The sequence below is a fragment of the Sphingomonas gei genome (assembly GCF_004792685.1).
In the GTDB taxonomy this organism is placed as follows: Bacteria; Pseudomonadota; Alphaproteobacteria; order Sphingomonadales; family Sphingomonadaceae; genus Sphingomonas; species Sphingomonas gei.
In genome coordinates, this window is the sequence record NZ_SRXT01000002.1 from 225,518 (window position 1) to 281,527 (window position 56,010).

Here is a 56,010-nt window from a genome sequence, read left to right on the forward strand (position 1 = left end):
TGGTCCGAGACGATGGACGCGGACACCTGGGCGGCGTTCGAGGAGACCGGCAATGTCTGGGACAAGGCGACTGCCGACAAGTTCCGCACCACCTTGCTGATGACCGGCAACGAGACCGATCGCAAGGCGGCGTACAAGGCGTTCCGCGGGCGCGATCCCGACGTGAAGGCACTATTCAGGCGGCGGGGATTTCCGGTCGAGTGATCACCTGCTTCGCGTTTTACGCGTTGCCGGTGACAACAAAGAAAATGCGGAACATGTACACGCCGATGTTGGCACAGTCCGTGGAGATCGATTCCGCTTCTCGCTAAGTAAATGCGGACTAAAGCTTTTCCGCGACCGGCAACGTCGGTTCCTCATCCGAAGGGGCCTTGCGGAACAGCGCGCGATCCTCGTCGCTGAAGCCGAACTTGATCATCACGAACAGGAAGGTAACGAGGATCGCCGGCATGCCGATGCTCAGCTCGGCCCATTCGTAATGGCGGGGCAACGAGGTGAAGGCCGCGCCGACCAAGGCCGCCGCGCCGATCGCGAGGAAGAAGCTCGCGCGGATGCTGACCACCGACGCGCCCAGCAGGCGTCGCAGCATGATCGCCTTGGCCGCCGAGCTGATCGTCAGCGACAGTGCGAGCGCCGCGGCCGGACCGGCGGCCTGCACCGGCTGGGACCAGCCCTGCTTCCGCGCAAAGATGACGAAGGCGAAGCTCAATGCGATCTGGAGCAGCAGCACCGCGACCGAGATCATCAGGTTGCGGTGGCGGGCGATGTAGATCAGCCCGGTCTCGCACACCGCACCGGTCGAGGCGAGCACCTCGGCCACCAGCAGGATGCACATCGCACTGGCGCCGACGACGAATTCGGGCCCGATCAGCCCCATCACGCCCTCTGCCGGAATCCCGAACACGACGAGGCAGGCCGCCTGCGCACTGACGATCCAGAAGCCGACCTGGCGGACCTGCTTGGCGACCGACTTGCGGTCGTTCTCGGCGAGACTGTGAGTGACCACCGGCGCGAGGATCGGGTCGAAGCTCGACTTGAGTCGCTGCGGGATCGAGGCGACTTGCTGCGCCATATAATAGATGCCGACCACCGCGGGGCTGAACAACAAGGCCAGGATGAAGCGATCGACGTTGCGCGTCCCCCATTCGATGGCATCGGCACCGGCGAGCGGCGCGTTGCGGCGCGCCAGCGTGACGATGTCGGACACCCGCGGATGCCAGCCCCGTGGCACGCCATATTCGCGCACGAACGGCACTACCGAGGCGACGAGCGCGGCGAGCATCGACAGGACATAGGCGTACATCAGCCCGTCGCGCGCGGAAACGAACGAGAAGCCCCATGCCGCGATGCTGATCGTCCATGGCTCGACGATCGCGCGCGCGGTCACCGAGGCGCGGATATTGTGGCGATAGGCGAGCGCGGCAAGCGTGACGTCGGATATCGCGACGGCGAACACTACCAGCGGCACCAGCCGTTCGAGCCCCATCACCGGGCTGTTGGGGTACATCACTTGCGGGAAGGCGATCAGCACCGCGCTGGCGATCGCCGAAGCGATCAGCGCGACCAGCACTGCGTCCCATACGACGTGCGCGTGGGGGCGCTCGGTGGAGGCCAGGGCCTGGGCGAGCCCGCGCTTGAGCCCCAGAGTTGCGAGCAAGGCAGCGACTTCGACGACCAGGACTGCGATCGCATAACGCCCGACGATATCGGGACCATAAGCGCGCCCGGCGATGAACAGGAACGGGAGGCGTGCCGCGAGCCGCAGCAGGAAGCCGAGGATGTTGGTCCGACCGCCCTTGGCGAGCGCGTTGATATCGTCGGTGGGGGCGGCAGAGGTGGGGGCGGACTCAGCCATTCCGTTCGCCCTGAGCCTGTCGAAGGGCGCGGGCCAACCATCCTGTTCGTCCCCGGACTAGATCCGAAGTTCTCGAAGCACGGCCACCCGCAAATGCGCCGCCTTTGGCAAGGCGCCCTTCGACAAGCTCAGGGCGAACGGTAAGGAGGGTCAATGCGCCGCGCCCCAGCTCGGGCCCACTCCGATCTCGACGCCGAGGGGGACGGTCAGCTGGATCGCGGGCTCGGCGGCGGTGGCCATCACGCGCTCGATCACTGGCTTTGCGGCTTCGACATCACCCTCGGGCAATTCGAACACCAGTTCGTCGTGGACCTGCATCAGCATGCGGACGTTCGGCAGCCCGGCCTCGACGAGCGCCGGGCCCATCCGCGCCATTGCGCGCTTGATGATGTCGGCGCTGGTGCCCTGGATCGGGGCGTTGATCGCGGCGCGCTCGGCGCCCTGGCGCTCGTGCTGGACGCTCGACTTGATCCGCGGGAAATGCGTCTTCCGGCCGAACAAGGTGGTGGTGTAGCCCTTGGCGCGGACCTCCTCGATCGTCGAGACGATATAGTTGTTGATCCCCGGGAAGCGCTCGAAATAGCGGTTGATCATGTCCTGCGCTTCGTCGGCGGTGACGTCGAGCCGGCCGGCGAGACCCCAGCGCGAGATGCCGTAGAGGATCGCGAAGTTGATCGTCTTGGCGCGGCCGCGGGTGTCGCGATTGACTTCGCCGAACAGCTCCATCGCCGTCATCGAATGGATGTCGTCGCCATTTTCGAACGCCATGCGGAGCGCCGGCACGTCGGCGATGTGTGCGGCGAGACGCAATTCGATCTGCGAATAATCGGCGGCAAGGATGACATTGCCCGGCTCGGCGACGAACGCGTCCCGGATTTGTCTGCCCACTTCGGTGCGAATCGGGATGTTCTGGAGATTCGGGTCGGTCGACGACAGCCGCCCGGTCTGCGCGCCGGTGAGCGAGTAGCTAGTGTGGACGCGCCCGGTCTCGGGGTTGATCTGCGCCTGGAGCGCGTCGGTATAGGTGGATTTGAGTTTGGTGAGCTGGCGCCAGTCGAGCACCTTGACCACCATCTCGCGGCCGGGCGAATCCTTGTCGGCGGCGATCCGCTCTAGCTCGTTGACGTCGGTCGAATAGACCCCAGACTTGCCCTTGCGCCCGCCTTTGATGCCCATCTTGTCGAACAGCACGTCGCCCAATTGCTTGGGGCTGCCGATGGTGAACTTGAACCCGGCGATGGCGTGGATCTCCTCCTCGAGGATCGCCATCTGCTTCGAGAATTCATCGGACAGCCGCGCGAGCACCGCGGCGTCGACCTTGACGCCCTGACGCTCCATCCCGGCGATCACCGCGACGAGGGGCCGGTCGACCATCTCGTAGACGCGGGTGACGCTCTCGAATGGCAGACGCGGCTTGAAGCGGCGCCACAGCCGCAGCGTGACATCGGCGTCCTCGGCGGCGTAGCGCGTCGCGGCCTTGAGATCGACTTCTCGGAAGCTCAATTGCTTCTTGCCCGTGCCGACCACGTCCTTGAACGCGATGCAGCTGTGCGAGAGGTGCGTCGCGGCAAGCTCGTCCATGCCATGGCCATGAAGCCCGGCGTCGAGATCGAAGCTCATCACGATCGTGTCGTCATAAGGGGCGACGGTGATCCCGCGCCGGGCGAAGACGATCATGTCGTATTTGAGGTTGTGCCCGATCTTGAGCACGGCCGGGTCCTCGAGCAGAGCCTTGAGCTTGGCCAGCGCCAGTGGCTTGTCGAGCTGGACCGGCTTTTCGGCGAACATGTCGCTGCCGCCGTGGGTGAGCGGAATGTAGCACGCCTTGTTGGGGGCGAGCGCGAGGCTGACGCCGCACAGGCCGGCGCGCATCGCGTCGAGCTCGCTGGTCTCGGTATCGACCGCGACCCAACCCTGGTGGATGGCGTCGGCGATCCAGCGGTCGAGATCGGCTTCTGTGACGACGGTCTCGTAGCCGTCGTGATCGCAGGGCGGATCTTCCTCGAAGCCGGGCGCCTCGTGCGTCTCCACGGGCGCGTCGGCGACTGCCGACAGCCGGTTGAGCAGAGTGCGGAAGCCGTGATGCTCGAGGAATGCGCGCAAAGGCGCGTCGGGGATGCCTTTCAATTCGAGCTCGTCGAGCGGATCGGGCAAGGGCACGTCGCAGGCGAGCTCGACCAGCTTGCGCGAAAGCCGCGCCATATCGGCATGCTCGATGAGGTTGTCGCGGAGCTTGCCGGGCTTCATCGAGGGTGCGGCGGCGAGCACGGCCTCGACATCGCCATGCTCGAGGATCAATTTGGCGGCGGTCTTGGGGCCCACGCCGGGAACGCCGGGGACATTGTCGACGCTGTCGCCCATCAAGGCGAGCACTTCGCCGAGCTTGTCGGGCCCGACGCCGAACTTCGCCTCGGTATCCGCAGGCCCGAGCCGGCGATTGTTCATCGTATCGAGCATGTCGACCGACGGATCGGTCATCAGCTGCATCAGATCCTTGTCGGAACTGACGATCGTGACGGACCAGCCCTGCGCCAGCGCCGCCTTGGTGTAGCTCGCGATCAGGTCGTCGGCTTCCCAGCCTTGCTCCTCGATGCAGGGCAGCGAGAAGGCGCGGGTGGCGTCGCGAATCATCGGGAATTGCGGGACGAGATCCTCGGGCGCGGGCGGGCGATGCGCCTTGTACTTGTCGTACATCTCGTTGCGGAAGGTGTGCTCGCTCTTGTCGAGGATCACCGCCATGTGAGTCGGGCCGTCGGCCTTGTTCAGCTCGTCGACGAGCTTCCACAGCATGGTGGTATAGCCATAGACCGCGCCGACCGGCTCGTTGTGCTTGTTGGTGAGCGGCGGCAGCCGGTGATAGGCGCGGAAGATATAGCCGGAGCCGTCGACGAGATAGAGATGGGGCATCGCCGCGGGGATAGCCGAGGCGCGCGGCGCGGCAAAGCCTTCGCGTGAGATCGGACCGGGCCGGCTGAAATCATTCCCGTTCGCCCTGAGCCTGTCGAAGGGCGTCTGCCCCAACGGAATCGCGCGTGGATGGGCGCCCTTCGACAAGCTCAGGGCGAACGGATCGAGTCCGAGCGGCCTAAGCCGCGTCGTGAAAGATGATGCCGAGCGTGTGGCGCCGCCCGATATGTACTGCGCTGACGCCGTGGCGCATCGTCACGCGATACTCGCCCTTCATGCCGCGCACCGGGCGCTGGTTGACGGCGAATATCACTGCGTCGCCCTGGGTGAGCGGGACCACCGCGGCGCGCGATTGCATCCGCGGGCGCTGCTCGGTGAGGACGAATTCGCCGCCGGCGAAGTCGCGGCCGGGTGCGGAGAGCAAGACGGCAAGCTGGAGCGGGAAGACGTGATCGCCGTACAGGTCCTGGTGGAGGCAATTATAGTCGCCGGGGCCGTAGCGGAGCAGCAAGGGCGTCGGCCGGGTCTGGCCGGCGGCGTGGCATTTGGCGAGCCATTCGGCATGTGTCGCCGGGAAAAGGCGGTCGAGGCCCATGCGGGCGTGCCAGCGATTGGCGATGTCGGCGAGCGGGGGATAGAGCCGCGTCCGCAGCGCCTGCACCGGATCGGGCAGCGGATAAGCGAAATAGCGATATTCGCCGCGGCCGAAACCGTGCCGCGCCATGATCACCTGGCTGCGGAAATGTTCGGGGGTGTCGTAGAGGTCGGTGGTTCGCATGCAGGTGCCGGGGTCGAGGAGCTTGGGCAGCACCGCCCAGCCATTGGTGTCGAGTGCTTCGGCGGCGCAGGTCCAGTCGATGTCTTGGGTCATAAAGCGGCGCTAGACCGACACGGCGCACGACGCGCCCCGTTGCTTGCGGTCTAACGGGGAGGATCAGCGCGAGGAATAGCCGTCCGGCATCATCCCCGAACCCGAAGGCTCGTGATACGCGACGACCGCTCTCGCCACTGCCTGCATCAGCAGCTGGCGCTCCCGGATCGGGCGCGACGTATCGCCGATCATCACCGCCAGGGCATAGGACCTGCCGTCGGGCGCGGTCAGGATGCCGACATCGTTGAACCCGGCGGTGCGGCCGCCGAGATCCTGGCCGGTTCCCGTCTTGTGACCATAGAGCCAGCCCGGCGGGACGGCGCCGCGCACCCGCGCCTTGCCGGTCTTGGCGCCGCCCATCGTGGCGAGCAGCCAGTCGGTCGAGCTCGGCGACAGCAGTTCGCCGCGCTTGAGCCGCGCCAGCGCCTCTGCGATCGATGCGGGGGCGGCGCCGTCGGGCGGATCCTTGACGTAGGAATCGAAGGCGGCGCGGCGCACCTCGGGCGAAAGCTTTGCGCGGGCGACTGCGAAGGAATTGCCCATCGAATATTCGGGCCGCCATTGCAGCCCCGCGGTGCCCGCCTGGAGCAGTTTCTCGCCGGGGCCGAAACGGATCGTGCCGAGCTGCTTGCGCGCGATGAAGTCGCGCACCGCCTGCGGCCCGCCGACGAGGCGCAGCAATTTGTCGTTGCAGGTATTGTCGCTCATCTGCATCGCGCGGCGCATGATCTCGGCGACGGTGGTGGTGTACCCGGTATCGCCCTTGACCAGCGACGCGATCGGCTGGTGGAACAAGGTGAAATCGGCGCGGGTGATAGTCAGCGGATCGTCGAGCCGTACGGTGCCGCGATCGACCGCGTCGAGCACGGTCATCGTCACCCATAATTTGCTCACGCTCTGCTGCGGCAGCGGGCGGCGGGCAGTGACGTTGCTGGCCATCCAGCCATCGTCGATGCTGGTCACCGCGATCCCGGCCAATCCGCTGAAATTGCGCGTGATGGTGTCGATCGACGCGACCAGGCCGAGCGGGGCGGGCGGGCGCGGCTTGGTCGGCGCGGCGACCGCGGCAGGGAAGGGCATCAGCACGCTGTAGCTCGGTGCCGGCAGATAGGCGGCGAGCTGAATATCCTCGTGCACGGCGCAACCGAGCAGCATCGCCGGACCGAGCCCCGCGACGGTCAATGCCCGCTCTACCTTGGAAAAACTCTTGAATTTACGCACCAATGCAGCCCCTTGCGCCTTTTCCAGCATGCGGCGACCGCGACTCGGCTCAAAGCCCGACAACAGCTGGATGCGACGAATCCGGTAACGATAGCGACGAATGGTGAAAGGAGAGCAAACCGGCACCGCCATAGCGCAACATAGGAAGCGGGCCGCGGTTTCGCTATCCGGACAAACCCTTTAGCGGCGATCGTCGTTCCGCTGGAGGCTCGCGCGTCAGCCGGTCGACCCGAGTCATCGCTAGCGCGGCGAGCAGCAGAGTCACGGCGGCGAACGCCATCGTCCAGATTGGCTCGCCGGGGAAGAAGCGCTTCATGATCGATCCCATCGCCGTGGCGACGAGCAATTGCGGCACCACCACGAAGACGTTGAACAGCCCCATATAGATTCCGAGCTTCTGCTGCGGCAGGCTCGAGGCGAGGATCGCATAGGGCATTGCGAGGATCGACGCCCAGGCGATCCCGATGCCGATCTCGCTGAGCAGCAGCCAGCGCGCGTCGGGCATCGCGAAGAAGCTGGCATAGCCCGCCGCGCCGCAGAGCAGCCCGACGATATGGGTACGCGCCTGCCCGATCCGCGCGGCGAGAGAGGGCAGGAGGGTCAGGGCGGCGATTGCGGCGGTGCCGTTATAGGTGGCGAACAGCAGGTCGACCCAATTTGCCCCCTGCTGGTAGCGCGGGCTCGCCGCGCTTGCCGCACCGAAAAAGACCTGGGTGACGATCGGCGTCGTGTTGATCCACATGATGAACAGCGCCGACCAGCTGCAGAACTGGACCAACGCCAGCCGCTTCATCAATTCGGGCATCCCCGAGAAATCGCCGACGATGCTGCTCAGCATGTTGCTCGCCGCGCCGGATCGCGCGAGTGCGATGCCGATCCCGCTGGCGATGCCGTACGCGATCAGCAGGCCGCCGAGCAGATAGACTTCCTTCTCGAGCGCGGCGGCGCCGACCGCCCAGACGATGATCGCGCCGGCGACGATCCAAATCGCGCTCGACCCGTAATTGCGCGTGGCAAGTGCGGAATGGCTTTGCGCTTCGGGCGCATTGGTTTCGAAGGCGGCCATCTCGTCGGGCGGATATTCGCGGGTGGTGACCACCGTCCACAGCATCGCGAGGAACAATGCCGCGCCGCCGAACCAGAAGGCGTAGCGCACGGTGTCCGGTATCGCGCTGCCGGCCGCGTGGTTCGATACGCCGAGATGCTCGAGCGCCCAGGGGAAGATCGAGCCGACCACCGCGCCGGCCCCGATGAAGGCGGTCTGCACGGCATAGCCGGCGGCGTGCTGGTCTTTGCGCAGCATGTCGCCGACAAACGCGCGGAACGGCTCCATCGAGATGTTGAGCGACGCGTCGAGCACCCACAGCATCACCGCGGCGAACAGCAGGAAAGGCGCGAGCGGCATCGACACCAGGGCAAGCGCCGCGAGGATCGCGCCGGCGACGAAATAGGGGCGCCGCCGCCCCAACCGGCCGAGCCAGGTGCGGTCGCTCAGATGCCCGATGACCGGCTGGATCAGCAGTCCGGTGAGCGGTGCCGCCACCCACAGCCACGGCAGATCGTCGATCCTGGCGCCGAAGGTCTGGAAGATCCGGCTCATATTGGCATTCTGCAGCGCAAAGCCGATCTGGATGCCGAAGAAGCCGAAGCTGATGTTCCACAGCCCGGCAAAGGACTGGCGGGGTTTTTCGGCGCTCAAGCGCCCCTCCCTTTCAGGGAGGGGGATAGAAGATCCGCTCACGAGCCGCAGGACCGGCGCACCACCAGCCGCGTCGGCAGCAGCGCCGACCCCACCGGCTGTTCGCGGATGCGGCCGATCAGTGTTTCGACCAGCTTGCGCCCGGCGAGCCGGGGGTCCTGCATCACCGTGGTGAGCGGCGGGCTGGCCGAGCTGGCGGCCGGGATGTCGTCAAAGCCGACGACACCGACATCCTCGGGAATCTGCAGCCCGGCGGTGGCGAGCGCGCGCATCGCGCCGATCGCGATCAGGTCGCTCGCGGCGAGGATCGCATCGAATTTCTCGCCGCTGGCGAGCAGTGCGTTGGCCGCCGCAGCGCCGGACTCTTCGGTGGTAATCGCGTCGAACTGCAGCTTCGGCCGCGGAATCACGCCGGCTTGCTTGAGCGCCGCGAGATGCCCGCGATAACGATCGTGGAATTCGGGATAATGGCTCGACGCGCTGCCCAGAAAAGCGATGTTGCGCCGCCCGAGCGAAAGCAGATGCTGCGTCGCGTCGCGCCCGCCGCCGCGATTGTCGCAGCCCACCGTCAGCCCCGAAGCCTCGGACTGGACCGAGCCCCAGCGCACGAAATGGGTGCCGGCATCCTCGAGCGCGCGCAGCCGGCTGCGATAGAGCTCGTAATCGCCATAGCCGAGCAGGATGATCCCATCGGCCTTGCGCGAATCTTCGTAATCATTGTGCCAGTCGCTCGACAGCTGCTGGAAGCTGATCAGCAGATCATGGTCATGCTGGGCGCAGGCTCGGATGATCGAGCCGAGCATCGAATGGAAGAAGGGATTGATCAGCGAATCATCCGCAGTCGGGTCCTCGAAGAACAGCAGCGCCAGGGTCCGCGAATGGCGGGTGCGCAGGTTCGAGGCGGCCTTGTCTACGCGGTAATTGAGCTGCTTGGCGATCGATTCGATGCGCAGCCGGGTCGCCGGGTTGACTCCAAGCTCGCCGCGCAACGCCCGGGACACCGTCGGTTGCGAGACGCCCGCCAATTGGGCGATGTCGAACGAAGTCGGCTTGCGCTGCATGCCCCGGCTCTCCCTTCCCTGCGCGCGGTCTGTGCCGCTTCGCATAATATGCAGACAGCGCAGATCGTTCGCTGCGTCAACGCCGCGAGCGCGGCAAATCGGCCGCCCCAGGCAGGTATCGCCACTGAATACGTATGTGGCCGGCTGGTCGAACCCGGGTGTTTCGGAAGAAGTGGCGCGGCGACGACGCGCAGCCTTTTGCGCGACACAGGGTGCGCATCCGAAAACGACCAGCCGGCAGAGCTGGAGGAGCGCAGTTTAGGGGAGATGGACTTTGACCAGCAATGATCGTGGCCGCACGGCCACTCGTGTGGCGCTTGGGGTGAGCGCTCAGGCACTTGTCGCAGCGCTTGCACTGGCGAGCTTTGCCGCGCCGGCATTTGCACAGGACGCGACCGCAGGGGACGCGCAGCCTGCGCAGGATAATGAAGAGATCGTCGTTTCGGGCATCCGCGCCTCGCTGCAATCATCGGCGAACATCAAGCGCAACGAGGCGATGATCGTCGATTCGGTTTCCTCCGAGGATATCGGCAAGCTGCCCGACGTCTCGATCGCGGACTCGCTCGCCCGCCTCCCCGGCGTCACTGCGCAGCGGCTCGAGGGCCGCGACCAGCGCCTGTCGATCCGCGGGCTCGGCCCCGATTTCTCCACGACCCTGCTCAACGGCCGCGAGCAGGTCACCGTCGGCGACAATCGCGGCGTCGAATATGATCAGTATCCGTCCGAATTCTTCAAGACCGTCAATGTCTACAAGTCGGCCGACGCGTCGCTGGTCGCCGCGGGCATCGCCGGGACGGTCGACCTGCGCATGCTGCGTCCGCTCGATTCGCGGCGCGCCTTCGTCGTCTCGGCGCGCGGCCAGATGAACGAGAAGGACAAGCTCAATCCGGACGGCAGCCGCTATGGCTATCGCGGCTCGGCGACCTATGTCGACAAGTTCGCGAACGACACGCTGGGCATCGCGATCGGCGTCTCGGCGCAGAGTACCCCCACCCAGAACGAGCGCTACGCCGCCTGGGGCTTCCCGGCGGAGCCGCTGGCCGGCGGCAATCATTTCCTCGGTGGCGCCAAGCCCTATGTCCAGTCGAGCGTGCTCAAGCGCTATGGCGGCGTCGCGACGGTCGAATGGGTGCCGAGCGAGAATTTCCACTCGACCTTCGACGCGCTCTATTCGAATTTCGAGGAAGTCCAGCGGCTGCGCGGCATCGAATTCCCGATCGCGCCGACCTGGGGCTCGAATGCGGTGATCCAGCCGGGCTACACCGTCCAGGACGGGCTGGTCACCGAAGCGACGCTGACCAATGTCGTCGGGGTCCAGCGCAACGACTACAACAAGCGCACCGCCAAGAACCTGTCGCTCGGCTGGAACAACGATCTGCGCCTGAGCGACACGATCCACCTGGTCGTCGATGCGAGCTGGAGCCGCGCGACGCGCACCGATTTCCTGCTCGAGACCTATTCGGGCACTGGCTACAACCAGTCGGGCGCAAAGGATACGATCCACATCTCGCAGAACAGCGACGGCACCTACGACATCGTGCCGACGCTCGATTACACCAATACCGGGATCATCAGCCTGACCGATCCGCGCGGCTGGGGGTTCAACGGCGTCGAGACCGTCGTCCAGACCGGCTTCCTCAACCGTCCCGACTTCACCGACGATCTAAAGGCGTTGCGCGCCAGCCTGAACGGCGAGATCGGCGGCAGCATCTTCAGCCGCTGGGAAGTCGGCGCGAATTACAGCCGCCGCGAGAAGCAGAGCCGGTACAAGTCGTACTTCCTCTGCCCCAAGGGTGGCGGCACGAACTGCACCGTCGCCAGCGGCACCCCGCTCAGCGTGCCTGTTCCCGCCGATGCGTTGCTCGATGAGCAGGTCTCGCTCGATTATCTCGGCGTGCCCAGGATGCTGACCTATGATCCGCTCAAGGTTTATGCGCTGCTTGCGCCGTATTTCGACGGCCGCCCGGGCTCGCTGGTCCGCGACAACGTCATCACCGAAAAAGTGCTCACCGGCTATGCCAAATTCGCGATCGACGGCACCGTCGGCGGCAAGGCGCTCAAGGGCTCGCTTGGGCTGCAGGTCGTGCACACCAAGCAGGGCTCGTCGGGCGCGATCGCCGCGCTGCAGGACGGCGTGGTCACCGCCTCGCCGGTCGCGGGCGAGACCAGCTATACCGATTTCCTGCCCTCGGCGACGTTCAGCGTCGAGCTCGACGACGGTTTCTTCATCAAGCTCGGCGCGGCGCAGACGATGGTCCGCCCGCGGCTCGACCAGGAGCGCATCACCCAGGCAGTCAATATCGATTTCGCCAAGATCGGCACCGGCAGCCAGCCGCAGAACAGCCCGTTCAGCTCGACCGGCGGCAATTTCGCGCTCAAGCCCTATAAATCGGGCAATATCGACGTCTCGTTCGAGAAATATTTCCACGGCGGCGGCTATCTGGCGCTGACCGGCTTCTTCAAGCACCTCACCGACTTCGTCGATCCGAACGACAGCGTGCTCTACGATTTTTCGCCCTTGCTCTCGGTGCTGCCGCCGGCGCAGCGCGCGATCGTGGTGGCGCAGAACGCGCAATTCGGGCTGGTCTCGCAGCCCGCCAACACCGGCCGCGGCGAGATCCTCGGGGTCGAGGCGACGGCGTCGCTGCCGTTCAGCGTGTTCAGCCAGGCGCTCGACGGCTTCGGCATCTTCGCCAGCGGCTCCTATGTCGACAGCAAGATCCTCTATGCCAACAACAGCCCGGTCACCCTGCCGGGCCAGTCGAAATGGATCGGCTCGGGGACGGCCTATTTCGAGAAAGGCGGCTTCCAGGCGCGCGCCACCTATCGCTGGCGCGACGAATTCCTCGCCGAGCTGGCGGGCCTGTCGGCCAATCCCGAATACCGGACGGGCAAGGCCGAGGGGGTGCTCGATGCGCAGATCGGCTATGAGTTCCAGAGCGGGCCGCTCGCCGGCTTCTCGATCCTCGCCCAGGCGAAGAACCTCACCGATGCGCCGTTCGTGACCACCGAGGCGGACGATACCCGGCTCGTGCGCGAATATCAGCGCTACGGCCGCGATTATTATCTCGGCATCACCTACAAATTCTGAGCCGCGGCTTTCGGAGAAACTAGCGTGGCGTCCGGAGAACCCTATCGCATCGTCGTCGCCGGGGGCGGTACCGCGGGGTGGATGACCGCCGCCGCTCTGGTGCGGTTCCTCGGCCCCGGCTTCGCCGTGACCCTGGTCGAATCCGAGGAGATCGGGACGGTCGGCGTGGGCGAGGCGACGATCCCGCAGATCCGGCTATTCAATGCCGGGCTCGGGATCGACGAGGATGCCTTCGTCGCCGCGACGCAGGCGAGCTTCAAGCTGGGGATCGAGTTCGTCGGCTGGACGAAAGGCGGGCGCTACATGCACGCCTTCGGCGATGTCGGGCGCGATCAGGGCGGGGTCGCCTTCCAGCATAGCTGGCTGCGCGGATTGGACGAAGGCGTCGCGCAGCCGCTGGCTGCCTATTCGCTCAACAATGCGGCGGCGCGCGCCAACCGGATGCAGCGCGGGCCGGCGCGCACTGCGGCGATGCTGCCGGAGATGCCGTACGCGTTCCACTTCGACGCGGGCCTCTATGCGCGGTTTCTGCGGCACTATGCCGAGGCGCGCGGGGTCACGCGGCACGAGGGGCGGATCGTCGAGGTCCTGCGTGACGGCGAGAGCGGCGATGTCACTGCGCTGCGGCTGGAGCGGCGATATAGTGCGTCGAGCCCACCTCCCGTTCGGGCTGAGCCTGTCGAAGCCCCGTTTTTCACCAGCGCATCGCCTGCGGAAAGCTGCCCTTCGACAAGCTCAGGGCGAACGGAAGGGGGGGCATCAACCCAGGGCGATACCGACACCACCAAGATCCCCGGCGACCTGTTCATCGACTGCACCGGCTTCCGTGCCCTACTCATCGGCGAAACGCTGGGCGTGGGCTTCGAAGACTGGTCGCACTGGCTGCCGTGCGACCGCGCCTTGGCCGTGCCCAGCGCCCGCGCGACCGATTTCACGCCCTATACCCGCGCCACTGCGCACGCCGCCGGCTGGCAATGGCGGATCCCGCTCCAGCATCGCACCGGCAACGGGATCGTCTATGCCGGTGCGCACCTCTCCGACGATGAAGCCACCGCGCACCTCCTCGCCAATCTCGACGAACCCGCGCTTGACGAACCGCGGGCGCTGCGCTTCACCGCGGGCAAGCGGCGGGCGTTCTGGCGGGCCAATGTCATCGCCGTCGGGCTGGCGAGCGGCTTCCTCGAGCCGCTCGAATCGACGAGCATCCACATGATCCAGTCGGCGGTCGAGCGCGTGCTCAAGCTGCTGCCCGGGCGCCGCATCGCCGAGGCGCAGCGCGCCGAATATAACCGGCAGGCGGACCGCGAGATGGATCGGATCCGCGATTTCCTGATCCTCCATTATTGGGCGAACGACCGCGACGCGCCGTTCTGGCGCGCCCGGCGCGAGACGCCGCTGCCCGAGGGCCTCGCCCACAAGATCGCATTGTGGCGCGCCGCCGGGCAGATCGTCCGCGAGGAAGGCGACCTGTTCAGCGAAGTGGCGTGGCTGCAGGTGCTGGCCGGGCAGGGCGTCGCGGCGGAGGGTCACCACCCACTCGCCGACCGGCCGGGCCGCGCCGAGATCGCCGAATATCTCGATCTGCTGGGCAAGCTCGCTGCGCGTGAAGCGGCGCAGATGCCCGATCACGCTGCCTTCATTCGCCAGAACTGCGCTGCGCGCGAGGAAATTGCCGCATGAAACTCGCCGCCTTCGCCTTGCTCGCATCGCTGCTCGCCGCTCCCGTCGCGGCGCAGAGTTTTCGCGACCGGCTGCCCGAGGACGAAGTGCTGTACTTCCTCCTCCCCGACCGCTTCGAGAATGGCGACACCGCCAATGATCGCGGCGGGCTGAACGGGGATCGGCTGGCCACCGGGTTCGATCCCGCGGCCAAGGGCTTCTATCATGGCGGCGACCTCAAGGGACTGATCCGGCGGCTCGATTATGTCGAGGCGCTGGGTGCCACGGCGATCTGGGTCGGGCCGATCTTCAGGAACAAGCCGGTGCAGGGGCCGAAGGGCCACGAATCCGCGGGCTATCACGGCTATTGGGTGACCGATTTCACTCGAGTCGATCCGCATTTCGGCACCGACGCCGATTTCAGGGCCCTGGTCGACGCGGCGCACGCCCGCGGGATCAAGGTCTATATGGACATCATCGCCAACCACACCGCCGACGTCATCCAGTATCGGGAATGCGGCAACTGCGGCTATCGCAGCCGCGCCGAGTTTCCGTACGCCCGCAAGGGGGGGCTTGCCGGCGAGGCAATCAATGACGGTTTTGCGGGCGACGGCGTCCAGACGCCGGAGAACTTCGCCAGGCTGACTCGCCCCGATTACGCCTACACCCCGTTCGTGCCCGCGGGCGAGAAGGACGCGAAGGTCCCGGCCTGGCTCAACGATCCGATCTATTATCACAATCGCGGCAACTCGACCTTCGCCGGCGAGAGTTCGACGATGGGCGATTTCGCCGGGCTCGACGACGTGATGACCGAGCATCCGCGCGTGATCGCCGGGATGATCGAGATTTTCGGGAAGTGGGTCGACCGCGGGATCGACGGCTTCCGCATCGACACCGCGCGCCACGTGAACCCCGAATTCTGGCAGGCCTTCGTCCCCGCGATCGAAGCGCGCGCCAAGGCCAGGGGGATTCCCAATTTCCACATCTTCGGCGAAGTCGCCGATCCCGATACCTCGGCGCTGGCGCGCCACACCCGCGTCGATCGGCTCCCGACGGTGCTCGACTTCGCCTTCGCCCGCGCAGTCAATGCAGTGAGCGCGGGCGAAGCGGGGACCGACCGGCTCGCCGCGGTGTTCGCCGCCGACTCGCTCTACGAAGGCGGTGAGGCGACCGCGCGCAGGCTGCCGACCTTCATCGGCAATCACGATCAGGGCCGCGCCGCCTTGTTCATCCGCAGGGCCAATCCGCAGGCGAGCCCTTCGGAACTGCTCGCCCGCACGCGCCTCGCCCACGCGATGCTGCTGCTGCTGCGCGGGGTGCCGACGATCTATTCAGGCGACGAGCAGGGCTTTATCGGCGACGGCGGCGACCAGGATGCCCGCGAGGACATGTTCGCCAGCAAGGTCGCGGTCTATAACGACAATTCATTGCTCGGCACCGACCGCGCCAACGCCGTTTCCAATTTCAACCTGGATCATCCGCTGTTCCGCGAGATCGCCACGCTGGCGAAGCTTCGCCGCGCGCATCCGGCGCTGACGCGGGGCCGGCAGATCACGCGCTTCGCCGGCGACAAGCCCGGGCTGTTCGCCGTCTCGCGCTTCGATCCCGTCGACGGGCGCGAAGTGCTGATCGGGTTCAATTCGAGCGCGCGGCCCTGGACCGGCAATGTCGAGGTCGACGCCGGATCCGCAGCGTTCACTGCGCTCGCCGGAAGCTGCCCCGCCACCGCCACCGCGCCGGGCAGCATCACTCTTTCAGTACCTGCGTTCGGCTATGCCGTCTGCGCCGCCGGAAAGCCGCAATGAACGAACTGCTTGCCCAGTATCCGGATGCCGACACGCGCGAATGGTGGCGCGGAGCGGTGATCTACCAGATCTATCCGCGCAGCTTCGCCGATTCGAACGGCGACGGGGTGGGGGATCTGGCGGGCGTTACCGCGCATCTCGATCACGTCGCGTCGCTCGGCGTCGACGCGGTGTGGCTGTCGCCCTTCTTCACGTCGCCGATGCGCGATTTCGGCTACGACATCGCCGATTTCTGCGACGTCGACCCGATCTTCGGCACGCTAGCCGATTTCGACGCGCTGATCGCGCGCGCGCACCAATTTGGGCTGCGGGTGATCATCGACCAGGTCTATTCGCACAGCTCGGACGCGCATCCCTGGTTCCGCGAGAGCCGCGCGAGCCGGAGCAATCCCAAGGCCGACTGGTATGTCTGGGCCGACGCGAAGCCCGACGGCAGCCCGCCGAACAATTGGCAATCGGTGTTCGGCGGCCCGGCCTGGACGTGGGACGCGCGGCGCGGGCAATATTATCTGCACAATTTCCTGCGCGAGCAGCCCGACCTCAACTTCCACAATCCGACGGTGCAGGACGCCGCGCTGGCGGTCGCGCGCTTCTGGTTCGAGCGCGGAGTCGACGGCTTCCGGCTCGATGCGATCAACTTCACGATGCACGATCCCGCGCTGCGCGATAACCCGCCCGCCCCCGACACCGGCGCGCCGCGCACCCGCCCGTTCGACTTCCAACAACACATCCACAACCAGAGCCACGCCGATATCCCGCGCTTCCTCGAGAAATTGCGCGCGCTGGCAGACAGTCTCGGCGGACGATTCACCGTAGCCGAAGTCGGCGGCCCCGCGCCCGAGCCCGAGATGCACCTGTTCACCGAGGGCGAGGCCCGGCTCAACAGCGCTTATGGCTTCAACTTTCTCTACGCCGATCGGCTGACCCCCGCATTGGTCCGCGATGCGGTCGAAGGCTGGCCGGACGCCCCGGGTATCGGCTGGCCGAGCTGGGCGTTCGAGAACCACGACGCCCCGCGAGCGCTGTCCCGCTGGATCGGGCCCGAGCATCGCGATGCCTTTGCCCGGCTCAAGATGCTGCTGCTGCTGTCGCTGCGCGGCAATGCCTTCCTTTATTATGGCGAGGAACTGGGGCTTACTCAGGTCGAGATCGGCTTCGAGCATCTCCGCGATCCCGAGGCGATCGCCAATTGGCCGCTGACGCTCAGCCGCGACGGCGCGCGTACGCCGATGCCGTGGTTCGCCGAGGCGCCGCAGCTCGGATTCACCCACGGCCAGCCCTGGCTTCCGCTCGGCGCCGACCATGCCGCACTCGCTGTCGACCGGCAGGGCGAGGATACGGACTCGCTGCTCAATTTGACACGGCGGCTGATCGCGCTGCGCCATGCGAGCCCGGCGCTGACGGCCGGGTCGATCGACATCCACGAGGCCGGCGCGACATTGCTGGCGTTCGAACGCAAGGCGCTGGGTCAGACATTGTTCTGCGCCTTCAATCTCGGCGAGCAGCCGATCGCGCTGCCGGAGGAACTGCGCGGCAGGCGGATCGTCCAGTCGGTCAATGGTGCGACGCTGGCGCAACTGCCGGGCTTTGCCGGGCTGATCGCCGAATAGAAGCAATTGCCTCTCCGCAAAGCTGCGGATAGAATATCTGCAGGGAATCGCATCCTTCCGGAAACTGCCGGTTAGCTTCCACGATGAGGAGCCTGCGATGCCCGAATTTACAGGACCAGCGACTCGTTTCAGCCCCGACGCCATCCAGCGGGCGGCCGACGATATCGGCTGCGACGTCGCCGCCGTCAAAGCCGTGATCGATGTCGAAAGCCGCGGCGGCTTTCTCCCCGACACGCGTCCGAAAATCCTGTTCGAACGCCATGTGTTCAGCAAGCGCACCGGCGGCAGGTTCGATCAGTCGCACCCCGAAATCTCTTCGCGCGAGCCCGGCGGCTATAGGGGCGGAGCCGCCGAATATGACCGGCTCGGCCAGGCGATCCCGCTCGATCGCAAGGCCGCGCTCGAATCGGCGAGCTGGGGCGCGTTCCAGATCATGGGCTATCACCACGATTCGCTCGGCATGCCCGACGTGGAGGATTTCTGCCGCCGAATGTCCAATTCGGAGGACGACCACCTCGCCGCCTTCGTCCGCTTCGTGAAGCTCAACAAGCTCGACGACGAACTGTGCCGACGCGACTGGGCGGGGTTCGCCCGCGGCTATAACGGCCCGGGCTTTCTCAAGAACCGCTACGATACCAAGCTCGCTGCCGCTTACACGGTGCACGCGATTTCGCCGTCGCGCACCGACGGCGGCATCCAGCGCACGCTCAAGATGGGCGACGACGGCCCCGATGTTGTGTTGCTCCAGAAGAAGCTCGGGCTCACGCCCGATGGCGATTTCGGTCCGGCGACCAAGACGGCGGTGGTCGCGTTCCAGCGATCGCACGATCTGGGTGACGACGGCATCGTCGGCTCGAAGACGCGGCAGGCGCTCGGCCTCTGATCTCGCCGGGCGCGCGGTGCGGCCTTGCCGATGCCGCAACGCTGGCGCGCTATCGGGCGATGGTCGACAAGTTCGCGCCGGCCGGGCGGAAAAGGTGCGTGGCATCGCCGGGCGGCTGGCGAAAGCGGCGACGGCCGACTAGACGGGCCGGCCTGCCAGAGGAGCCGCCAATGCCCGCCACGCTGACGATGAACGACGGTCGCGCGATCCCCGCGATCGGCTTCGGCACCTATCTTGTGCCTGATGCCGAGGCACCGCGGATCACCCGCGAGGCAGTCGATGTCGGCTATACGCTGGTGGACACCGCCGCTTTCTATGGCAACGAGCGCGGCGTCGCCGAAGGGTTGAGCGGGCGCGACGACATCTTCGTCACCACCAAATTGTGGCGCGATTCGCTTGGTTATGATTCGGCGCTGCGGGCGTTCGACAACAGCCTCGCCCAACTCGGCCGCGAACAGGTCGACCTCTATCTGATCCATTGGCCGATGCCGTCGCTCGGCAAATATATCGAGGCATGGCGGGCGCTGGTCCGGCTGCACGAGGAGGGGCGCGCCAAATCGATCGGCGTCTCCAATTTCACCGCCGAGCATCTGCGCACGATCGTGGACGCTACCGGCGTGGTGCCGGCGCTCAACCAGGTCGAGCTCCATCCGGGCTTCCAGCAGCGCGCGCTCCGCGATTTCCACGCCGAACAGGGGATCCTCACGCAGAGCTGGGCGCCGCTGGGGCAGGGGACGTTGCTCGCACACCCGGCGATCGTTGGCATCGCCGAGGCGCGGGGCTGCACGCCCGCGCAGACGATCCTCGCCTGGCATCTGCACCACGGGCTGGCGGTGATCCCCAAGGCCTCGGCGCGCGAGCGGCTTGCGGCGAATCTGGCTGCCGGGGATGTGCGGCTCGAAGCGGCGGATATCGCGGCGATCGATGCACTGGATGATCTGGGCGGGCGCCTCGGGCCGGATCCGGACCGCTTCTAGGGTTCGATCCCGCTGCTTCGCACCCCTGGGCCCCTGCCTTCGCCGGGGAACAATGCTGTTCTATCGCAGCGCCTTCGCCGCGCCCTTCAGATCCTCGACGAACGCGGCGAATTCGTCCTCGGCGCGGCTCCGGTCGGGCAGGCGCAGCAGGAAGCTGGGGTGGATCGTCACCCAGCCGATTGCGCCCTCGGCCAGCTCGATCGCCCGCCCGCGCGTCGCGGTGATCGTCACTGCCTTGCCGAGCATCTGCCGCGCGGCGGTCGCGCCGAGCGCCACGGTCATCTCGGGCTTCACCAGCAATCGCTCCTGCTCGTACCACCAGCGGCAGGCGCTGATCTCGCCGGCATCGGGCTTGGCGTGGATGCGCCGTTTGCCGCGCGGCTCGAACTTGAAATGCTTGACGGCATTGGTGACGTAGACCGTGGCGCGATCGATCCCCGCCGCATGGATCGCCTTGTCGAACATCTGCCCCGCCGGCCCGACGAACGGCCGCCCGGCAAGATCCTCCTGATCCCCCGGCTGCTCGCCGACGAACATCATCCGCGCATCGATCGGGCCCTCTCCGAACACGGTCTGGGTGGCGTGCTGGTAGAGATGGCAGCGCGTGCAGCCCGCCGCCTCGTCGCGCAACGCCTGCCACGCCGCTTCGATATTGCCGCCGATCGCGGTCCGCGCCTTCGCCACCATGCCGGTCTCCCGCTGCCGCGCCGTCGCGATCAGCTCCTTCACCAACGCCGTCTCCGGCATGTTTTTCCAGTATTTGCGCGGCATCTCCTTGAGCATCATGCCGGTCTTCAGCCGCGCCGGATTGAAGGTCGAGGCGTAATAGGTCTTCCAGACATCCTCGACCGGATCGTCGCCCGGGGCATCGGCCTTGGTCGCGCCGGGCCCTTCGGCGAGCGTCTCGCAATCCCAGTGAAGCGACAGCGCGGGGGTAAGGATCGACCAGCGCATATTGGCGAAGCGATCGACAAAGAAGCGGGCATTGGCGCGGACGATGTGATGCTCGGGCTCGAACCAGGCGACATAGCGCGCGCCGGCTTCGTCCTGGACTTCGCGGAAGCGGACGAAGGCGCGCATCTTGTGGATGTCGCGGCGCACCGCCTTCGCCATTTCCTCGAGCCGGCGGACCAGGGGATCGGCGGCATCGTCGATCCGGCGCGGTTCGGCGATCAGCCCGGCGAGCAAGGTGTAGAGCAAGGCGAAGCGCTGCGAGTCGGCGTGGAGCACCACGCTCTGCGCGAGATCGAGGAAGGCGCGCGGCACGCGAAAGCCGGCCGGCGTGGCGGGGGCGAGAACTGCCTCGTCGCCGAACAAGTCGACGGCAATTTCGCCGACCTGCCACACCAGTTCCGATGGCGGCACGCGCGCGCCGGCCAGCGCCCGCGCGGCATCGCGCCAGCCCTCGAAATCATCCTCCGCCGTCAGCGCTACGACCCGCATCGGCGCCCTTGGCGGTTATTCGCGCTCGTCGCCTGGAGCATTTTCCTCGGCGCGTTCCAGTTCGGCGGGCTTGCGCTCCTCGAACACTTGCGCGAGCCGCTCCTCGACTTCGGCGGGCAGGCGTTCAGACGCAGCGGGGAACATATCTTCCTCTTCCTCGTCGATATGATGCTCGTAGCGGTGGCGCATCTCGCCGAACTTGGCGTCCCATTCGGGCGAGCCGAATTCCAAGTCGAGCAATTCGCCGAGGAAATCGTCGACTTCCTTGTGCTCGGAGACCGAATGGCGGGCATCCTCGCGCAATTCGGGATCGGCGAGCATCGTCGAATAGAGCGATTCCTCCTCGGCCGCGGCGTGCGCCTGGAGCTCGAGCCGTAGCGTCTCGAAAGCCTCGCGGCGCGGGCCGTCGGTACCCGGATTGTCGCCGACGCGCTTGAGCAGGGCGCGCTGCCGATTGTGATCGGCCTTGAGGTCCTCGAAAATGCGTGCGTCGGCCATGGGAATCTCCTTTGCCGGTCCAACCGGCGAATGCCGCGCTTGTTTCAGCCGCGAGTCATTCTCAGGCGGCGAACAGTTCGAGCTGCTCGCGCTTGGGCGCGACGAGCGGGCGCAGGTCGGCGCGGTCGGCGAGCGCTACCGGGCGCCAATCCTCGGCGATCAGGAACGGGCGAACCTTGGCGATCGAAGCGGTCAGCCGCGCCACATCGGCGAGCTTCAGCCGCCGCCAGCGGCGGGTGGCGAGGATCGCGTCGACTGCCTTCACGCCGAGCCCCGGCACGCGCAGCAACGCCTCGCGCGGCGCGCGGTTGACGTCGACCGGGAAGCGATCGCGAAAGCGCAGCGCCCAGGCGAGCTTGGGATCGATGTCGAGCGGCAGCATCCCCGTCGCGGGATCGGCCGCGTCGGCGACTTCGGCGGGCTGGTAGTCGTAAAAGCGCATCAGCCAGTCGGACTGGTAGAGCCGATGCTCGCGCATCAGCGGCGGGCGCTGGAGCGGGAGAACGGCGCTGGCGTCGGGGATCGGGCTGAACGCCGAATAATAGACGCGGCGCAGCTTGAAGCGGTCGTAGAGCCCGGCAGCGCGGGTGATGATGTCGCCGTCGGTCGCGGCGTCGGCGCCGACGATCATCTGGGTCGACTGGCCGGCGGGGGCGAATTTCGGCGCGGACTTGAAGCGCTTGCCGGCATCTGTCGAATTGTCGAGATCGTGGCGGACATTGCCCATCGCGGCTTCGATCCGCGGTGCCGATTTTTCGGGCGCCAGTCGGGTCAGCCCGGCGACGGTGGGCAATTCGACATTGATCGAGATGCGGTCGGCGAACAGCCCCGCCTGGTGGACCAGCGCGGGATCGGCGTCGGGGATCGTCTTGAGGTGAATATATCCGCGGAAGTCATGCGCCTCGCGCAGCAGCTGGGCGACGCGGACGATCTGCTCCATCGTGTAATCGGGCGAGCGGATGATGCCGGACGATAGGAACAGCCCCTCGATATAATTGCGCTTATAGAAGCTTAAGGTGAGGTCGACGATTTCCTCGGGGGTGAAGCGCGCGCGGCGGACGTTCGAGCTCTTTCGATTGATGCAATAATGGCAGTCGAACACGCAGCTGTTGGTCAGCAGGATCTTGAGCAGGCTGATGCAGCGGCCGTCGGGGGCATAGGCATGACAGATGCCCATGCCTTCGGTCGAGCCGATCCCCTTGCCATCCTTCGAATTGCGCTTGGCAATGCCCGAGGACGCGCAGGACGCGTCGTATTTCGCCGCGTCCGCGAGGATCGCCAGCTTCGCGCGCATGTCCAATTGTGCCATTCGTTCTATCTATGTTCTTGTTGTCGCTGAGTCCAGCGATGATGGACGCGGTTCGTCGCACGCGATAAGCACCCCGGCATGGGCTGGGCTCTTCCGCGGGACGTGAACTGGCGCATCGCCGCGCTTTGGCTCGCGCTGGCACTCACGTGCAGCGCCGGCTGGCTGTTCAAGGGGCATTGCGTGCCTGGCGGCTGGACCGAGGCCGAGCAATATACCACCGGTTGCTACAACGACGTGATGCCCTTCTGGCAGGGTCGCGCAGTCGACCAGGGTAAAATCCCCTATTTCGAGACGCGGATGGAATATCCGGTGGTCACCGGGGCGCAGATCTGGGCCGAGGGGAGCGCCACCCGGCTGCTGTTCGGCAAGCACGCGCGCGACTTCCACTTTCTCGGCGTGGCGGTCATCGCCAATGCGCTGCTCGCCGCGCTGGTGCTCAAATGGTTTCTCGCGGCGGGAATGGACGCGCGGCGCCTGTGGGGCTGGGCGCTGGCGCCACCGTTGGTCCTCTATGTCGGGCATAATTGGGACATGGCCGCGACCGCGCTGGCAGTCGGCGCAGTGCTGCTGGCGCGCGACGGGCGGCTGGTGCCCGCGGCGGCGGCGGCGGGATTGGGCACCGCGGCCAAGCTGTTCCCGGTGCTCGCGCTGCCGCTGATCGGGCTGAGCGCATTGTTCGGCGACGCCCGGCCGTGGCCGCAACGCTTGGTCCGCGCGGCGACGCTGTCTGCCGCTGCCATCGGGGTATGGGTGCTGGTCAACTTGCCGGTAGCGCTGTTCGCCCGCGAGAATTGGAGCGAATTCTATCGTTTCTCGCAGGGGCGGGCGGGGACCGTCGCGGCGACATGGGACGTCCTCGCCAACATGGGCTGGTGGTACACCGGGATTGCGGAGCGCAACCTGTATGCCGCGATCGCCTTCGTCACCGGCTTCGCGCTGATCGTCGGGCTCGGCTGGCGCCGGCATCGCGCGCATCTATGGGTGCTGTTCACTCCGGTGCTCGCCTGGTTCATGCTGACCAACAAGGTCTATTCGCCGCAATTCGATCTGTGGCTGTACCCGCTGCTGCTGATGACGGCGCCGCGGCTGTGGCCGGTGGCGCTGTTCGTGCTTGGGGACGTCGCCGCCTATTTCGCGGAGTTTTGGTGGTTTGCCGGGATGGAGCAGGGTTGGCCGGCGACCACACCGACGCATGTCGCGATTGTGGCGGGGGTGCGCGCTGCGGCGATGCTGTGGATCATCGGGGAGTGCGTTTTGCGCGCGCCGCCGGTGTGGCTGGTCGATGGGCCTCCCCTCTCTCGTCGAAGGGGATGCGCAGACTGAATCTCTGCGAAGCATAGGCTTAGTCGGAGTTGGGTGAGCCCGAGCCGCTCGCCCTGAGCCTGTCGTCAGCGCTCAATGGGAAGCCGCTCGCGAGCAACGTGAGGGCGATCGCGCCGCCGCGCGCGCATCCTGCGAAGCGAAAGTCACACCAGGGTCACACTATCGCGCGCGTCCGAGCGGCGACTGGGCCGTCCCGAATCACAAAGGTCTGCGCCAGACGCGCGTGGTGCTCCGGTAGGGATCCATATTGTCAAAGAGCGACCGCAGAGCGGCGCATCGATCTCAGCAAACGAAATCCTACATTGCAAGAGGTGTTCAGACCTGCACTGCAAACCTGGCGAGCCAAGCGCCACCGCCTAGCCGGGAACTATTGATATCTAACTGAAATCGACTCCAGCTCCGCGAGGCAGCAAGCTACCTCTCCCGCAGGGAGAGGAAAAGCGCGCCTCAAGGCAGCGGCAGGTCGGTCTGTTCGTCGCGGCGTGCGTTCGATTCGGCGCGGGCGCGGGTTGCCTGGCGGACGAAGCAGCCGGTCTGGCCGCCCGGGCCGACGGTCGAGCAACTGCCGGTGCCGGTGCGGCCGGCCTCGAGCGCGTCCTGCGAGCGCACTGCCCAGCTCTGGTTCGCCTGCGGGCGGCCGGTCTGGTTGCGCAGGGTCTGCGGAATGCGGAAGCGCTCGGCCTCGTCGAGCCGCTGGCAGATGACGACTTCCTCGCCATTGTCATTGGTCGGGCATTTGTCGCTGCCATAAATGACCAGGACACCGCTCTGCGCAGCGTTCTGCGCCTGCGCGGCCGGCACCAGCAGGGGCGCTGCGGCCAGCGCTGCTCCGATTACAATCCGCTTGAGCATCCTGGCTTCTCCTTACACCCAATCTGGCGCGTCAACGCTGAACCGGGCCTGTCATATCCGTTTCGACACGGCAATCGCAGCACGGCAGCCGAGCCGGATCAATCCGGACAACAGGGGATAGCCGATCGCCGCCTCCGCGCCATGGGCCAGCGCCGTGTCCAGATGCTCGAGTTCCTCGTCGCGAAACTCGGCCACCGCGCGGCTGAGCTCGGGATCGCCGTCGCCCAGCTCGGCGAGCTGGCGCTGGTAATGCAAATCGATCTCGGTCTCGACGGCAGCGGTGCAGGCCATGGCGGCATTCGGCCCGATCGCCGCGGTGACGGCGCCGAGCGCGAAGCCGGCGACATTCCAGAACGGCTGGAGCGCGGTCGGGCGGACGCCGCGCGCTGCGATCATCGAATCGAAAAAGGCGCGGTGGCGCTCTTCCTGATTGGCCATGCCGTTGATCATCCGCGCGGTGGGGGTGCGGTCGCCCATCACGGCCAGCTGCCCGGCATAGATCCGAGTCGCGCCATATTCGCCCGCCTGATCCACGCGGACCATCGCTTCGGTGCCTTCGCGGGGGTCGCCCGGCTTCCAGCTCATCGCCGGCCCCTGCGCGGCGCCAGCGCGAAGATCGCCGCTGCGCCGCCGAGCGACAGGATCGCGTTGAAGCCCGCGAGGCTGATCCCAAAGAGCGTCCATTGCGGCACATCACACCGTATCAGCGGGCGGCGCAGTGCCTGGTTGAGCATCTCCATCGCGTCGCCGTGGCCGATCGGGGCGGTGCAGGCAGTGATCCCCTGCCACCAATGATATTCGACGCCGGCATGGAATACGCCGATCGCGCCGCTCACCGCGATCAGCACGCCGGCGAACAGCACGAACAGCATCTGCACCGGGCGGGGCAGCGGCGCGAAGGACAATGCCGCGACGACGACGGCGGCATAATGCGGCCAGCGCTGCCAATGGCACATCTCGCACGGTACGAGCCCGAACCATTGCGATCCCCAAGCGCCGGCGAGCAACCCCGCCGGCAGCAGCAGCGCGATCAGCCGCGCGGTGCGGAGCTCGTCCCGGCGCATCGCTCAGCGGCCCTTGATCGCGACCTGCGGCTTGCCCGCCGAGCGCGCGATGGTCTGCAGCGCATAGTGGAGCTGGAAGTCGTCGATGCCCTGCTTCTTGAGCTGGTCGGGAGTCGCCGCGAAGCGCGGATCGGTGCGCGCGTCCTGCTCGAGCGTCGCATCGTCGACCTTTTCGGCGTTGATCAGATGCTTCCTGAGATCCGCCTCGCGGATCACGGTGCGGTCCTTGTAATCGGGATCGGACAGCTGCGGGACGAGCAGGTCGGGCTTGATCCCGCCTTCCTGCACCGAATGGCCCGACGGGGTGAAATAGCGCGCCGTGGTGAGCCGCAATGCCGCGCGCGCGCCCATCGGCAGGATCGTCTGGACCGACCCCTTGCCGAAGCTGCGCACGCCCATCACCAGACCGCGATGATGATCCTGCAGCGCGCCCGCTACGATCTCGGAGGCCGAGGCAGTGCCCGAATCGACCAACACGATCACCGGCAACCCGCGCGCGAGATCGCCCGGCACCATCGATTCGGCATAATAACGCTCGATATCGTTCTTCTCGCGGCCGCGCTGCGAGACGATCTCGCCATGGCCGAGGAACACGTCTGAGACCGCGATCGCCTCGCTCAGCAGCCCGCCGCCATTCTCGCGCAAGTCGACGACATAGCCGAGCGGCTTGCGGCCGAGCTTCTTGTCGATTTCCTGGATCGCCTTGACCGTATCGGCGCCGGTCTGCGCAGTGAAGGTGTTGATGTTGATATAGCCGACGCCGTTCTTGACTTCCCACTTCACCGGCTTCTGGATGATGATCTCGCGGACCAGAGTGAGCTGGAGCGGTTTTTCGGCGCCGGGGCGGACGATCGTCAGGTTGATCTTGGTGCCGGGCTGACCGCGCATCTGCTCGATCGCCTCGTCGAGGCTGCCGCCGACGATGAACTTGCCGTCGATATGGGTGATGAAGTCGCCCGACTTGATGCCGGCGCGCGCCGCGGGAGTATCCTCGGTCGGCGCGATGACCTTCACCGCGCCTTCCTCCTGCGTCACGGTCAGGCCCAGCCCGCCATAATTGCCTTCGGTCTGGATCTTGAGATTGTCGAAATCGAGTCCGTCGGCGAAGCTGGAATGCGGATCGAGCGCGGCGAGCATGCCGGCGATCGCGCCCTTGACCAGCGTCTTGTCGTCGACCTTCTCGACATAGTTCGCCTTCACCTGGTTGTAGACTTCCATGAAGGTGTCGAGCTCGCGGTAGCTGTTGGTGTCGACGCCGGCCATCGCCCCCGAAGCGACGGGAACCAGCGCGAGCGCGCTGACGGCGGCAGTGACCTGAAGAAGCGGACGCAGCATCATACGACTTTCGACAAAAACGAGCTTACTGATTTAGTGCAGGATAACGGCATTTACACGGCCTGTCAGTCGAGCAATTGCGCGAGGTCCATCGGCTGGCCCCGGCGGCGCAGCTCGACGGTGACGCGCGGCTCGCCGCTTTTCCAGGCGCGGCCTATCACTTGGCCCTGCGCGACCCGATCACCGACGCGCACCGCGAGCCCGCCGAGCCCCGCGACGAGCGAAGTCCAGCCGTCGCCATGATCGACGATCACGACGCCGCCATAGCCGCGAAACGGTCCCGCATAGACGACGCGCCCCGCGGCGGGGGCAACGGCGCGGGCGCTCGGCGCGGTTGCCAGGGTCAGTCCGCGGGCGCGCACCCCGGTGGCGGAGAGCTCGCCCATGCCGGTGATCAGCTGGCCGGAAACCGGCAGGCGATAGGCTGGCATGCGCCTGGGCAGCCGATCCGCCTCGTCTCCGGGGCGCGGCAATGGGCCGGGCAGGCCCAGGAGCGCACGCTGGACCTGGCTGGCCTCGTCCTGCGACTGCATCTGGTCGACGAGGTCGCGGGCGCGCTCGCCGAGCGCGAGCGCGCGATCCGATTCGACCAATGCGCTGCGCCCGAGTTGCTGCGATCGCGCGCGGTGGGTGGCTTCGAGCCGGACCAGAGCGATGCGCTCGGCCTCGAGCCGGGCGCGACCGTTGCGCAGGCTCGCCACGGCGCCCGCCGCATTGGCGCGCAATTGCTGGACGCGGGCGAGTTCGGCGCGAACCTCGGCGGTGCGCCGTTCGACCACCGGCAGCGTCGTGCCGAGCACGGCGCGGACATGGACGATGTCCTCGGTCGAGCCAGGCTGGATCAGCCCGAGCACCGCCGGACGCCGCGTCATGGATTGCAGCGCGGCGATCAGCCGGACGATCGGACCCTGCCGCTCCGCCACCTGGACGCGCTGCGCCGCGAGAAGCCGGTCGACGATCGCGATTCGCGCCTCGGCGGCCGTGATTTCGGCCTGGGCCGCCTTGATCCGCTCGGCGGCGGCGGCTTCCTGGCCGCGCGCCTGGGCCGCGCGGTCGCGCTCGTTGGCGGCGGCGGCTTCCAGTGCGCGCGCGCGCGCCTCGGCGGCGGTCGACGCCGCGGTCGCGGATTTCAGCCGCGCCTGTTGTTCGCGCAATTCCTGGGCAGGCGCCATGCTCCCCGCGACGAGCATGGCCAGCAAGGCGGCGGCGATGGCGATGCTCCGCGCGGGTCCCATCGCTCACCCTTCGCGGTGATAGGGGTGGTTGGCAAGGATCGAGGTGGCGCGCCACAATTGCTCGGCGAGCATCGCGCGCGCCATCAAGTGTGGCCAGGTTGCGCGCCCGAAGGAAAGCAAAAGGTCGGCTTCGGCGCGCTGCGCGTCGTCGAAACCGTCGGCCGCGCCGATCAGGAAGCGCGTTTCGCGCGCCCCGTCGTCGCGCCATCGCCCCAGCCGCTCGGCGAGGATGCGCGAGGGCAGGTTCTCGCCGGTCTCGTCGAGCAGGATCAGGCGAGTGCCGGTGCCGCGATCGGGCATCTTGCCGCCGCTATCGGGAAGCTCGGTGACACGCGTCGGCCAGGCGATTCGCTTGAGATAGCGCTCGACGAGCTCCGCCTCGGGACCACGCCCGATACGCCCCCGCGCGACGATATGGAGCAGCATCGCCGCTCCTAGGGTCTGGGCCCGATACCGGCAATGGCCGGGACGGAGCCGATTTTGGCGCACGGGGAGGAAAGAGGAGGGAGCGATGCGGTGTCATCGTGACCGACGAATGACGTGGCCGTGCGCCAAAATCGGCCCGCCGCTTCGCGGTCGTCCCTGGAAGCCTCCTGGACTGCGTTGGACCGCTTGCGCGTAGCGCCGCTACGCGACTGCGCGATCCGCCTTGCCAGCAGACTTCCAGGGACGATCACGGCCGTTGCCGGTATCGGGTCCAGACCCTTAGCCGCTCAGGCCTGCCCCGCCGTTTCCCCGAACGACCACATCCGCTCGAGGTTGTAGAAGCTGCGGACCTCGGGCCGGAACAAGTGGATGATCACGTCGCCGGCGTCGATCAGCACCCAATCGGCAGTCGGCAGCCCCTCGATCCGCGGCGAGCGGCCGAACTCGGCCTTGATCTTCTCGGCGAGCTTGGTCGCCATCGACGCGACCTGCCGGGTCGAGCGGCCCGAGGCGACGACCATATAGTCGGCGATGCTGCTCTTGCCGGCGAGCGGGATCGAGACGGTCTCGACCGCCTGATCGTCGTCGAGCGAAGTCATCACGAGTGCATGCAGAGCCTCGACGCCATCGGCGGGGGTGCGCTGCACATTGGGGGAAGTTGCCAAGTTAGTTCCTCAGGGTTGCAACAAGTCTGTGCGCGGCTGTGGAGACGGCACTAGCGGCGTGGATATGGGTATCCCACGCGCGTTCGAAAAGTGCCGGTGCCAGACAGGATCGGCGGCGCGAAGGGCGGTCGCCGAGGTCGGATCGGGGCGGAAGCGCAACAGCACGAGGCCGGGCAATCTCCAACTCGTCCATTTCTTTGCCTGGCCTGCGGGCCGCACAGCGCGCCGCAGCCAACTCATCGCGGGACTAGCGTGAGCCCGCGCATCATAGCCCGGACGCGCGATGACCGCAATCGGAACCTGTCGGGCGATCCGCCGCCAGTCGCGCCATTGGTGGAACTGGGCGAGATTGTCGGCGCCCATCAGCCAGATGAAGCGGTGCTTGGGGTAGAGGCGGGGGAGCCTGGCCAGCGTGTCGGCGGTGTAGCGGGTGCGGAGCCGGGCCTCGACGTCGCTGACGCGAATCGGCGCGTGGCGCGCCATTTTGCGCGCCGAGGCGAGCCGGGCGGGGAAGGGGGCCATACCCTTGTCTGGCTTGAGCGGGTTGCCGGGGGAGACGAGCCACCACACCTCGTCGAGGCCGAGCGCGCGGAGCGCGTGGAGCGAGAGCCTGCGGTGGCCGCGATGCGCCGGGTTGAACGAGCCGCCGAGGAGACCGATGCGTTTCATTCGGGGAAGCGATGCGTGACTTCGATCGCGCCAATGATAGCCGCATTGAATGCCGGGAGGTCCTTGGCGGGGATCCAATATTCGCGATGCGCACGGCCGCCGGCTTCCTCGACTCGATAGCGGGAGAGGAAGTCGCGCTCCACCTCGAAGCGCGTGACGAAGCCCGATCCGCTCTCGGGGAGGTTCCAATCGCGCGCGATCTTGATCGCATAGTCCTCGCTGGTGACCGGATAGAAGATAGGCTGTTCGGGAAGGCGTGGCGGGAAAGCCCGCATGTCGCTTGCTTCGATCAGCTCCAGCTCCTTGGGACCGATGGGACGCCAAAGCGTCACGGCGTCCGTCAAGGCCGTGCCTGGCCGGTGCCGCGTACGACCCATTTGTAGGTCGTCAGGCCCTCGAGCGCGACCGGGCCGCGGGCGTGGAGGCGGCCGGTGGAGATGCCGATCTCGGCGCCGAGGCCGAATTCGCCGCCATCGGCGAACTGCGTAGAGGCGTTCCACATCACGATCGCGCTGTCGACTTGCGCGAGGAACCGCTCGGCGGTGGCGGCGTCTTCGGTGACGATCGCGTCGGTGTGGTGCGATCCGTGCGCGGCGATGTGCGCGATCGCGGCGTCGGCGCCGTCGACCAGCTTCACCGAGAGGATCGCGTCGAGATATTCAGTGTCCCAGTCCTCGGCGCTGGCCTCGCCGACGCGGGGCTCGATCGCCTGGATTTCGGCGTCGCCGCGCACTTCGCAGCCGGCGTCGGCGAGCGCGGCGAGCACCGGCGCGGGATCGGCAAAGCCGCGGTCGATCAGCAGGGTCTCGGTGGCGCCGCAGATGCCGGTGCGGCGCATCTTGGCGTTGAGCGCCAGGCTCCGCGCCATCGCCGGATCGGCGGCGCGGTCGATATAAGTGTGGTTGAGCCCGTCGAGATGCGCGAGCACGGGGACCCGCGCTTCCGCCTGCACGCGCGCGACGAGGCCCTTGCCGCCACGCGGGACGACCATGTCGATCGCGCCCTCGGCGGTGAGCATCGCCCCGACCGCGGCGCGATCGGTGACGGGGACGAGCTGGACCGCGTCGGCCGGCATGCCGCCGGCTTCGAGGCCTCGGGCGAGCGCCGCGTGGATCGCGCGATTGCTGCGGATCGCCTCCGATCCGCCGCGCAGGATCGCGGCGTTGCCCGACATCGCACATAATGCGCCGGCATCGGCGGTGACGTTGGGGCGGCTCTCATAGATGATGCCGATCACTCCGATCGGAATGCGCACCCGCGTCAGCACCAGCCCGTTGGGGCGCTCGACGCGCTCGATCATCTTGCCGACCGGATCGTCGAGATGCGCTACGGCTTCGACCCCTGCGGCGGTCGCCGCCACGCGCGCCGCGTCGAGCCGCAGCCGGTCCAGCAATGCGCCCGACAGCCCCGAGGCCTCGGCCGCGGCCATGTCCTCGGCATTGGCGGCGACGATCGCGTCGCTGGCTTCGCGGATCGCCGCGGCGGCGACGACCAGTGCGTGGCTTTTGTCCGCGCGCGGCATCGCGGCGAGCGCCCGCGAGGCAGTGCGGGCGCGGGCGGCCATGTCGGCGATCAGCATCGGGATATCGGCGTCGGCCATGCTGCACCCGCTAGCACGACTTGGCACAAGCTGGTAGGTCGTGGCGGATGGGGGAATTCGAAGCAGCCGGCGAAATCGTCACCGGAGGATTGCTCGGCCGCGCGCTGGAGCCGCGGGCGGGTGAGGGGCATGACGATGCACACGAGATGTGCCTCAATTGCGGTACCGCGCTGATCGGGCCGCATTGCTACCGATGCGGGCAGGCGGGCCACGTCCATCGCTCGCTCCACGCCGTCGGGCACGAGATCGTCCACGGCGTGTTCCATTTCGAGGGCAAGTTCTGGCGCACCTTGCCGCTGCTCGCCTGGCGCCCGGGCGATCTCACCCGGCGCTACATCGCGGGCGAGCGTGCGCGCTTCGTCTCGCCGATGGCGATCTTCCTGTTCTCGATCTTCGCGATGTTCGCGGTCTTCTCCTGGGCCGGGCTTTCGCCGCCTACCGACCTGCGCGCGGGCGGACCGAAGGCGCGGATCGAGGAGGCGCGCAAGGAGCTGTTGCGCCGCCGCGCGGACACCATCGCGGAACTCAAGGACCTCGAGCCTGCGCCGGCGGATGCGCGCCAGCGGGCCAAATACGAGTCGCGGCTCGCCGAGATCGATACGACGCTGAAGAAAATTCCGACGTTCGAGAGCGAATCCAAGGCGGCGGAGGCCGAAGGCTTCCGCGCCACCACGCGCTTCAGCGGCTGGGCACCGCTCGATCACGGCATCGAAAAGTGGAACAAGAACCCGTCGCTGATGCTCTACAAGCTCCAGTCGAGCATCTACAAATTCTCGTGGCTGCTGATCCCGCTGTCGCTGCCCTTCCTGTGGCTGCTGTTCTGCTGGAAGCGCGAATACAAGCTCTACGACCACGCGATCTTCATCACCTATTCGATCGCGTTCATGTCGCTGCTGTTCATCGCGATCACGCTGGCCGCGGCGCTGGGCGTTTCCTCCGGATGGCTGGTGACGGCAGGACTGCTGATCCCGTTCGTGCACATTACCCGGCAGTTGCAGCAGGCCTATCGGCTGCGCTGGTGGTCGGCGACGCTGCGGGCGATCGTGCTGACCCATTTCATCACGATCGTGCTGACGCTGTTCGTGGTGATCCTGTTGGCGATGGGGATGACCGGCTGAGCGCTCACCGGCACGGATAGGTGCGCTTCATATAGGCGTAGACCGCGGCCTTCATGCTCATGCCGCGCTTCGCCCGCGGGATCTTCTCGAGCTCGGCGAGCATCTGCCGGGGGTTCAGTTTCGGCTTGCCGGTTTCGGGCGGGCAGCTGTGCGGGGTTCTGCCGGCCGCGCGGGCGGCACGGAGATCGGCGGTGTAGGCGGCGCGGATCGCCGAGACTTCGCGCTTGAGCAGTTCGGCGTCGGGCGAAAGGAGCGCCAGCGCGCCTTGCGCCTGCAGCGCCTTCGCCTTGGCGAGGAATTGCGCGACGCTCATCGCCTGTGCCGCGGTCGGCAGGACCGCCAGGCTTGCCGCAACAACCGCACCCATCAAACGCCGCATACGAAAAACCCTCCGATTGCTCGGAGGGCTAGTCGCGACGCGTTTAACGTCAACTGAACTTACGCACCTTGCGGCGCGGGATTTCCGAACGGACCCTTGGGCTTGCGGATCTTGGGGATCGAAGTCCCCGCAGCTGCGACCGGAGCGGCTTTCGAACCGGTATCTTCACGGTCGAGAGTCTCGCCCGCGATCAGCCGCTTGATCTCTTCGCCGGTGAGCGTCTCATATTCGAGCAGCGCCTGTGCGAGGCCGTGGAGCTGATCGATATGGTCGGTCAAGACCTGCTTGGCGCGGTTCAGCCCGCCTTCGACGAGCTTCTTGATCTCGCCGTCGATCAGCTGCGCAGTTTCGTTCGACATCGGTGCCGCGCGGCTGCCGCCATAGCCGAGATAGCTCTGCTCGTCCTCGGCATATTCGAGCGGACCGACCGCTTCGGACATGCCCCATTTGGTCACCATCGAGCGTGCCAGACGCGTCGCCGACTGGATGTCCGACGATGCGCCCGAACTGACCCGATCATAGCCGAAGATCAGTTCCTCGGCCACGCGGCCGCCCATCGCGATCGACAGATGCGCATACATCTGGTCGCGGTGCATCGAATTCTGGTCGCGCTCGGGCAGGCGCATCACCATGCCCAAGGCGCGGCCACGCGGGATGATCGTCGCCTTGTGGATCGGATCCGAAGCCGGCTCGTGCATCGCGACGATGGCGTGACCGGCCTCGTGATAGGCGGTCATGCGCTTTTCGTCCTCGGTCATCAGCATGGACTTGCGCTCGGCGCCCATCATGACCTTGTCCTTGGCATCCTCGAACTCGCTCATCGCGACGAGGCGCTTGCCGCGGCGCGCCGCGAGCAATGCCGCTTCGTTGACCAGGTTCGCCAGGTCGGCGCCCGAGAAGCCCGGCGTGCCGCGCGCGATGGTGCGCGGATCGACGTCGGGCGCCAGCGGCACCTTCTTCATATGGACCTGGAGGATCTTCACCCGGCCTTCGATGTCCGGACGCGGCACGACGACCTGGCGATCGAAGCGGCCCGGACGCAGCAGCGCCGGATCGAGCACGTCGGGGCGATTGGTCGCCGCGATGATGATGATGCCTTCGTTCGCTTCGAAGCCGTCCATCTCGACGAGGAGCTGGTTGAGCGTCTGCTCGCGCTCGTCATTCTGGTTGCCCAGCCCTGCGCCGCGCGAACGGCCGACCGCGTCGATTTCGTCGATGAAGACGATACACGGCGCCGATTTCTTGGCCTGCTCGAACATGTCCCGCACGCGGCTCGCGCCGACGCCGACGAACATCTCGACGAAGTCCGAGCCCGAGATGGTGAAGAACGGAACGCCTGCCTCACCCGCAATCGCGCGGGCGAGCAGGGTCTTGCCGGTGCCGGGCGAGCCGACGAGCAACGCGCCCTTGGGGATCTTGCCGCCGAGACGCGCGAATTTGGTGGGATCGCGGAGGAACTCGACGATCTCCTGCAGCTCCTCGCGCGCCTCGTCGATGCCGGCCACGTCGTCGAAGGTGACCTTGCCTTCCTTCTGGGTCAGCAGCTTGGCGCGGCTCTTGCCGAAGCCCATCGCGCCCGAGCCCGAATTCTTCTGCATCTGGCGCAGCACGAAGAACGCGATGCCGAGGAAGAGCAGGAAGGGGAGCGACTGATAGAGGATGTAGAACCACACCGAGGGCGGCTCCTCGGGGCGCGCGTTGATCGCGACGCCCTTCGCGCGCAGCGTCGAGATCAGCTGCGGATCGTTGGGCGCATTGGTGCGGAACTTGGCTTCGCTGGAAAGCGTGCCCGAGACCAGGCTGGTGCCCGCCGAGCCCGCGGCGATGTTGACCGCCTTGACCTCGCCGGCCTGCACCTTGTCGAGGAAGCTCGAATAGGACATCGCGTCGCCGGCGCTCTGGGCGCTCGGGCGATCGAACATCGTGACGAACAGCGCCAGCGCCGCGAGGATGCCCACCCAGATCAGGAGGCTCTTCATCCAGGGATTGCCGCCACCGTTTTCGGGACCCTGCGGCTTGTTGTTGTCATTCATATCGCGCTCGATACCTTTCGCCCATCAAGATAGGCACGGCCAAGTTAATGGCAATGGAACAGCGCGGATGTTTGGGTCAATCAGTGTGATCGGCGCGGCGGGGCTGCGCTGAAGCGCCACTCGGCATGTCTTGCGCTGGCCTTCACTCCCGCGATCGTACCAGTGCCGCCAGCATCGAGCGTGGCGAGGAGGCGGTCGAGGCTTTCGCCGCGGAGGGGCGCGCGTTCGGAGAAAGACGGCGCTTCGACAAGCTCAGCGCCAACGGTGGAGAGGACAACGCTCTCTCCATTCGCGCTGAGCTTGTCGAAGGGCTGTTCTTCCTTCTCCCTCGTGCGCACGGCATCGATTGCGAACTGAGTCAGCCGGCGCAGCAGCCCGCGTGACAGTCCGACAGGATCGAACGCCACTTCGCGGAGATCCCACCGCCGACGCAGCAGCCACTCGTGGCTGGCGATTTCCATCAGTGCATGCTCGGCCTCGGCGGCATGTGCCGCGCTGGCGGCGAGCGCGGGTACGTCGAGTTCCGGGCTGTGCGCGATCAGTTCGCGAAAGCGCGTGCGGTCATAGGCGGGATCGGTGTTGCTCGGATCGTCGACGAACGGCGCTTTGGCGGCTTCCGCGATTGCACGAAGCTCGTCGCGTCGCCACTTTAGTAAGGGCCGCACGATCAATAGTTCGCGATCGAACCAAGTCGCGAGGCGCCGTGCGCGAATGCCCGCCAATCCCGGCGTGCCCGAGCCGCGTGCGGCGCGCATCAGGAAAGTCTCGGCCTGATCGTCCGCGTGATGCGCCGTGGCGAGCGCACCGGCGCCGGCATCAAGCGCCCATTGGAGCAGCTTGGCATAGCGCGCATCGCGCGCTCGCGCCTGGATGCTCGCGCCCTCGATCGGCTTTTCCACTGTCAGGATAGTGTGGGGCACGGCCAAGTCGCGGCAAAGCTCTGCCACCATCGCCGCCTCGTCCGCCGCGGCTGCGCGAAGGCCGTGATTTACCGTGGCGGCGCAGAGCCTTCCGGACACCGCGGCCCTGGCGAGCAGCAGCATCGCAATGCTGTCCGCGCCGCCCGAAACTGCCAAGGCAAGTGCGCCGGGTCCGGGCGTCAACGCCTCCAGATCGCGTCGGAAGCGCGCAATCTGCTCCGCCGGGGGCGTCAATTCATTTGCACTTTTGCGCGACACGTCCCTCGGCAATTCCGGTCTTCATCTCGGCAGAGAGCCGCGCGCCGTACAACTGGTCGAGCTCGGTATAGACCTTGCACACTTCGCCGGCGGGCTTCTTGAGCTTGGTGAGTGCCTGCGCGAGATAATAGAGGCTGTCGGGCGCGCGCTCGCCATTGGGGTTCTTCTTGTAATTCTCGTAGAACGCCACCGCGGCGAGGCTCGGCGCGCCGGCGTCGAGATAGGCGCGGCCGAGCAGGTTCTGCGAGAAGCTCGCCCGGCGGTGCTGCGGATATTTGGTCGCCACGCCCTCGAGCTCGCGGCGGGCCTCGGGGTAGAGCTTGGCCTGCCACAGCCGATAGCCATAGGTGTATCCATCCTCGGCGGGATCGCCGCTATTGGGCTTTTCCACCGCGGCGACTTGCTGGGCACGGGTGCCGCTCGGCTTCGGCGCGGCGGTGTCCTCGGCCGGCGCAGGGCGTGTATCCGTTGGCGCAGGGCGCGTCGGCCGGGTCGGCCGTGCCGGCGCTCCGCCGAGGTCGACCGGGGCAATCACCGGATCGGCATCGGAGCCGCCAGGGCTCGATCCGCTCGCCTCGAGCGCCTTCAGCCGCGCATCCGTCGCGCGCTTATAGGCGTTGAAGCCGTCCTCGAGCTGCTTCAGCCGATAGCCGTCCTGCTCGACCTGTCCGGTCAGCGTCTGGACCTGGTTTTCGAGCGCGGCGACGCGCTGGGTCAAGTCGCTGATCGGGGTGCCCGCCGGGGTTCCGGAGACTTCGGTGCTGGTCTCTGGCACGATCTGCGGCTCGATCGTCTGGCCGGCGCCGCCCGGGAAAACCTTCCGCTGCACGGCGCGCATCTCGCGTTCGAGCCGGTCGACCCGGCCTTCGACCGCCGTCGACTGGGCATGAGCGGAGCCTGTGCCCGCGAGGAGCGCCGACAAAGCCGCCGCAGTCATCCAATAACGCATTCGTCACACCCCCCGGTGCAGGATTTCGGGAATTAAGCTACGCACCGCCGCTATAGCTGACACGCCGCGCCTGTCGCCAGCCTTAAGGTATCGCCGTCGTGTTGCCAGCCGGGACTTGCCCGGGTGCGGCAGACGGCGTTGCCGGCGCGCCCGATTGCGCGCCGCGCGCCTGCAGCGCCGCCGCGCTGATATCGGCTTCGACGGTCTCGTCACCGGTGCCGAGCGGCGCGACGTTCGAGCCATTGACCAGCACCTGCAGACGATCGGGCCGCCCGGTGCGGATGCGCGGACGATCGGCGGCGGCAGGGACGTCATAGCGTTCGCCCGCCGCCATTTCCTTCTCGAACAGCCGCTTGCCGCTGGCGTCGCTGATCCGCAGCCAGACGGTGTCGGTCGCTACCAGAGTCACTTGCCCGCCGGCGATCGGCGCAGGCGTCGGTGCCGCCGCGCTGGCATTGCCGCCATCGCCGACATTCTCGATCGCGACGGGTTCGTCGCTCGGCGCGGTACCGCGGAACCAGTCGGTGCCGTACCAGAGGCCCACGCCGATCAGCACGAGGATCGCGACGACCGCGCCCACCCAGGCGATGCTGCGCGACGGCACGCGCGAGCGCTCGTCGAAATCATAAGCCGGCGGCGGCGCGGGGCGCTCGGGCTGGTCGCCCAATTCCTCGCGCAGCTGGCGGCCGATCGCCACCTCGTCGGCGCCGACCGCGCGGGCATAGGCCTTGGCGAAACCCATCGTGTAGGTGATCGAAGGCAGGCCGATATAAGTGCCGTTCTCGATCGCCTCGAGATGGCGCTGCGGGATACGGGTACGGCTGGCGACTTCGCTCAGCTCGAGCTTCTGCGCCTCGCGCGCCGCACGGAGTTTCTCGCCCACGGTGGCGGGAAACAGCGTCGCGTTATCGGCGGATTCGCCTTCCATTCTTTTCTCCGGCAGAAGGGTTGCGGCCCGAAGCGCTCCCGCCTTTGCGCGGGTGTCTCCCAGCAGAATGCGCGTGTCAACGCCGCCTTCGGGAAATCGGGCGAAAGATCAGGCGAGTTCGACCGAATGCTCGACTGCCCAGGCGGCGAGCGGCTCGCGCAGCGACCTGCCCGGATCGGCGAGCCAGACTTGCATCGCCTCGATCAGCGGCGCGCGATCGAGCGAGCGGACCATCGCCTTGATCGGTCCGACCGCGGCGGGGGTGATCGACAGCCGGTCGATGCCGAGCCCGATCAGCGCCATCGCCTCCAGCGGCCTGCCGCCCATCTCGCCGCATACCGCGATGGGCACGCCCGCCGCGTGTGCCTGATCCACGACGCGTTTGAGGAAGCGCAGGATCGACGGGCTGAGCCAGTCGTAGCGCAGCGCCAATTTGGGATGCGCACGATCGGCGGCGAACAGGAACTGGGTGAGGTCGTTGGTGCCGATCGACAGGAAGTCGACACGCGGCAGCAATAGGTCGAGCACTTCGGCGAGCGCCGGCACTTCGAGCATCGCGCCGTAGCGGATCTCGGTCGGCAGCTTCTTGCCGCGCGCCGCGAGCCAGCCGCGCTGCGCCTCGAACAGCTCGCGCGCCGCGTCGAACTCCCACGGTTCGGAGACCATCGGGAACATGATGTTGAGTGTCTTGCCGGCGCCCGCCTCGATCAGCGCCCGCGCCTGCGCCTTCATCAGGCCGTCGCGATCGAGCGCGAGGCGCAGCGCGCGCCAGCCCATCGCCGGATTCTCTTCCTCGCCGTCCGCGTCGTGATTGAGATAGGGCAAAGCCTTGTCGCCGCCGATATCGACGGTGCGGAAGGTGACCGGGCGCTCGCCGGCGGAGTCGAGCACGTCCTTGTACAGCCGGCGCTGCGCCTCGCGCTGGGGCAGGGTCGCCGAGACGAGGAACTGGAATTCGGTGCGGAACAGCCCGATCCCGTCGGCGCCGGTGAGATCCAACGCGGCGAGATCGTCGCGCAGACCGGCATTGATCATCACCGTTACGCGGTGCCCGTCGCGCGTGACCGGCACTTCACCGCGCAGCTCGGCAAAGGCGGCGCGGCGCTTCTGGCTGACCACCAATTTGGCTTCGAACACCTCGATCATCGCCGGGCTCGGGCGGATGAACACGCTCTCCTCGCCGCTGTCGAGCAGCAGCATGTCGCCCTCGGCGATCAGCCGGCGGATGTCGCGGACCCGGCCGAGCACGGGTATCCCCATCGCCCGCGCGACGATCGTGACGTGCGCGGTGAGCGAGCCTTCCTCGAGGATCACGCCCTTGAGCCGGCGCCGGTCATATTCGAGCAGTTCGGCGGGGCCGAGGTTGCGCGCGATCAGGATCGAATCGTGGCGCAGCCCCATCTGCGCGGCGGTGCCCAATTGCCCCGAGACGATGCGGAGCAACCGGTTCGACAGATCCTCGAGATCGTGCATCCGATCGCGGAGCAGCGCATCGTCGATCTCGCGCATGCGCTGCCGAGTGCGCTGCTGGACGCGCTCGATCGCCGCCTCGGCAGTGAGGCCGCTGTCGATCGCCTCGTTGATCCGCCGCGACCAGCCCTCGTCATAGGCGAACATCTTGTAGGTCGCGAGCACTTCGTCATGCTCGCCGCCGCCGCCGAATTCGGCCTGGCTCGCCATGCGCTCGATCTGGTCGCGCATCTTGTCGAACGCGGCATAGACGCGGTGGCGCTCGACTTCGACGTCCTCGGCGACGGTATGCTCGATGGTGATGCGCGGCTGGTGGAACACCGCGACTCCCGCCGCCATCCCGTCGACCAGCTTGAAGCCATGGGCATGCGCCGCGGCGGTTGGTTGCAGTCGGGTGGTGGCGCCGCCGGTCGAATCGACCAGATCGGCATTGGCGATCAGCTCGGAAAGCACCATCGCGACGGTCTGCAGCGCCTCGATCTCGACATCCGCATAGCGCCGCGGCTCGACATGCTGAACCGCGAGCACGCCGACGGCGCGTTCGCGGCGGATGATCGGCACGCCGGCAAAGCTGTGGAACCGGTCCTCGCCAGTCTCGGGGCGATAGGCGAAATCGGGATGCGTCGCTGCCTCGTCGAGGTTCAACGTCTCGACATTCTTGGCGATCGTGCCGACCAGGCCCTCGCCGAGCGCGAGCTTGGTGACGTGGACCGCTTCCTGCGCGAGGCCGCGGGTGGCGAACAATTCGAGCAGCCCCTCGCGCAGCAGATAGATCGAGCAGACTTCGCTATCCAATACCGTCCCGATGATCTCGACGACCGAATTGAGCTTGGACTGCGCGGGCAGTCGTTTCGCCATCACGTCGTGGAGGCGGGTCAATATCTCGCGGGCGGAGGCAGCGGCAGTGAGGGCCATGCCTTCGCGCTAACAGATTGCATCGGCCCGCGCTATTCTCCCCGCGGCGCCGATGATCTCAGGGAACCAGCGCGCTCAACTGACGCGGTGCGATGTCTGCGGATGCCATCTCTGCCGGCGCCGCGTCACCGCGCTGCCATGCGGCATACGCGACGCGATACGTCTCGTAGTTGCGATAGAAATCGGTGAAGGGCGCCTCGAGCCGGGGCAGCGCTTCGGCGGCGAAGTCGGCGAACTGGATGGGTTCGACGGTGTCGGCGCGGGCGAGTACTTCGCGCGCAGCCAGGCAGAAGCCGTCATGTGCCGTCGGCTGGGCGAAGAAATTGTAGAGCCGCGTCATCTGCCGATCGTGAATATCTTCCCAGCCGGCGCCGTGGCGCTCGCGATAAAGCGCCTTAACCCCGGCGTCCGCGGCGGCGAGGCTGTCGCGCTGCGCGCGAAGCAGCCGGTTATAGGCGGCGACGGTCTCGATTTCGGCTGCATCGCGGCAGCCGAGCGCGGCGACGTTGAGCGCGGCGCGGACGTGCCAGCTGGCCTCGTCACGGTTGAGGTCGCGATTGGGCGTCGAATAGCGATTTTGGCCATCGCGGACCGGAATCGTCTGGTTCGGCGCGGCACCGATGGGCGCCACCGGCGGCGCATCGAAACGCTGCGCGACAGCCGGCGCCGCGAACAGTGCCAAACCGCAAAGCGACAAAAGGACTCGTGCGAGAAGTTTCATGAACCTCACCCCGCCGATCGACGTGGTGAGTCACGCGCCTCGGTCCCTCATTATAGAAAGCGGTGACAAGTCAGTGGGTTGGTCGCCCTCCGGATAATCACGATGTGCCCCTTGCATTTGTACATACTGTTTGTCATACAGTGTGTGACACATACCATGTGAGACACGGCAGTGCCCATTGAAGAAGACCTGTTCGAAAAGCTGCGCGTCGAGCTTCGCCGCGGATCCTTGGTGCTGGCGGTGCTCGGGGCGCTGCGCGAGGAGCGCTACGGCTATACGCTGCGCACCAGCCTGGAAGCGGCGGGGCTGCCGATCGACGAAGGTGCGCTCTATCCGTTGCTGCGCCGGCTCGAGACGCAGGGGCTGCTGACCAGCGAATGGCGCGAGGAGGCCAAGCGCAACAAGCGCTTCTACCGCCTCTCGCCCGGCGGGCTCGAGATCCTCGCCCGCTTGCTGGGCGAGTGGAACGCGATTTCCGAATCGATTGTCCGCCTGACGGAGGGAGACAAGAAGTGAATTTGATCGAACGCTATCTCGGCGCAGTGCGCTGGAACCTGCCCGCCGAAAAGGCGGACGACATCGTCGCCGAGCTCGCGGACCTGATCGCCGCGCGCATTGAGGATCGCGAGGAGGCGCTGGGCCGGCCGCTCGCGCAGGGCGAGCTCAGCGCCCTGCTCCGGGAATTCGGCCATCCGCTCGCGGTCGCCGGCCGCTATGGCGAGCAGCGCGCGCTGATCGGGACCGAAGTCTTTCCCTTCTACTGGTTCGCGCTGCGTGTCTGGCTGGCGGTGGTCGCAGTGATCGAGGCGATCGAGATCGGCGGACGCGTGCTGTTCGGCGCGCGCGCCTTCGCACAGGCGCTGGCGCAGGGCATGGGCAATGCGCTCCACACATTGCTGTTCCATGCCGCGATCGTCACTTTGCTGTTCGCGGTGATCGAACGCACGGGATGGCTGACGCGCTATCTCGAGCGCTGGAAGCCCGAGGAACTCCCCGAAATCCCGCCGCTGCGCGTGGCGGGGCGGCCGCAGCGCTCGCGGCTCTGGGAACCGGTGTTCGGGATCGCGTTCGGCATCGCCTTTCTGATCTGGTGGAGCGGCTCGATTCCCGTCCTGCTCATCCCGCATGACGCCGAGGTGCGGGTGCATTCCGCAGCCGTCTGGACCAGCCTCTATTGGCCGGTGGTGGCGCTCGTCTGGGTGCATATCGTCCAGAATCTCGCCGCGATCGTCCGTCCGCGATGGAAGGCGGCGCGCGCGATACTCATCGTGCTCGTGACGGGCGGAACGATGGCGATCGCTGCAATGCTCCATCAAGCGGGTTCGCTGGTCGTCGTCACTGCAGGCGATGCGGCGGAGACGCTCCGCCTCCAGGAAAGCCTCGACACGGCGCTGTTCATCGCAGTGCTGGTAATTCCCGCCATCGCGATCGTGCAAGGCGCGGTCGAGCTATGGAAGCTCTATCGCGAGCAACCCGCCCGCTGATATTCGCGCGTCATCCGGCGAAGGCCGGGATGACGCGCAGTTCCCCTACGCCGCGCGCTTCTCCAGCGCGTGCGCCGCCTCGGCCATCAAGGTCGCGATGATCTCGGCGACCGGCTCTTCCTTCTTGACCATGCCGACCGACTGGCCCGCCATGACCGACCCATGCTCGACGTCGCCGTCGATCACTGCGCGGCGGAGCGCACCCGCCCAATAATGCTCGATCTGGAGCTGGGCCTCCATCATCTCGACCTTGCCGTCGTCGAGCAGTTGGGCGACTTCGCGCTGCTTGGCAGTGAACAATTCGCCGGCGGCGTTCTTGAGCGCGCGCACCGGGATGACCGGCAGCCGCGGGTCGATCTGGACGCTGGCGGTCGCGTCGCGGGCGGAAGCGCGGATGAACGCCTTCTTGAAATTGGCGTGCGCGATGCTCTCGGTCGCGCAGACGAAGCGAGTGCCGAGCTGGACGCCGGCGGCGCCCATGTCGAGATAGCCGGCGATCGCCTCGCCGCGGCCGATCCCGCCGGCGACGAACACCGGGACCTGCTCACTGACTTCGGGGAGGATCTCCTGCGCGAGCACGCTGGTCGAGACCGGGCCGATATGCCCGCCGGCTTCCATCCCCTCGACGACCAACGCGTCGACGCCCGAGCGGATCAGCTTCTTGGCGAGGCTCAGCGCCGGGGCGAAGCAGATCAGCTTGGCGCCGAATTCCTTGATCGCATCGAGGCTGCCAGCCGGAGGCAGTCCACCGGCGAGCACGACGTGCGTGACCTGGTGCTGCTTGCACACTGCGATCAGCTCGAGCAATTGCGGGTGCATCGTGATCAGGTTGACGCCGAACGGCTTGCTGGTCAGCGCCTTGGTCGCGGCGATTTCCTTGTCGAGCAGTTCGGGACTCATCGCGCCGCACGCGATCAGCCCGAAGCCGCCGGCGTTCGACATCGCCGAGACGAGATGGCGCTCGCTCACCCACGACATCGCGCCGCACAGGATGGCGACCTCGCTGCCGAGGAACTCGCATCCGCGCGCCATCCGGCGGGCCAGGCGCTCGGCGCCGATACTGGTGTTTGTCGTCATGGCGGCAGGGCCTAGCCGGGTCGGCGGCTCCGGGGCAAGCCGGATCGCGGCTCATTCGCTGCCCGGTTTGCCTTCGTTGAAGGTGTAGGTGATCTGGATCCGGACCCAGGTACCGAGCTTTTCGCGGCCGCCCACGCGCGGCGCGCGCACCCGGAACTGCCACGCCGCTTGCCGCACCGACCCTGCATAACCGGAGCCGCGCGGGTTCTCGGAGAGTTCCTGGCAATCCTCCACCATGTGATTGGCGATCATGCGACAGGCGATGAGTCCCTCGCCTGTCCGATTGAGTCCCCGGGCCGAAATATAAGGCTGGAGCTCGGCATGCGTCGGGTGGCGATACCATTCGGCGGCGTAGAGCGGCTCGCCATTGGGGGCCTTGCCGACCACCGCGGTATCGCCGGCGCGGCTTCCCGATGCCGCGCTGGCTTCGCCTTCGGACGGCGCGGCAGGCCCGGCAGACTTCATCCCGGCGATATCGGCGGCGGCATAATCGCGGCGAGTCATCTTGATGAAGGTCGGCGGGAGCGGCTCGACCGGCGGTTTGGGCTCGGGCGGAGTTTCTACCGGCTTGGGAAGCTCGGGCCGCGCCTTTTCGCGGCCGTCGGTCTTCGCCGCGGCCTTTTTCTGCTCGGTGCGCGCGGGTTGCTCGGTCTCGCCGGGTGCGGTGTCGATCCCGAACGTGGTCGTGGTCGGCGGCGGCTTCTTTTCGTCGAGCATCGGCGCGATGAACCAGAGCAGCAGCGCCACGAGCAGCTCGACCGCGAGCGCGAGCGCGAACGCGATGCCGCGCTGGCCGAGCGACGCGCGCAGCCGGGCGGAGGCGCTCGGGCGCGGTTCGAAGGATTCGGCTACAGGCAAGGCGAGCGAGCGATGCCGTGCGGATGCGGCGGAAAAATGTCAGCCGCGCCGGGGATCAGAAGCGCCGGGCGACGCCGATGTAGAGCTCGACATCGGGACTGTCCGAATTGAGCCCCGCCACCGCGCCGGCGTCGAACTGGAGATCGTCGCCCGGCTGCAGCGCGAACGACAGGCTGGTGAGCGCTTCGGTATGCGGTGCCAGCGGATCGTCGTCGCGGGTCACCTGGAATTCGAGCGCGGCATCGAGCGAATCGGTGAGCGACGTGTCGAGACCGACGACGCTGCCATAAGCGAGGTGGCGGCCGTGGCGGTCCTCGTCGACCGCGGCCTCGACCTGCGGGGTGAGCGAGAGGCCGATTTTGCCGGTGAGGTCGAAATGGACCGGCGCGATCACCCCGGCGCCCCAATCGCCCGCGCCGATCGCCGCGCCGCCGACCGGCAGCGTCGCGAAGGGCATGACCGCGATCGAAAAGCTCGATCCGTCGGGATTGGCGAGGTTCTGGCGCAGCGCGACGCGGATGTCACCGACGCCGCTGGTGCGGGTGACGGCGCCCGCCGCGTCGCGTTCGCGGACATGGCCGAAGGCAGTCCAGCCGATCTGCGCCTCGAGTGTCGGGGTCAGCCCGGCGCGGACGAGGAGGTCGCCTGCTTCAACGGTATCGGTGCGCGTGTCCGTATCGCGCTCGAGCGTCCAGTCGACGGCGCCGGCCTCGACCACGACATGCCCCGCATCGACGGTGCAGCTCGGCGTGCCGAGCCCGGGCCGGTCGGCGCAGAAGGGACGCAATTCCTGCGCCTGCGCCACGCCGATCGCGCCGAGGCCGATCAGCCAGCCCGCCGCCCATTTCACTGCAATCCGCATGTGCGCTCCCGTCGCGATCCGGAAGCACAAGTCCGTGCGCGCCAAATGGTTGCTCAGGCGGCGGTGTCTTCCGCGTCGAGGCCGTAGGCAGTGTGCAGCACGCGGACGGCGAGCTCGGTATAATCCTCTTCGATCAGCACCGAGACCTTGATCTCGCTGGTGGTGATCGCCTGGATGTTGATCCCGCGCTCGCCCAATGTCTTGAACATCGTCGCGGCGACGCCGGCATGGCTGCGCATTCCCACCCCGACCACCGAGATCTTGGCGACCCGCGTATCCTGGATCAGTTCGGCGAAGCCGATCACCGGCTTGGACTGGTTGAGCGCCTCGATCGAGCGGGCGAGGTCGGCGGCGGGCACCGTGAAGGTCACGTCGGTGGCGCTCGCCGAGCCTGCGCTCTGGTGCGCGATGTTCTGGATGATCATGTCGACGTTGATATTGGCGTCGGCGAGCGGGGTGAAGATCGACGCCACCGCGCCGGGCTTGTCGGGCACCGAAGTCAGCGTGATCTTGGCTTCGTTCTTGTCGTGCGCGATGCCGGTGATGAGCTGGCTTTCCACGTCCTGTATCTCCTCTTCGCCGACGATCATCGTGCCGGGCAATGTATCCGCCATCGGTGCGGTGTCGCCGGTGAACGACGACAGCACCTGGACGCGGACCTGTTCCTTCATCGCCAGACCCACCGAACGCGTCTGGAGCACCTTGGCGCCGACGCTGGCGAGTTCGAGCATCTCTTCGTACGTCACCTTCTTGAGCTTGCGGGCCCGGGGGACGATGCGCGGATCGGTGGTATAGACGCCGTCGACGTCGGTGTAGATGTCGCAGCGATCGGCCTTGACCGCCGCCGCCACCGCCACCGCCGAGGTATCCGAACCGCCGCGGCCGAGCGTAGTGACTCGGTTGGTGCCATCATTGGTGATGCCCTGGAAGCCGGGGATCACCGCGACTTCGCCGCGCGCCCAGCCCTCTTCGAGTCCTTGCGAATCGATCGACTGGATGCGCGCCTTGGCATGCGCCGCGTCGGTCCATACCGGCACCTGCGATCCCAGCCACGAGCGCGCCGGCACGCCGATCGCCTGGAGCGTCATCGCGAGCAGCCCGCTGGTGATCTGTTCGCCGCTCGACACCACCACGTCATATTCGCGCGGATCGTAGAGCGAGCTCGCCTCGCGGCAGAAGCCGACCAGCCGGTCGGTCTCGCCGGCCATCGCCGAGACGACCACTGCAATCTGGTTGCCCGCATCCCATTCGCGCTTGATCCGCGCGGCGACATTGCGGATGCGCTCGATGCCGGCCATCGAGGTGCCGCCGAACTTCATCACGATGCGTGCCATGTCGGGGTGCTTGTTTCCGGGCCTTGGGAAGGATGGACCGGCCTGATAGGAGGCGGCCATGGCGAACGCAACCAAAGCAACTATTGACCGCAGTGAAGCTGAGCATTTCGGCCGGCTCGCCGCCGACTGGTGGAATTCCAAGGGCAGCTCGGCGATGCTCCACCGGCTCAATCCGGCGCGGCTCGCTTATATCCGCGAAGCGATCGACGCGCATTGGAGCGGCGACGGCATGTCGTTCGCGCCGCTCGCGGGCAGGAGCGTGCTCGACGTCGGCTGCGGCGCCGGGCTGCTCGCCGAGCCGCTTGCGCGGATGGGCGCCAAGGTCACCGGGATCGATGCCGCACCCGAGAATATCGGTGCTGCCCGCGCCCACGCCGCCGCGATGGGACTCGATCTGGAATATGTCGCGGGCGGGATCGAGGATCTGCCCGGCCGGCGTTACGATCTGGTCACCTCGATGGAAGTGATCGAGCATGTCTCGGACCCCGCGGCGTTCGTCGGGGGGCTCGTCGATGCATTGGCGCCCGGCGGACTGATGATCCTCTCCACGCCCAATCGCACCGCGCTGTCGCGGCTGGCGATGATCACGATCGGCGAGGGGACGGGCGCGATCCCCCGGGGCACGCATGACTGGAGTCAGTTCCTCACGCCGGACGAGCTGACTGCGCTGCTGGAAGGCGTGGGGCTCGTGGTTTCCGACCTGCGCGGACTGGGCTTCTCGCCCGCGCGCGGGTTCGTGCTCAGCGACGATACTAGCCTCGATTATCTGCTCACTGCGCGGCGGGCATAGCCCCAGATGTTCCCCGGCGAAGGCCGGGGCCCAGGCTCGACGAATTGGCGAGCGGGGGAGACCCTCTCAAACCGCATTGCAACTGGGCCCCGGCCTTCGCCGGGAACGGCTCGCTTCAACCGGATAGCCGCCTGCTCACTGCCCCATGTCGACCACCGCGACGGGGCCGAGATCGAGCACATGCTTGCCGGTATTGATGTGGAACGCCGCGCCGACCGCCCCGGCGGGATAGTCCTTGTCCGCTTTGCCGGCGACCTGCAGGAACTGCCACTCCGTCGTCGCGTCGAAGCTTTTCGAGAAGATCGCAGTGTAAGGCGCACTCGAAAGCTGGAGCTGCGCGCCGACCTTTGCCGTCGCTGCCTCCGCCTTGCTCAGCCGGACGTAGAAGGCGATGACGATCCTGTCCCCCGCCTTGACCGGCTTGATCAGCGGCACGTTGACTCCGACGCTCCACGGATCGCCCGATCCCGTCACCGGCAGCCGCAGCACCTTGCCGCCCTGCACGGCCTTGTCGCTCACCACCTTCGGCGCGGGCGTCAGCCCATAGACCTGGAAGCTCGCCGGATTGGTGTTGTTGGCGACCTTCTCGGCGAGCGCGTCCTCGCTCGATTGCGCCTGCTGGGCGATGGCCGGCATGGCAAGCAGCGCCGGCACGGCGGCGCCCAGCGCGAGTGCGATCCGCAAGTTCATGATCCCCCCTCCTTGATATTCTAAGGAGAGACTATGCGGCGCAGGTGCGGCGTCAATCCTGGTTCAGAAGAGTCTGCCTCCGTTCGGGACAGGCGCGTTCGGCCGCACGAGCACGACCTTGCCCGCCTCGTCGGGGAAGCCGAGCGTCAGCACCTCGGACATCACCGGCCCGATCTGGCGCGGCGGGAAATTGACCACCGCGGCGACCTGCATCCCGAGCAGTTCGTCGAGGGTATAATGTTCGGTGATCTGCGCAGAAGAGCGCTTGCGGCCGATCACCGGACCGAAATCGATGACGAGCTTATAGGCGGGCTTGCGCGCCTCGGGGAAAGCCAGCGCTTCGACGATTGTCCCGACGCGGATGTCGACCGCGAGGAACTGATCGAAGCCGATCGTATCGGCGGGCAGGGCGGCGGAATCGTGCGTGACGTGCATGCGCGCCTCATGCCGGAGGGGCGGTGGAGGAATCAAGCTTGGACGGGAGGTCTCGAGTTCGATCGAGGCAATCGTCATCCCGGCGCAGGCCGGGATCCAGGGTCGCGGGCGACGCCGCTTTTGGCTCTGGGCCCCGGCTTTCGCCGGGGTGACGGAGTTGTCTCAGCCTTCCGCCTCCGCCAAGGCTGCGTCGACCACCGCCGGCCGCGCCTCTTCGCCCAATTGCTCCATCGTGCATTGCCGCGGTGCCTTGTCGGGCCGCCAGCGCAGGAAGCCGGTGCCGTGGCGGAAGCGGCGGCCGGTGACATGGTCGTACCGTACCTCGGCGATCAGCTCGGGGCGCAGTGGCTGCCACTCGGCTGAGCGCTCGGTCGACCAGCGGCTCGGCCCGCCCGGCGCGTCGCCGGTGAAGCCGGGCGCCTCGACCAGAGCTTCGAGGCGTTCGGTGAGTGCCGGACGATCGGCGGCGGCAATCGCCGAAGTGAAGCCGACATGGTGGAGCAGCCCGGCTTCGTCGTAGAGCCCGAGCAACAGCGAGCCGACCTCGCGCTTTTTGGTGGCGTAGCGGAAGCCGCCGACGACGCAGTCCGCAGTGCGCAGCCGCTTGATCTTGCGCATCGCGCGCTCGCCGGGCCGATATGCCTCGTCGCGGCGCTTGGCGATCACCCCGTCGAGCGCGCCGCCCGCGGCGTCGAGCCAGCGTTGCGCGACGGCCAGATCCTCGGTCAGCGGCGACAGGCGCAAAGTCGCCGACCGGTGCTGCGCGTAGAACGCCTCCAGCGCCTTCCGCCGCTCGGCGAGCGGGCGATCGGCGAGGGACCCATCAGGCGACCACAGGCAATCGAACAGCATCAGCCGCGCCGGCGTCTCGACCGAAAGCTTGCGGATACGGCTCTCGGCGGGGTGGAGCCGCATCTGCAGCGCGTCGAACGACAGCGTCGGCCCCATCGGGATCAGCAACTCGCCGTCGAGTATGATGCGCTCGACGGGAAGCGCTGCAATCGCCGCGGCGACTTCGGGAAAATAGCGCGCGAGCGGCTTGCCCGACTTGGACTGGAGCTCGACTTGCTCGCCTTGCTTGAACACCAGGCAGCGAAAGCCGTCCCATTTGGGTTCGAACTGCCAGCCCGGACCGTCGGGCAGCGCGGCAACCGGCTGGGCTTCCATGGGTTCGATCGTCATGTACCGGCAACGCCGGGACGGCGCATTGGTTCTAGGATGAGAAATGGCTCTGGGATTGGAGCGCTTCGTCGAGGCGCAGCAAGGTGTCTATCCACAGGCGCTTGGCGAACTGCGCGACGGGCGCAAGCGCAGCCATTGGATGTGGTTCGTCTTTCCGCAGATTGCCGGTCTGGGCCGCAGCGAAACCGCGCGTTTCTATGCGATCGCCGACCTGGCCGAAGCGCGCGCCTATCTGGCACATCCGCTGCTCGGGCCGCGACTGGCCGAGGCGACCGACGCCGTGCTGGCGCATGCCGGCCGAACTACTGCCGATGCGATGTTAGGCGGGATCGACGCAATCAAGCTGCGCTCGTCGATGACTTTGTTCGAAGCCGCGGCGCCTGGCGAGGCGCGCTTCGCCGCGTTGCTCGAGCAATTCTACGGCGGCGCGCGCGATCCCGAAACGCTTCAGCGGCTCGCCCCGTCATAATGCCGCACTTCGAGCGCTTCGAGATCCACGCCGTCGGCGCAACGCAGATTGATCTCGACCATCGGCCCCTGCGGCCCCTTACCCTCCGCGAACGGCGCGACGCGCAGGTCGTGCAGAAATGATGGTCGATGGCATGCTTGTTGGACTGGTAGGTCGCCACGGCCTCCCGCGGCGGGCTTGCGAATGTTCTTGTAATGTTCTAATGTTTCGCAATGCAATCGGGCTTCAGCTTTTCGGGTCATGACGATCTGCTGCGCTGGCAGAAGGCGCTAGCGCCGGTACGAGCGCAGGTCGCCCCACTTCCGCGACGCCCGCCGATCGGGGCGCTGGTCAAGTCGATGATCAGCGGTCGCACGCGTGACCCGGTGTCGCTCGCGGCTTATGATGCGCTGGTCGCCGCATTCGGGACGCCGGGCCGCGTGCTTGCGGCGGGGCGCGAGGAAGTGCTGCGCCGCATCGCCGGCGTGACGCATGCCGAGGACAAAGCGGGTTATGTGATCGGGGCGCTCGGACGTATCGCGACGGAACGCAACGGGTTCGACCTCGCGTTCCTCGGCACGCTGCCGCTCGGCGAGGCGCTCGGCTGGCTCGAGCGCCTGCCCGGCGTCGGTCGCAAGGTCGCCGCAGCGACGCTCAACGCCAGCACGCTCGACCGGCCGGTGCTGATCGTCGACAGCCATGTCCTTCGCGTGCTCCGGCGGCTGGGGTTCGTCGATCGCCATGCCGAAGCGCGCATGGCGAGCGAGGCAGCGACCGCGACGATGCCCGAATGGAGCGGCGGCGACTTTCTCGATTTCCACATCGCCACCAAGAGGCTCGGCCAGAGCATCTGCCGTTTCGACACGTCCGATTGCGCCCATTGCCCGCTCCGCACCGATTGCCGCTCGCATTGTTGACAGCGCCGCCGTGCTTTCCGACACCAAGGCGATGGGCGACGTCAAACTGCATCCGAGCTGGCTCGAACCGCTGAAAGGCGAGTTCGACGACCCCTATATGATCGCGCTGCGCCAGTTCCTCGTCGCCGAGAAGGCGGCGGGCAAGCGCATCTTCCCCGCAGGCGGCGAATGGTTTCGCGCGCTCGACCTGACTCCGCTCGATCAGGTCCGCGTGGTGATCCTCGGCCAGGACCCTTATCACGGCGAAGGCCAGGCACACGGCCTGTGCTTCTCTGTGCGCCCCGGCGTCCGCACGCCGCCGAGTCTCGTCAATATCTACAAGGAGATGGAGGCCGATCTCGGCATCCCGCGCGCGCGCCACGGCTTTCTCGAACATTGGGCGCAGCAAGGCGTGCTGCTGCTCAACGCCGTGCTGACCGTCCAGATGAGCATGGCGGCCTCGCATCAGGGGCGCGGCTGGGAGCGTTTCACCGACGCGGTGATCCGGCTGGTCAATGCCAGGCAGGAGCCGGTGGTGTTCCTGTTGTGGGGCAGCCATGCGCAGAAAAAGGCTGCCTTCGTCGATTCGGTCGACAAAGGCGGGCGGCATCTCGTGCTCAAGGCGCCGCATCCTTCGCCGCTTTCGGCGCATTCGGGGTTTTTCGGCTGCGGGCATTTTTCGAAGGCCAATGCTTTTCTGGCCAGCCATGGGCAGAGACCGATCGATTGGGCGCTTCCCGCGCTTGATTGACGCCGCGCATGCGACCGCGCACACTGCTAAGCATCTGAACAGGCGGAAAAGAAACCGAAGATGCGTAAATCGGTCACTGTCGCACTTGGTTTGTCGATGATTCTCTCCGCTTGTGGCGGGGGCGGCGGCGGAAGCGGTTCTGTAGTCACGCCACCGGCGACGGGCGGCGCGCCGAGTCCGACACCGGCCACGGCGGGCTGCTCGCTGCGCGAGCGGCAGGACTGGGCGGCGGCGCAGCTCAAGGAATGGTATCTCTTCCCCGAGGCGCTGCCGGCAAACCTAAGCCCGGCGTCCTACGCGACCGTGGACGACTATATCGATGCGCTCACCGCCACTGCGCGCGGGCAGGGGCGGGACCGCTATTTCACCTATCTGACGTCGATCGCCGAAGAGAATGCCTATTATGCGTCGGGATCGAGCGCGGGCTTCGGCTTCCGTCTGTCGTATGATTCGGGGGCGGGACGCGTCTTCGTTGCCGAGTCGTTCGAGAACACGCCCGCGCTGAATGCCGGCATCGATCGCGGCGCCGAGATCGTTGCGATCGGCACCAGCGCGGCCGACCTCCGCACCGTGGCGTCGATCATGGCGAGCGGCGGATCGGCCGGGGTTTCGGACGCGCTCGGGCCGACGACCGCGGGTACCACGCGGGTGCTGCGCGTCACTGATGCGGCGGGCACTCGCGACCTCACCGTCGCCAAGGCCGATTACGCGCTGACTCCGGTCTCGTCGCGCTACGGCGCCAAGATCCTCGACGATGGCGGGCGCAAGGTCGGCTACGTCAATTTGCGGACCTTCATCGATACCGCCGATCCGGCGCTGCGTGCGGCATTTGCGCAGTTCAAGGCAGCCGGAATCACCGAAGTGATCGTCGACCTGCGCTACAATGGCGGCGGCCTGGTCTCGATCGCGCAACTGATGGGCGATCTGATGGCCGCCAATCGCGCGACCAGCGACGTGTTCGATTACATGGTCTTCCGTCCGGAGAAATCGGCGGAGAACGAGACGCGCTTCTTCCAGCCCAAGACCCAGTCGATCGCGCCCACCAGGATTGCGTTCATCGGCACCGGCGGCACGGCGTCGGCGAGCGAGCTCGTGGTCAACGCCTTCATTCCCTATCTTCATGCCAATGCGGCGCTGATTGGCACCAATACCTATGGCAAGCCGGTCGGTCAGGTCGCGCTCGACAAGGTGGCGTGCGACGATCGCTTGCGGGTGATCGCCTTCGCCACGCAGAATGCCGCGCGGCAGGGCAATTATTACAACGGGCTGGCGGGAACCGTCGAGGCGAGCTGCCGGGCGGGTGACGACGTGACGTATCCGCTCGGCGACGCGCGCGAGGCCTCGACCAAGGCGGCGCTCGATTTCCTCGCGGGGCGGAGCTGCACGGCGATTGCGGCGGGCGGGCAGACGACATTGGCGCTCCGCAGCGCGGCCACGCGCGAGCTGCTCACGCCCGAACGTCCGAGCACGGTGCAGCGCGAAGTGCCGGGGGCCTATTAGGGTCGGCTCGACTTTCTCATCCGTTCCCCTGCGAAAGCAGGGGTTCAGGGTCACAAGCGGTGCGCTCCGGGCCCTGCTTTCGCAGGGGAACGGACGGTTTCAGCTTAAGTGGAACACGCCCCGGGCGCCGATCGCAGGATCTCTCGCGAGCGGGGGAAGAATTCTTTCTACGCTTCCGAATCCTCCGACGGCTCGGCCGCTTCCACCTCCGCAGCCGGCACCAGCGCGCGCACCTCCTCCATGAAGCGCGCCAGCGAGATTGGCTTGGAGACATAGGCATTCGCGCCCGCCGAGCGGATGCGCTCCTCGTCCTCGCGCCCGGCATAGGCCGTCACTGCCATGATCGGGATCGCGCGCAGTTCGGGATCGCGCTTCAGCTCGCGGATGAGGTCATAGCCGGTGACATGGGGCATCTGGATGTCCATCACGATCAGCTCGGGCGCGAATTCGCGTGCCTTGGCGACGGCCTCGCGCCCGTCGCTGACCGGCTCCGCCGCGAAGTCGTGCGCGCGCAGCAAGTCGCAGAACAGCTTCAGATTGAGCTCGTTATCCTCGACAACCAGAACCCTTTTTGCCACGCGCTCAACCTCATGCAGTTGGAGACGGTTTAGGCGATGCCGCGGATGGAGACAAACGCAGAGGCACTGGCGCTCCAGGCCCTGGTCTGGACGCTCGGCGATCCGGCGCGCGCGTCGCGGCTGCTCGACTTGACCGGGCTCGATCCGGCGGAGCTGCGGGCGCGGGCGGGCGAGCCGGCATTGCTCGCCGCGACGCTTGGTTTCCTAGAGGCGCATGAGCCCGATCTCATCGCCTGCGCCGAGGCGCTGGACGTGACGCCGGCCGGGCTCGTCGCGGCTCGCGGGGAGCTCGAACGCGCATGAAACCGCTGCTGATCACCGATTGCGACGAAGTGCTGCTTCATATGGTCCGCCATTTCGGGACGTGGCTCGACGAGGCGCACGCGATCGATTTCCGGCCCAACGGCACCAACTTCACCGATTCGATGCGCCGACGCGGCGACGACACTCTGGTCGAGCCCGAGGCGATGTGGTCGTATCTCGACGGCTTCTTCCCCGGCGAGATGGATCGCCAGACGCTGGTGCCGCACGCCCGCGAGGCGCTCGCCGCGCTGGCCGAGCAGGCCGAGATCGTCGTGCTGACCAACCTCAAGGACCATTGCCGCAGCCACCGCATCGCCCAGCTCGCGACGCACGGCATCGCACACCGGGTGGAGTGCAATCAGGGCGGCAAGGGCGCGCCGGTGGCCAGGCTGGTCGCCGAGTTCGGCAACCCGGTGACGGTGTTCGTCGACGATCTCGAGCATCACCACGAATCGGTCGCGCGCCACGCGCCTGGGGTCCACCGGCTCCACATGGTCGCCGAGCCCGATATCGCCGTCCAGGCGCCGCCGGCGCCGCACGCGCATGCCCGGATCGACGATTGGCGCGAGGCGCAGGCGTGGATCGAGGCGCGTTTCGCCGCGGGCTTGACCGCCGATGCCGCCGGTGGTTGATCGCAGCATGACCCAGAAAATCGACGCGAAGCTGGCCGAGCTCGGCCTGTCCCTCCCCGAAGCCGCGGCGCCCGTCGCCGCTTATGTACCCGCGGTCGAGGCCGGCGGGCTGCTCCACGTCTCGGGGCAGCTGCCGTTCAAGGACGGCCAGCTGATGACCGGCCGGCTCGGCGAGGATCGCGACCTCGATTACGGCCAGGAGGCGGCGCAGCGCTGCGGGCTGATGCTGGTCGCGCAGATCCGCAAGGCGCTCGGCGGCGATCTCGGCCGGGTCGAGCGGATCGTCAAGCTCGGCGTGTTCGTCAATTCCGCGGGCGATTTCACCGATCAGCCCAAGGTCGCCAACGGCGCGTCCGAGCTGATGCAGGCGCTGTTCGGCGAGGCCGGCCGCCACGCCCGCAGCGCGGTCGGCGTGCCGACCTTGCCGCTCGGCGCAGTGGT

The 56,010-nt window shown here is 67.0% G+C and carries 54 protein-coding genes (2 of these 54 only partly in view); 20 read left to right on the forward strand and 34 right to left on the reverse strand.

What is annotated here, in order from left to right; genetic code table 11:
* Positions 1 to 204, forward strand: the 3' portion of a protein-coding gene (locus tag E5A73_RS05145; RefSeq protein ID WP_135962734.1) for a M3 family metallopeptidase. It extends 1,944 nt beyond the left edge of the window; 204 of the gene's 2,148 nt are visible here — the last part of the coding sequence; its start codon lies beyond the left edge, outside the window; the stop codon is at positions 202 to 204.
* Positions 205 to 322: 118 nt separating this feature from the next.
* On the opposite strand, the gene E5A73_RS05150 is transcribed toward E5A73_RS05145, so the two are convergent.
* From E5A73_RS05150 to E5A73_RS05175, 6 genes are all read right to left on the reverse strand, one after another.
* Positions 323 to 1,855: a lipopolysaccharide biosynthesis protein gene (locus tag E5A73_RS05150; protein WP_135962735.1), complete on the reverse strand. Its 1,533-nt coding sequence runs from the start codon at positions 1,853 to 1,855 to the stop codon at positions 323 to 325.
* A 150-nt stretch (positions 1,856 to 2,005) separates the two neighbouring features.
* A complete protein-coding gene (polA, locus tag E5A73_RS05155) occupies positions 2,006 to 4,762 on the reverse strand; it encodes a DNA polymerase I (protein ID WP_135963130.1) in 2,757 nt (918 codons plus the stop codon).
* A 178-nt stretch (positions 4,763 to 4,940) separates the two neighbouring features.
* Positions 4,941 to 5,633 (reverse strand): 2OG-Fe(II) oxygenase, encoded by a 693-nt coding sequence (locus E5A73_RS05160; protein WP_135962736.1) that lies wholly within the window; start codon positions 5,631 to 5,633, stop codon positions 4,941 to 4,943.
* Between the two features lie 63 nt (positions 5,634 to 5,696).
* Positions 5,697 to 6,788, reverse strand: a complete 1,092-nt coding sequence (locus E5A73_RS05165) for a serine hydrolase (RefSeq protein WP_135963131.1) — start codon at positions 6,786 to 6,788, stop codon at positions 5,697 to 5,699.
* Positions 6,789 to 7,017: 229 nt separating this feature from the next.
* Positions 7,018 to 8,553, reverse strand: a complete 1,536-nt coding sequence (locus E5A73_RS05170; RefSeq protein WP_135962737.1) for an MFS transporter — start codon at positions 8,551 to 8,553, stop codon at positions 7,018 to 7,020.
* Positions 8,554 to 8,591: 38 nt separating this feature from the next.
* The gene (locus E5A73_RS05175) at positions 8,592 to 9,614 is read right to left on the reverse strand and encodes a LacI family DNA-binding transcriptional regulator (protein ID WP_206366386.1); all 1,023 of its coding nucleotides are present in this window, start codon (positions 9,612 to 9,614) and stop codon (positions 8,592 to 8,594) included.
* Between the two features lie 322 nt (positions 9,615 to 9,936).
* Between E5A73_RS05175 and E5A73_RS05180 the strand changes: the two genes are divergently transcribed.
* The 6 genes from E5A73_RS05180 to E5A73_RS05205 all read left to right on the forward strand — a co-directional run bounded on the left by E5A73_RS05180 (position 9,937) and on the right by E5A73_RS05205 (position 19,639).
* Complete coding sequence (locus E5A73_RS05180; protein WP_240700040.1) at positions 9,937 to 12,705, forward strand: TonB-dependent receptor; 2,769 nt, start codon at positions 9,937 to 9,939, stop codon at positions 12,703 to 12,705.
* Positions 12,706 to 12,729: 24 nt separating this feature from the next.
* Positions 12,730 to 14,385, forward strand: coding sequence for a tryptophan halogenase family protein (locus E5A73_RS05185; RefSeq protein WP_276605804.1), 1,656 nt, complete (start codon positions 12,730 to 12,732; stop codon positions 14,383 to 14,385).
* On the forward strand, positions 14,382 to 16,169 hold the full coding sequence (locus tag E5A73_RS05190; RefSeq protein WP_135962739.1) for an alpha-amylase family glycosyl hydrolase: 1,788 nt from the start codon (positions 14,382 to 14,384) through the stop codon (positions 16,167 to 16,169). The genes E5A73_RS05185 and E5A73_RS05190 overlap by 4 nt, the downstream gene beginning before the upstream one ends.
* Complete coding sequence (locus E5A73_RS05195; protein ID WP_135962740.1) at positions 16,166 to 17,779, forward strand: alpha-amylase family glycosyl hydrolase; 1,614 nt, start codon at positions 16,166 to 16,168, stop codon at positions 17,777 to 17,779. The genes E5A73_RS05190 and E5A73_RS05195 overlap by 4 nt, the downstream gene beginning before the upstream one ends.
* A 97-nt stretch (positions 17,780 to 17,876) precedes the next feature.
* On the forward strand, positions 17,877 to 18,662 hold the full coding sequence (locus tag E5A73_RS05200; RefSeq protein WP_135962741.1) for an N-acetylmuramidase domain-containing protein: 786 nt from the start codon (positions 17,877 to 17,879) through the stop codon (positions 18,660 to 18,662).
* A gap of 170 nt (positions 18,663 to 18,832) precedes the next feature.
* Positions 18,833 to 19,639, forward strand: coding sequence for an aldo/keto reductase (locus E5A73_RS05205; RefSeq protein ID WP_135962742.1), 807 nt, complete (start codon positions 18,833 to 18,835; stop codon positions 19,637 to 19,639).
* 60 nt (positions 19,640 to 19,699) lie between these two features.
* Here E5A73_RS05205 and E5A73_RS05210 read toward each other — a convergent pair whose 3' ends face one another.
* From E5A73_RS05210 to E5A73_RS05220, 3 genes are all read right to left on the reverse strand, one after another.
* The gene (locus E5A73_RS05210; RefSeq protein WP_135962743.1) at positions 19,700 to 21,082 is read right to left on the reverse strand and encodes a UdgX family uracil-DNA binding protein; all 1,383 of its coding nucleotides are present in this window, start codon (positions 21,080 to 21,082) and stop codon (positions 19,700 to 19,702) included.
* Between the two features lie 15 nt (positions 21,083 to 21,097).
* Positions 21,098 to 21,580: a hemerythrin domain-containing protein gene (locus E5A73_RS05215; RefSeq protein ID WP_135962744.1), complete on the reverse strand. Its 483-nt coding sequence runs from the start codon at positions 21,578 to 21,580 to the stop codon at positions 21,098 to 21,100.
* Positions 21,581 to 21,641: 61 nt separating this feature from the next.
* A complete protein-coding gene (locus E5A73_RS05220) occupies positions 21,642 to 22,889 on the reverse strand; it encodes a putative DNA modification/repair radical SAM protein (protein WP_135962745.1) in 1,248 nt (415 codons plus the stop codon).
* Between the two features lie 78 nt (positions 22,890 to 22,967).
* Here E5A73_RS05220 and E5A73_RS05225 point away from each other — a divergent pair, with 78 nt between their 5' ends.
* Entirely contained in the window at positions 22,968 to 24,212 is a 1,245-nt protein-coding gene (locus tag E5A73_RS05225; protein ID WP_135962746.1) for a DUF2029 domain-containing protein, read from the forward strand.
* A gap of 447 nt (positions 24,213 to 24,659) precedes the next feature.
* Here the strand turns inward: E5A73_RS05225 and E5A73_RS05230 are convergent, their stop codons facing one another.
* The 10 genes from E5A73_RS05230 to E5A73_RS05275 all read right to left on the reverse strand — a co-directional run bounded on the left by E5A73_RS05230 (position 24,660) and on the right by E5A73_RS05275 (position 32,058).
* Complete coding sequence (locus E5A73_RS05230) at positions 24,660 to 25,064, reverse strand: hypothetical protein (protein ID WP_135962747.1); 405 nt, start codon at positions 25,062 to 25,064, stop codon at positions 24,660 to 24,662.
* 51 nt (positions 25,065 to 25,115) lie between these two features.
* Positions 25,116 to 25,649, reverse strand: a complete 534-nt coding sequence (locus tag E5A73_RS05235) for a demethoxyubiquinone hydroxylase family protein (RefSeq protein ID WP_135962748.1) — start codon at positions 25,647 to 25,649, stop codon at positions 25,116 to 25,118.
* Positions 25,646 to 26,128, reverse strand: coding sequence for a disulfide bond formation protein B (locus tag E5A73_RS05240; protein WP_135962749.1), 483 nt, complete (start codon positions 26,126 to 26,128; stop codon positions 25,646 to 25,648). Before E5A73_RS05240 ends, E5A73_RS05235 begins: the two co-directional genes overlap by 4 nt.
* A 3-nt stretch (positions 26,129 to 26,131) precedes the next feature.
* Positions 26,132 to 27,463, reverse strand: a complete 1,332-nt coding sequence (locus E5A73_RS05245) for a S41 family peptidase (RefSeq protein WP_135962750.1) — start codon at positions 27,461 to 27,463, stop codon at positions 26,132 to 26,134.
* A 65-nt stretch (positions 27,464 to 27,528) separates the two neighbouring features.
* On the reverse strand, positions 27,529 to 28,698 hold the full coding sequence (locus tag E5A73_RS05250; RefSeq protein WP_135962751.1) for a murein hydrolase activator EnvC family protein: 1,170 nt from the start codon (positions 28,696 to 28,698) through the stop codon (positions 27,529 to 27,531).
* Positions 28,699 to 28,701: 3 nt separating this feature from the next.
* Entirely contained in the window at positions 28,702 to 29,124 is a 423-nt protein-coding gene (locus E5A73_RS05255; protein WP_135962752.1) for a 23S rRNA (pseudouridine(1915)-N(3))-methyltransferase RlmH, read from the reverse strand.
* A gap of 287 nt (positions 29,125 to 29,411) precedes the next feature.
* Positions 29,412 to 29,723 (reverse strand): ribosome silencing factor, encoded by a 312-nt coding sequence (gene rsfS, locus E5A73_RS05260; RefSeq protein ID WP_206366411.1) that lies wholly within the window; start codon positions 29,721 to 29,723, stop codon positions 29,412 to 29,414.
* A gap of 75 nt (positions 29,724 to 29,798) precedes the next feature.
* Positions 29,799 to 30,458: a nicotinate-nucleotide adenylyltransferase gene (locus E5A73_RS05265; RefSeq protein WP_135962753.1), complete on the reverse strand. Its 660-nt coding sequence runs from the start codon at positions 30,456 to 30,458 to the stop codon at positions 29,799 to 29,801.
* On the reverse strand, positions 30,455 to 30,790 hold the full coding sequence (locus E5A73_RS05270; RefSeq protein ID WP_240700041.1) for a hypothetical protein: 336 nt from the start codon (positions 30,788 to 30,790) through the stop codon (positions 30,455 to 30,457). The genes E5A73_RS05265 and E5A73_RS05270 overlap by 4 nt, the downstream gene beginning before the upstream one ends.
* An 8-nt stretch (positions 30,791 to 30,798) precedes the next feature.
* Complete coding sequence (locus tag E5A73_RS05275) at positions 30,799 to 32,058, reverse strand: glutamate-5-semialdehyde dehydrogenase (protein WP_135962755.1); 1,260 nt, start codon at positions 32,056 to 32,058, stop codon at positions 30,799 to 30,801.
* 47 nt (positions 32,059 to 32,105) lie between these two features.
* Between E5A73_RS05275 and E5A73_RS05280 the strand changes: the two genes are divergently transcribed.
* Positions 32,106 to 33,176, forward strand: coding sequence for a DUF3667 domain-containing protein (locus tag E5A73_RS05280; protein WP_135962756.1), 1,071 nt, complete (start codon positions 32,106 to 32,108; stop codon positions 33,174 to 33,176).
* Between the two features lie 4 nt (positions 33,177 to 33,180).
* Here the strand turns inward: E5A73_RS05280 and E5A73_RS05285 are convergent, their stop codons facing one another.
* The 7 genes from E5A73_RS05285 to E5A73_RS05315 all read right to left on the reverse strand — a co-directional run bounded on the left by E5A73_RS05285 (position 33,181) and on the right by E5A73_RS05315 (position 41,710).
* Positions 33,181 to 33,543: a hypothetical protein gene (locus tag E5A73_RS05285; protein ID WP_240700042.1), complete on the reverse strand. Its 363-nt coding sequence runs from the start codon at positions 33,541 to 33,543 to the stop codon at positions 33,181 to 33,183.
* A gap of 71 nt (positions 33,544 to 33,614) precedes the next feature.
* A complete protein-coding gene (ftsH, locus tag E5A73_RS05290; protein WP_135962758.1) occupies positions 33,615 to 35,588 on the reverse strand; it encodes an ATP-dependent zinc metalloprotease FtsH in 1,974 nt (657 codons plus the stop codon).
* Positions 35,589 to 35,668: 80 nt separating this feature from the next.
* Entirely contained in the window at positions 35,669 to 36,742 is a 1,074-nt protein-coding gene (gene tilS / locus E5A73_RS05295) for a tRNA lysidine(34) synthetase TilS (protein WP_240700043.1), read from the reverse strand.
* Between the two features lies 1 nt (position 36,743).
* Positions 36,744 to 37,715 carry a tetratricopeptide repeat protein gene (locus E5A73_RS05300; RefSeq protein WP_135962759.1) on the reverse strand — a complete coding sequence of 324 codons (972 nt, stop codon included), beginning with the start codon at positions 37,713 to 37,715 and terminating at the stop codon, positions 36,744 to 36,746.
* 82 nt (positions 37,716 to 37,797) lie between these two features.
* Positions 37,798 to 38,643, reverse strand: a complete 846-nt coding sequence (locus tag E5A73_RS05305; RefSeq protein ID WP_135962760.1) for a helix-turn-helix domain-containing protein — start codon at positions 38,641 to 38,643, stop codon at positions 37,798 to 37,800.
* Between the two features lie 108 nt (positions 38,644 to 38,751).
* Complete coding sequence (gene ptsP, locus E5A73_RS05310; RefSeq protein ID WP_135962761.1) at positions 38,752 to 41,028, reverse strand: phosphoenolpyruvate--protein phosphotransferase; 2,277 nt, start codon at positions 41,026 to 41,028, stop codon at positions 38,752 to 38,754.
* 58 nt (positions 41,029 to 41,086) lie between these two features.
* A complete protein-coding gene (locus E5A73_RS05315; RefSeq protein ID WP_206366388.1) occupies positions 41,087 to 41,710 on the reverse strand; it encodes a hypothetical protein in 624 nt (207 codons plus the stop codon).
* Between the two features lie 210 nt (positions 41,711 to 41,920).
* Here E5A73_RS05315 and E5A73_RS05320 point away from each other — a divergent pair, with 210 nt between their 5' ends.
* Positions 41,921 to 42,265, forward strand: coding sequence for a PadR family transcriptional regulator (locus tag E5A73_RS05320; RefSeq protein WP_135962763.1), 345 nt, complete (start codon positions 41,921 to 41,923; stop codon positions 42,263 to 42,265).
* Positions 42,262 to 43,233, forward strand: a complete 972-nt coding sequence (locus E5A73_RS05325) for a hypothetical protein (RefSeq protein ID WP_135962764.1) — start codon at positions 42,262 to 42,264, stop codon at positions 43,231 to 43,233. The genes E5A73_RS05320 and E5A73_RS05325 overlap by 4 nt, the downstream gene beginning before the upstream one ends.
* Before the next feature lie 45 nt (positions 43,234 to 43,278).
* On the opposite strand, the gene E5A73_RS05330 is transcribed toward E5A73_RS05325, so the two are convergent.
* From E5A73_RS05330 to E5A73_RS05345, 4 genes are read right to left on the reverse strand one after another with little or no spacing between them, the layout of a single operon-like run.
* Positions 43,279 to 44,310, reverse strand: a complete 1,032-nt coding sequence (locus E5A73_RS05330) for an NAD(P)H-dependent flavin oxidoreductase (protein WP_206366389.1) — start codon at positions 44,308 to 44,310, stop codon at positions 43,279 to 43,281.
* A 51-nt stretch (positions 44,311 to 44,361) separates the two neighbouring features.
* Positions 44,362 to 45,168: a hypothetical protein gene (locus E5A73_RS05335; protein WP_135962765.1), complete on the reverse strand. Its 807-nt coding sequence runs from the start codon at positions 45,166 to 45,168 to the stop codon at positions 44,362 to 44,364.
* A gap of 55 nt (positions 45,169 to 45,223) precedes the next feature.
* On the reverse strand, positions 45,224 to 46,030 hold the full coding sequence (locus E5A73_RS05340; protein WP_135962766.1) for a transporter: 807 nt from the start codon (positions 46,028 to 46,030) through the stop codon (positions 45,224 to 45,226).
* 53 nt (positions 46,031 to 46,083) lie between these two features.
* Complete coding sequence (locus E5A73_RS05345) at positions 46,084 to 47,364, reverse strand: aspartate kinase (protein ID WP_135962767.1); 1,281 nt, start codon at positions 47,362 to 47,364, stop codon at positions 46,084 to 46,086.
* Positions 47,365 to 47,422: 58 nt separating this feature from the next.
* Here E5A73_RS05345 and ubiG point away from each other — a divergent pair, with 58 nt between their 5' ends.
* A complete protein-coding gene (gene ubiG, locus E5A73_RS05350) occupies positions 47,423 to 48,154 on the forward strand; it encodes a bifunctional 2-polyprenyl-6-hydroxyphenol methylase/3-demethylubiquinol 3-O-methyltransferase UbiG (RefSeq protein ID WP_135962768.1) in 732 nt (243 codons plus the stop codon).
* 135 nt (positions 48,155 to 48,289) lie between these two features.
* On the opposite strand, the gene E5A73_RS05355 is transcribed toward ubiG, so the two are convergent.
* The 3 genes from E5A73_RS05355 to E5A73_RS05365 form a co-directional block, all read right to left on the reverse strand.
* Positions 48,290 to 48,844: a carbohydrate binding domain-containing protein gene (locus E5A73_RS05355; protein WP_135962769.1), complete on the reverse strand. Its 555-nt coding sequence runs from the start codon at positions 48,842 to 48,844 to the stop codon at positions 48,290 to 48,292.
* 63 nt (positions 48,845 to 48,907) lie between these two features.
* Positions 48,908 to 49,279, reverse strand: coding sequence for a tRNA-binding protein (locus tag E5A73_RS05360; protein WP_135962770.1), 372 nt, complete (start codon positions 49,277 to 49,279; stop codon positions 48,908 to 48,910).
* 162 nt (positions 49,280 to 49,441) lie between these two features.
* Positions 49,442 to 50,461: an ATP-dependent DNA ligase gene (locus E5A73_RS05365; RefSeq protein WP_135962771.1), complete on the reverse strand. Its 1,020-nt coding sequence runs from the start codon at positions 50,459 to 50,461 to the stop codon at positions 49,442 to 49,444.
* A gap of 43 nt (positions 50,462 to 50,504) precedes the next feature.
* On the opposite strand from E5A73_RS05365, the gene E5A73_RS05370 reads away from it, so the two are divergent.
* From E5A73_RS05370 to E5A73_RS05390, 5 genes are all read left to right on the forward strand, one after another.
* Entirely contained in the window at positions 50,505 to 50,930 is a 426-nt protein-coding gene (locus E5A73_RS05370; protein ID WP_135962772.1) for a DUF1810 domain-containing protein, read from the forward strand.
* Complete coding sequence (locus tag E5A73_RS21895) at positions 50,930 to 51,052, forward strand: hypothetical protein (RefSeq protein WP_276605805.1); 123 nt, start codon at positions 50,930 to 50,932, stop codon at positions 51,050 to 51,052. Before E5A73_RS05370 ends, E5A73_RS21895 begins: the two co-directional genes overlap by 1 nt.
* 90 nt (positions 51,053 to 51,142) lie before the next feature.
* Positions 51,143 to 51,826 carry an endonuclease III domain-containing protein gene (locus E5A73_RS05380; RefSeq protein WP_135962774.1) on the forward strand — a complete coding sequence of 228 codons (684 nt, stop codon included), beginning with the start codon at positions 51,143 to 51,145 and terminating at the stop codon, positions 51,824 to 51,826.
* Between the two features lie 31 nt (positions 51,827 to 51,857).
* Entirely contained in the window at positions 51,858 to 52,556 is a 699-nt protein-coding gene (gene ung, locus E5A73_RS05385) for a uracil-DNA glycosylase (RefSeq protein WP_135963137.1), read from the forward strand.
* Positions 52,557 to 52,652: 96 nt separating this feature from the next.
* Positions 52,653 to 54,056 carry a S41 family peptidase gene (locus E5A73_RS05390; RefSeq protein WP_135963138.1) on the forward strand — a complete coding sequence of 468 codons (1,404 nt, stop codon included), beginning with the start codon at positions 52,653 to 52,655 and terminating at the stop codon, positions 54,054 to 54,056.
* A 167-nt stretch (positions 54,057 to 54,223) separates the two neighbouring features.
* Here the strand turns inward: E5A73_RS05390 and E5A73_RS05395 are convergent, their stop codons facing one another.
* On the reverse strand, positions 54,224 to 54,634 hold the full coding sequence (locus tag E5A73_RS05395; protein WP_135962775.1) for a response regulator: 411 nt from the start codon (positions 54,632 to 54,634) through the stop codon (positions 54,224 to 54,226).
* A 36-nt stretch (positions 54,635 to 54,670) separates the two neighbouring features.
* On the opposite strand from E5A73_RS05395, the gene E5A73_RS05400 reads away from it, so the two are divergent.
* The 3 genes in view from E5A73_RS05400 to E5A73_RS05410 are tightly spaced (at most 7 nt apart) and all read left to right on the forward strand, a layout consistent with a single transcriptional unit that may run on beyond the window.
* Positions 54,671 to 54,937 carry a DUF3572 domain-containing protein gene (locus tag E5A73_RS05400; RefSeq protein WP_135962776.1) on the forward strand — a complete coding sequence of 89 codons (267 nt, stop codon included), beginning with the start codon at positions 54,671 to 54,673 and terminating at the stop codon, positions 54,935 to 54,937.
* Positions 54,934 to 55,569 carry an HAD family hydrolase gene (locus E5A73_RS05405; RefSeq protein ID WP_135962777.1) on the forward strand — a complete coding sequence of 212 codons (636 nt, stop codon included), beginning with the start codon at positions 54,934 to 54,936 and terminating at the stop codon, positions 55,567 to 55,569. The genes E5A73_RS05400 and E5A73_RS05405 overlap by 4 nt, the downstream gene beginning before the upstream one ends.
* A 7-nt stretch (positions 55,570 to 55,576) precedes the next feature.
* A protein-coding gene (locus E5A73_RS05410) for a RidA family protein (RefSeq protein ID WP_135962778.1) crosses the window boundary here: on the forward strand, positions 55,577 to 56,010 show its 5' portion. It continues 34 nt past the right edge of the window; only the first 434 of its 468 coding nucleotides appear in the window; its start codon is at positions 55,577 to 55,579; the stop codon falls past the right edge of the window.

Coding starts and splice junctions, on each gene's coding strand:
- E5A73_RS05150 (WP_135962735.1), bottom strand. CDS start 1,855: ATGGCTGAGTCCGCCCCCACCTCTGCCGCCCCCACCGACGATATCAAC.
- polA (WP_135963130.1), bottom strand. CDS start 4,762: ATGCCCCATCTCTATCTCGTCGACGGCTCCGGCTATATCTTCCGCGCC.
- E5A73_RS05160 (WP_135962736.1), bottom strand. CDS start 5,633: ATGACCCAAGACATCGACTGGACCTGCGCCGCCGAAGCACTCGACACC.
- E5A73_RS05165 (WP_135963131.1), bottom strand. CDS start 6,788: ATGCTGCTCGGTTGCGCCGTGCACGAGGATATTCAGCTCGCCGCCTAT.
- E5A73_RS05175 (WP_206366386.1), bottom strand. CDS start 9,614: ATGCAGCGCAAGCCGACTTCGTTCGACATCGCCCAATTGGCGGGCGTC.
- E5A73_RS05190 (WP_135962739.1), top strand. CDS start 14,382: ATGAAACTCGCCGCCTTCGCCTTGCTCGCATCGCTGCTCGCCGCTCCC.
- E5A73_RS05195 (WP_135962740.1), top strand. CDS start 16,166: ATGAACGAACTGCTTGCCCAGTATCCGGATGCCGACACGCGCGAATGG.
- E5A73_RS05200 (WP_135962741.1), top strand. CDS start 17,877: ATGCCCGAATTTACAGGACCAGCGACTCGTTTCAGCCCCGACGCCATC.
- E5A73_RS05205 (WP_135962742.1), top strand. CDS start 18,833: ATGCCCGCCACGCTGACGATGAACGACGGTCGCGCGATCCCCGCGATC.
- E5A73_RS05210 (WP_135962743.1), bottom strand. CDS start 21,082: ATGCGGGTCGTAGCGCTGACGGCGGAGGATGATTTCGAGGGCTGGCGC.
- E5A73_RS05215 (WP_135962744.1), bottom strand. CDS start 21,580: ATGGCCGACGCACGCATTTTCGAGGACCTCAAGGCCGATCACAATCGG.
- E5A73_RS05220 (WP_135962745.1), bottom strand. CDS start 22,889: ATGGCACAATTGGACATGCGCGCGAAGCTGGCGATCCTCGCGGACGCG.
- E5A73_RS05225 (WP_135962746.1), top strand. CDS start 22,968: ATGGGCTGGGCTCTTCCGCGGGACGTGAACTGGCGCATCGCCGCGCTT.
- E5A73_RS05230 (WP_135962747.1), bottom strand. CDS start 25,064: ATGCTCAAGCGGATTGTAATCGGAGCAGCGCTGGCCGCAGCGCCCCTG.
- E5A73_RS05235 (WP_135962748.1), bottom strand. CDS start 25,649: ATGAGCTGGAAGCCGGGCGACCCCCGCGAAGGCACCGAAGCGATGGTC.
- E5A73_RS05240 (WP_135962749.1), bottom strand. CDS start 26,128: ATGCGCCGGGACGAGCTCCGCACCGCGCGGCTGATCGCGCTGCTGCTG.
- E5A73_RS05245 (WP_135962750.1), bottom strand. CDS start 27,463: ATGCTGCGTCCGCTTCTTCAGGTCACTGCCGCCGTCAGCGCGCTCGCG.
- E5A73_RS05250 (WP_135962751.1), bottom strand. CDS start 28,698: ATGGGACCCGCGCGGAGCATCGCCATCGCCGCCGCCTTGCTGGCCATG.
- E5A73_RS05255 (WP_135962752.1), bottom strand. CDS start 29,124: ATGCTGCTCCATATCGTCGCGCGGGGGCGTATCGGGCGTGGTCCCGAG.
- rsfS (WP_206366411.1), bottom strand. CDS start 29,723: ATGACTTCGCTCGACGACGATCAGGCGGTCGAGACCGTCTCGATCCCG.
- E5A73_RS05265 (WP_135962753.1), bottom strand. CDS start 30,458: ATGAAACGCATCGGTCTCCTCGGCGGCTCGTTCAACCCGGCGCATCGC.
- E5A73_RS05275 (WP_135962755.1), bottom strand. CDS start 32,058: ATGGCCGACGCCGATATCCCGATGCTGATCGCCGACATGGCCGCCCGC.
- E5A73_RS05280 (WP_135962756.1), top strand. CDS start 32,106: ATGGGGGAATTCGAAGCAGCCGGCGAAATCGTCACCGGAGGATTGCTC.
- E5A73_RS05285 (WP_240700042.1), bottom strand. CDS start 33,543: ATGGGTGCGGTTGTTGCGGCAAGCCTGGCGGTCCTGCCGACCGCGGCA.
- ftsH (WP_135962758.1), bottom strand. CDS start 35,588: ATGAATGACAACAACAAGCCGCAGGGTCCCGAAAACGGTGGCGGCAAT.
- E5A73_RS05300 (WP_135962759.1), bottom strand. CDS start 37,715: ATGCGTTATTGGATGACTGCGGCGGCTTTGTCGGCGCTCCTCGCGGGC.
- E5A73_RS05305 (WP_135962760.1), bottom strand. CDS start 38,643: ATGGAAGGCGAATCCGCCGATAACGCGACGCTGTTTCCCGCCACCGTG.
- ptsP (WP_135962761.1), bottom strand. CDS start 41,028: ATGGCCCTCACTGCCGCTGCCTCCGCCCGCGAGATATTGACCCGCCTC.
- E5A73_RS05330 (WP_206366389.1), bottom strand. CDS start 44,310: ATGACGACAAACACCAGTATCGGCGCCGAGCGCCTGGCCCGCCGGATG.
- E5A73_RS05340 (WP_135962766.1), bottom strand. CDS start 46,030: ATGCGGATTGCAGTGAAATGGGCGGCGGGCTGGCTGATCGGCCTCGGC.
- E5A73_RS05345 (WP_135962767.1), bottom strand. CDS start 47,364: ATGGCACGCATCGTGATGAAGTTCGGCGGCACCTCGATGGCCGGCATC.
- ubiG (WP_135962768.1), top strand. CDS start 47,423: ATGGCGAACGCAACCAAAGCAACTATTGACCGCAGTGAAGCTGAGCAT.
- E5A73_RS05355 (WP_135962769.1), bottom strand. CDS start 48,844: ATGAACTTGCGGATCGCACTCGCGCTGGGCGCCGCCGTGCCGGCGCTG.
- E5A73_RS05360 (WP_135962770.1), bottom strand. CDS start 49,279: ATGCACGTCACGCACGATTCCGCCGCCCTGCCCGCCGATACGATCGGC.
- E5A73_RS05365 (WP_135962771.1), bottom strand. CDS start 50,461: ATGACGATCGAACCCATGGAAGCCCAGCCGGTTGCCGCGCTGCCCGAC.
- E5A73_RS05370 (WP_135962772.1), top strand. CDS start 50,505: ATGGCTCTGGGATTGGAGCGCTTCGTCGAGGCGCAGCAAGGTGTCTAT.
- E5A73_RS21895 (WP_276605805.1), top strand. CDS start 50,930: ATGCCGCACTTCGAGCGCTTCGAGATCCACGCCGTCGGCGCAACGCAG.
- E5A73_RS05380 (WP_135962774.1), top strand. CDS start 51,143: ATGCAATCGGGCTTCAGCTTTTCGGGTCATGACGATCTGCTGCGCTGG.
- ung (WP_135963137.1), top strand. CDS start 51,858: ATGGGCGACGTCAAACTGCATCCGAGCTGGCTCGAACCGCTGAAAGGC.
- E5A73_RS05390 (WP_135963138.1), top strand. CDS start 52,653: ATGATTCTCTCCGCTTGTGGCGGGGGCGGCGGCGGAAGCGGTTCTGTA.
- E5A73_RS05400 (WP_135962776.1), top strand. CDS start 54,671: ATGCCGCGGATGGAGACAAACGCAGAGGCACTGGCGCTCCAGGCCCTG.
- E5A73_RS05405 (WP_135962777.1), top strand. CDS start 54,934: ATGAAACCGCTGCTGATCACCGATTGCGACGAAGTGCTGCTTCATATG.